The 41,932-nt window shown below is 67.7% G+C and carries 65 protein-coding genes and 1 tRNA gene; 26 read left to right on the top strand and 40 right to left on the bottom strand.

All coding sequences use genetic code 11. The features are described from left to right. The 40 genes from QR78_RS14420 to QR78_RS32800 all read right to left on the bottom strand — a co-directional run. Nucleotides 1–520, bottom strand: a 520-nt coding sequence (locus QR78_RS14420) for a hypothetical protein (protein WP_202972688.1), incomplete at its 3' end; no start/stop codon positions are given. Next, entirely contained in the window at nt 517–981 is a 465-nt protein-coding gene (locus QR78_RS14415; protein ID WP_048428215.1) for a hypothetical protein, read from the bottom strand. The genes QR78_RS14420 and QR78_RS14415, both read right to left, overlap by 4 nt. Before the next feature lie 20 nt (nt 982–1,001). Continuing rightward, nucleotides 1,002–1,424, bottom strand: coding sequence for a hypothetical protein (locus QR78_RS14410; RefSeq protein ID WP_053220926.1), 423 nt, complete (start codon nt 1,422–1,424; stop codon nt 1,002–1,004). Nucleotides 1,425–1,447: 23 nt separating this feature from the next. Next, the gene (locus QR78_RS14405; protein ID WP_048428214.1) at nt 1,448–1,723 is read right to left on the bottom strand and encodes a hypothetical protein; all 276 of its coding nucleotides are present in this window, start codon (nt 1,721–1,723) and stop codon (nt 1,448–1,450) included. Nucleotides 1,724–1,779: 56 nt separating this feature from the next. After that, nucleotides 1,780–3,108, bottom strand: coding sequence for a phage major capsid protein (locus QR78_RS14400; RefSeq protein WP_082171723.1), 1,329 nt, complete (start codon nt 3,106–3,108; stop codon nt 1,780–1,782). A 30-nt stretch (nt 3,109–3,138) separates the two neighbouring features. Further along, nucleotides 3,139–4,080, bottom strand: a complete 942-nt coding sequence (locus QR78_RS31970; protein ID WP_053220925.1) for an HK97 family phage prohead protease — start codon at nt 4,078–4,080, stop codon at nt 3,139–3,141. Next, nucleotides 4,070–4,288, bottom strand: a complete 219-nt coding sequence (locus QR78_RS14390; RefSeq protein ID WP_048428213.1) for a hypothetical protein — start codon at nt 4,286–4,288, stop codon at nt 4,070–4,072. Before QR78_RS14390 ends, QR78_RS31970 begins: the two co-directional genes overlap by 11 nt. Then, on the bottom strand, nt 4,288–5,433 hold the full coding sequence (locus QR78_RS14385; RefSeq protein ID WP_048428212.1) for a hypothetical protein: 1,146 nt from the start codon (nt 5,431–5,433) through the stop codon (nt 4,288–4,290). The genes QR78_RS14390 and QR78_RS14385 overlap by 1 nt, the downstream gene beginning before the upstream one ends. Next, nucleotides 5,430–6,779: a phage portal protein gene (locus tag QR78_RS14380; protein ID WP_053220924.1), complete on the bottom strand. Its 1,350-nt coding sequence runs from the start codon at nt 6,777–6,779 to the stop codon at nt 5,430–5,432. Before QR78_RS14380 ends, QR78_RS14385 begins: the two co-directional genes overlap by 4 nt. A gap of 12 nt (nt 6,780–6,791) precedes the next feature. Continuing rightward, nucleotides 6,792–8,489: a terminase large subunit gene (locus tag QR78_RS14375; protein WP_048428211.1), complete on the bottom strand. Its 1,698-nt coding sequence runs from the start codon at nt 8,487–8,489 to the stop codon at nt 6,792–6,794. 13 nt (nt 8,490–8,502) lie between these two features. Further along, a complete protein-coding gene (locus tag QR78_RS14370) occupies nt 8,503–8,727 on the bottom strand; it encodes a hypothetical protein (protein ID WP_048428210.1) in 225 nt (74 codons plus the stop codon). Nucleotides 8,728–8,738: 11 nt separating this feature from the next. Next, nucleotides 8,739–8,921: a hypothetical protein gene (locus tag QR78_RS34120; RefSeq protein WP_125901034.1), complete on the bottom strand. Its 183-nt coding sequence runs from the start codon at nt 8,919–8,921 to the stop codon at nt 8,739–8,741. A gap of 21 nt (nt 8,922–8,942) precedes the next feature. After that, nucleotides 8,943–9,077, bottom strand: a tRNA-OTHER gene (locus QR78_RS34950). 118 nt (nt 9,078–9,195) lie between these two features. Continuing rightward, a complete protein-coding gene (locus QR78_RS14365; protein WP_048428209.1) occupies nt 9,196–9,411 on the bottom strand; it encodes a hypothetical protein in 216 nt (71 codons plus the stop codon). Beyond that, complete coding sequence (locus tag QR78_RS14360; RefSeq protein WP_125901032.1) at nt 9,408–9,956, bottom strand: hypothetical protein; 549 nt, start codon at nt 9,954–9,956, stop codon at nt 9,408–9,410. The genes QR78_RS14365 and QR78_RS14360 overlap by 4 nt, the downstream gene beginning before the upstream one ends. A 252-nt stretch (nt 9,957–10,208) precedes the next feature. Then, the gene (locus tag QR78_RS34115; protein WP_125901030.1) at nt 10,209–10,478 is read right to left on the bottom strand and encodes a hypothetical protein; all 270 of its coding nucleotides are present in this window, start codon (nt 10,476–10,478) and stop codon (nt 10,209–10,211) included. A 432-nt stretch (nt 10,479–10,910) separates the two neighbouring features. After that, a complete protein-coding gene (locus QR78_RS14350) occupies nt 10,911–11,255 on the bottom strand; it encodes an HNH endonuclease (protein ID WP_244276390.1) in 345 nt (114 codons plus the stop codon). Further along, the gene (locus tag QR78_RS14345) at nt 11,252–11,524 is read right to left on the bottom strand and encodes a hypothetical protein (RefSeq protein WP_048428206.1); all 273 of its coding nucleotides are present in this window, start codon (nt 11,522–11,524) and stop codon (nt 11,252–11,254) included. The genes QR78_RS14350 and QR78_RS14345 overlap by 4 nt, the downstream gene beginning before the upstream one ends. Before the next feature lie 309 nt (nt 11,525–11,833). Then, entirely contained in the window at nt 11,834–12,028 is a 195-nt protein-coding gene (locus QR78_RS14340; protein ID WP_048428205.1) for a hypothetical protein, read from the bottom strand. Between the two features lie 331 nt (nt 12,029–12,359). After that, the gene (locus QR78_RS14335) at nt 12,360–12,758 is read right to left on the bottom strand and encodes a DUF7831 domain-containing protein (RefSeq protein WP_048428204.1); all 399 of its coding nucleotides are present in this window, start codon (nt 12,756–12,758) and stop codon (nt 12,360–12,362) included. A gap of 51 nt (nt 12,759–12,809) precedes the next feature. Continuing rightward, nucleotides 12,810–13,994, bottom strand: a complete 1,185-nt coding sequence (locus tag QR78_RS31965; RefSeq protein ID WP_053220923.1) for a Rha family transcriptional regulator — start codon at nt 13,992–13,994, stop codon at nt 12,810–12,812. Between the two features lie 106 nt (nt 13,995–14,100). Then, complete coding sequence (locus tag QR78_RS14325) at nt 14,101–14,373, bottom strand: HU family DNA-binding protein (RefSeq protein ID WP_048428203.1); 273 nt, start codon at nt 14,371–14,373, stop codon at nt 14,101–14,103. Nucleotides 14,374–14,437: 64 nt separating this feature from the next. Then, nucleotides 14,438–14,749, bottom strand: coding sequence for an HNH endonuclease (locus tag QR78_RS14320; RefSeq protein ID WP_048428202.1), 312 nt, complete (start codon nt 14,747–14,749; stop codon nt 14,438–14,440). Then, complete coding sequence (locus QR78_RS14315; RefSeq protein WP_125901028.1) at nt 14,746–15,585, bottom strand: hypothetical protein; 840 nt, start codon at nt 15,583–15,585, stop codon at nt 14,746–14,748. The genes QR78_RS14320 and QR78_RS14315 overlap by 4 nt, the downstream gene beginning before the upstream one ends. Nucleotides 15,586–15,590: 5 nt before the next feature. Next, nucleotides 15,591–17,348 (bottom strand): replicative DNA helicase, encoded by a 1,758-nt coding sequence (gene dnaB, locus QR78_RS14310; protein ID WP_053220922.1) that lies wholly within the window; start codon nt 17,346–17,348, stop codon nt 15,591–15,593. Continuing rightward, on the bottom strand, nt 17,345–17,560 hold the full coding sequence (locus tag QR78_RS14305) for a hypothetical protein (protein ID WP_048428200.1): 216 nt from the start codon (nt 17,558–17,560) through the stop codon (nt 17,345–17,347). Before QR78_RS14305 ends, dnaB begins: the two co-directional genes overlap by 4 nt. Then, complete coding sequence (locus tag QR78_RS14300; protein ID WP_048428199.1) at nt 17,560–17,745, bottom strand: hypothetical protein; 186 nt, start codon at nt 17,743–17,745, stop codon at nt 17,560–17,562. The genes QR78_RS14305 and QR78_RS14300 overlap by 1 nt, the downstream gene beginning before the upstream one ends. After that, nucleotides 17,745–18,428 carry a hypothetical protein gene (locus tag QR78_RS14295; RefSeq protein WP_048428198.1) on the bottom strand — a complete coding sequence of 228 codons (684 nt, stop codon included), beginning with the start codon at nt 18,426–18,428 and terminating at the stop codon, nt 17,745–17,747. Before QR78_RS14295 ends, QR78_RS14300 begins: the two co-directional genes overlap by 1 nt. After that, the gene (locus QR78_RS14290) at nt 18,425–18,805 is read right to left on the bottom strand and encodes an SLOG family protein (RefSeq protein ID WP_048428197.1); all 381 of its coding nucleotides are present in this window, start codon (nt 18,803–18,805) and stop codon (nt 18,425–18,427) included. The genes QR78_RS14295 and QR78_RS14290 overlap by 4 nt, the downstream gene beginning before the upstream one ends. Then, nucleotides 18,802–19,719, bottom strand: a complete 918-nt coding sequence (locus QR78_RS14285; RefSeq protein WP_048428196.1) for a MerR family transcriptional regulator — start codon at nt 19,717–19,719, stop codon at nt 18,802–18,804. Before QR78_RS14285 ends, QR78_RS14290 begins: the two co-directional genes overlap by 4 nt. Beyond that, a complete protein-coding gene (locus tag QR78_RS14280; RefSeq protein ID WP_048428195.1) occupies nt 19,719–20,837 on the bottom strand; it encodes a hypothetical protein in 1,119 nt (372 codons plus the stop codon). The genes QR78_RS14285 and QR78_RS14280 overlap by 1 nt, the downstream gene beginning before the upstream one ends. 91 nt (nt 20,838–20,928) lie before the next feature. Further along, the gene (locus QR78_RS31960) at nt 20,929–21,363 is read right to left on the bottom strand and encodes a hypothetical protein (RefSeq protein ID WP_053220921.1); all 435 of its coding nucleotides are present in this window, start codon (nt 21,361–21,363) and stop codon (nt 20,929–20,931) included. After that, nucleotides 21,363–21,833: a Ros/MucR family transcriptional regulator gene (locus QR78_RS14270; RefSeq protein ID WP_082171722.1), complete on the bottom strand. Its 471-nt coding sequence runs from the start codon at nt 21,831–21,833 to the stop codon at nt 21,363–21,365. Before QR78_RS14270 ends, QR78_RS31960 begins: the two co-directional genes overlap by 1 nt. 31 nt (nt 21,834–21,864) lie before the next feature. Then, complete coding sequence (locus QR78_RS14265; protein WP_048428194.1) at nt 21,865–22,398, bottom strand: hypothetical protein; 534 nt, start codon at nt 22,396–22,398, stop codon at nt 21,865–21,867. Nucleotides 22,399–22,402: 4 nt separating this feature from the next. Continuing rightward, complete coding sequence (locus QR78_RS31955; protein ID WP_053220920.1) at nt 22,403–23,647, bottom strand: phage antirepressor N-terminal domain-containing protein; 1,245 nt, start codon at nt 23,645–23,647, stop codon at nt 22,403–22,405. Nucleotides 23,648–23,653: 6 nt separating this feature from the next. Further along, on the bottom strand, nt 23,654–24,412 hold the full coding sequence (locus tag QR78_RS14255) for a hypothetical protein (RefSeq protein ID WP_048428193.1): 759 nt from the start codon (nt 24,410–24,412) through the stop codon (nt 23,654–23,656). Between the two features lie 10 nt (nt 24,413–24,422). Continuing rightward, entirely contained in the window at nt 24,423–25,496 is a 1,074-nt protein-coding gene (locus QR78_RS32805) for a DNA cytosine methyltransferase (protein WP_082171721.1), read from the bottom strand. 1 nt (nt 25,497) lies between these two features. Next, nucleotides 25,498–25,626: a hypothetical protein gene (locus QR78_RS36495; RefSeq protein ID WP_280137050.1), complete on the bottom strand. Its 129-nt coding sequence runs from the start codon at nt 25,624–25,626 to the stop codon at nt 25,498–25,500. Between the two features lie 43 nt (nt 25,627–25,669). Then, nucleotides 25,670–26,047 (bottom strand): hypothetical protein, encoded by a 378-nt coding sequence (locus QR78_RS14250; RefSeq protein ID WP_125901026.1) that lies wholly within the window; start codon nt 26,045–26,047, stop codon nt 25,670–25,672. A 212-nt stretch (nt 26,048–26,259) separates the two neighbouring features. After that, nucleotides 26,260–26,433 (bottom strand): YdaS family helix-turn-helix protein, encoded by a 174-nt coding sequence (locus QR78_RS32800; RefSeq protein WP_244276391.1) that lies wholly within the window; start codon nt 26,431–26,433, stop codon nt 26,260–26,262. Between QR78_RS32800 and QR78_RS32795 the strand changes: the two genes are divergently transcribed. From QR78_RS32795 to QR78_RS14130, 26 genes are all read left to right on the top strand, one after another. Next, nucleotides 26,354–27,367, top strand: coding sequence for an XRE family transcriptional regulator (locus QR78_RS32795; RefSeq protein WP_244276389.1), 1,014 nt, complete (start codon nt 26,354–26,356; stop codon nt 27,365–27,367). The two genes, QR78_RS32800 and QR78_RS32795, sit on opposite strands and share 80 nt — an antisense overlap. Before the next feature lie 734 nt (nt 27,368–28,101). Continuing rightward, the gene (locus QR78_RS14245) at nt 28,102–28,398 is read left to right on the top strand and encodes a hypothetical protein (RefSeq protein ID WP_048428191.1); all 297 of its coding nucleotides are present in this window, start codon (nt 28,102–28,104) and stop codon (nt 28,396–28,398) included. Next, complete coding sequence (locus QR78_RS14240; protein WP_048428190.1) at nt 28,398–28,610, top strand: hypothetical protein; 213 nt, start codon at nt 28,398–28,400, stop codon at nt 28,608–28,610. The genes QR78_RS14245 and QR78_RS14240 overlap by 1 nt, the downstream gene beginning before the upstream one ends. Then, nucleotides 28,610–28,963: a DUF6197 family protein gene (locus QR78_RS34110; RefSeq protein ID WP_125901024.1), complete on the top strand. Its 354-nt coding sequence runs from the start codon at nt 28,610–28,612 to the stop codon at nt 28,961–28,963. The genes QR78_RS14240 and QR78_RS34110 overlap by 1 nt, the downstream gene beginning before the upstream one ends. Further along, entirely contained in the window at nt 28,950–29,141 is a 192-nt protein-coding gene (locus tag QR78_RS14235) for a hypothetical protein (protein WP_048428189.1), read from the top strand. Before QR78_RS34110 ends, QR78_RS14235 begins: the two co-directional genes overlap by 14 nt. Further along, nucleotides 29,138–29,497, top strand: coding sequence for a hypothetical protein (locus tag QR78_RS14230; RefSeq protein WP_048428188.1), 360 nt, complete (start codon nt 29,138–29,140; stop codon nt 29,495–29,497). Before QR78_RS14235 ends, QR78_RS14230 begins: the two co-directional genes overlap by 4 nt. Further along, a complete protein-coding gene (locus tag QR78_RS14225) occupies nt 29,494–29,919 on the top strand; it encodes a hypothetical protein (RefSeq protein WP_048428187.1) in 426 nt (141 codons plus the stop codon). The genes QR78_RS14230 and QR78_RS14225 overlap by 4 nt, the downstream gene beginning before the upstream one ends. Next, on the top strand, nt 29,916–31,520 hold the full coding sequence (locus QR78_RS31950) for a recombinase family protein (RefSeq protein WP_053220919.1): 1,605 nt from the start codon (nt 29,916–29,918) through the stop codon (nt 31,518–31,520). Before QR78_RS14225 ends, QR78_RS31950 begins: the two co-directional genes overlap by 4 nt. Nucleotides 31,521–31,522: 2 nt before the next feature. After that, a complete protein-coding gene (locus QR78_RS14215) occupies nt 31,523–31,960 on the top strand; it encodes a hypothetical protein (RefSeq protein ID WP_048428186.1) in 438 nt (145 codons plus the stop codon). 3 nt (nt 31,961–31,963) lie between these two features. Further along, nucleotides 31,964–32,389: a hypothetical protein gene (locus QR78_RS14210; protein WP_048428185.1), complete on the top strand. Its 426-nt coding sequence runs from the start codon at nt 31,964–31,966 to the stop codon at nt 32,387–32,389. Between the two features lie 2 nt (nt 32,390–32,391). After that, entirely contained in the window at nt 32,392–33,435 is a 1,044-nt protein-coding gene (locus QR78_RS14205; RefSeq protein ID WP_048428184.1) for a phage Gp37/Gp68 family protein, read from the top strand. Then, nucleotides 33,432–33,920 (top strand): hypothetical protein, encoded by a 489-nt coding sequence (locus tag QR78_RS14200; protein ID WP_053220918.1) that lies wholly within the window; start codon nt 33,432–33,434, stop codon nt 33,918–33,920. Before QR78_RS14205 ends, QR78_RS14200 begins: the two co-directional genes overlap by 4 nt. Continuing rightward, nucleotides 33,917–34,384, top strand: coding sequence for a TIR domain-containing protein (locus tag QR78_RS14195; protein ID WP_048428183.1), 468 nt, complete (start codon nt 33,917–33,919; stop codon nt 34,382–34,384). Before QR78_RS14200 ends, QR78_RS14195 begins: the two co-directional genes overlap by 4 nt. Before the next feature lie 193 nt (nt 34,385–34,577). Then, nucleotides 34,578–35,348 carry a hypothetical protein gene (locus tag QR78_RS14185; RefSeq protein WP_048428181.1) on the top strand — a complete coding sequence of 257 codons (771 nt, stop codon included), beginning with the start codon at nt 34,578–34,580 and terminating at the stop codon, nt 35,346–35,348. 2 nt (nt 35,349–35,350) lie between these two features. After that, nucleotides 35,351–36,358, top strand: a complete 1,008-nt coding sequence (locus QR78_RS14180) for a hypothetical protein (RefSeq protein WP_048428180.1) — start codon at nt 35,351–35,353, stop codon at nt 36,356–36,358. Nucleotides 36,359–36,361: 3 nt separating this feature from the next. After that, nucleotides 36,362–36,817, top strand: a complete 456-nt coding sequence (locus tag QR78_RS34105) for a hypothetical protein (protein WP_125901022.1) — start codon at nt 36,362–36,364, stop codon at nt 36,815–36,817. Nucleotides 36,818–36,840: 23 nt separating this feature from the next. Then, nucleotides 36,841–37,542, top strand: coding sequence for a hypothetical protein (locus QR78_RS14175; protein ID WP_048428179.1), 702 nt, complete (start codon nt 36,841–36,843; stop codon nt 37,540–37,542). A 3-nt stretch (nt 37,543–37,545) separates the two neighbouring features. Continuing rightward, complete coding sequence (locus tag QR78_RS14170) at nt 37,546–37,836, top strand: hypothetical protein (protein ID WP_048428178.1); 291 nt, start codon at nt 37,546–37,548, stop codon at nt 37,834–37,836. Next, nucleotides 37,833–38,135 (top strand): hypothetical protein, encoded by a 303-nt coding sequence (locus QR78_RS14165; RefSeq protein ID WP_048428177.1) that lies wholly within the window; start codon nt 37,833–37,835, stop codon nt 38,133–38,135. Before QR78_RS14170 ends, QR78_RS14165 begins: the two co-directional genes overlap by 4 nt. Then, a complete protein-coding gene (locus QR78_RS14160; RefSeq protein ID WP_048428176.1) occupies nt 38,128–38,421 on the top strand; it encodes a hypothetical protein in 294 nt (97 codons plus the stop codon). Before QR78_RS14165 ends, QR78_RS14160 begins: the two co-directional genes overlap by 8 nt. A 143-nt stretch (nt 38,422–38,564) precedes the next feature. Further along, nucleotides 38,565–38,906, top strand: a complete 342-nt coding sequence (locus QR78_RS14155; protein ID WP_053220917.1) for a hypothetical protein — start codon at nt 38,565–38,567, stop codon at nt 38,904–38,906. Beyond that, nucleotides 38,896–39,456 (top strand): hypothetical protein, encoded by a 561-nt coding sequence (locus tag QR78_RS14150; RefSeq protein WP_048428175.1) that lies wholly within the window; start codon nt 38,896–38,898, stop codon nt 39,454–39,456. Before QR78_RS14155 ends, QR78_RS14150 begins: the two co-directional genes overlap by 11 nt. 163 nt (nt 39,457–39,619) lie before the next feature. Further along, nucleotides 39,620–39,928 (top strand): hypothetical protein, encoded by a 309-nt coding sequence (locus QR78_RS14145; RefSeq protein WP_053220916.1) that lies wholly within the window; start codon nt 39,620–39,622, stop codon nt 39,926–39,928. After that, on the top strand, nt 39,918–40,244 hold the full coding sequence (locus QR78_RS31945) for a helix-turn-helix domain-containing protein (protein WP_053220915.1): 327 nt from the start codon (nt 39,918–39,920) through the stop codon (nt 40,242–40,244). The genes QR78_RS14145 and QR78_RS31945 overlap by 11 nt, the downstream gene beginning before the upstream one ends. Before the next feature lie 301 nt (nt 40,245–40,545). Continuing rightward, complete coding sequence (locus QR78_RS14135) at nt 40,546–40,797, top strand: hypothetical protein (protein WP_048428174.1); 252 nt, start codon at nt 40,546–40,548, stop codon at nt 40,795–40,797. Next, the gene (locus tag QR78_RS14130) at nt 40,787–41,860 is read left to right on the top strand and encodes a tyrosine-type recombinase/integrase (RefSeq protein WP_048428173.1); all 1,074 of its coding nucleotides are present in this window, start codon (nt 40,787–40,789) and stop codon (nt 41,858–41,860) included. The genes QR78_RS14135 and QR78_RS14130 overlap by 11 nt, the downstream gene beginning before the upstream one ends. Nucleotides 41,861–41,932: the final 72 nt, after the last annotated feature.

The following is a 41,932-nucleotide window of genomic DNA, read 5'->3' as shown; positions in this document are numbered from 1 at the left end:
AGGCGATCAGGCCGACGCCCTTGCGGTTCGGAACCGGCACGCTGTTATTGGCCGTATCCGACAGATACCTGGCCGCACCCCACACCGCCGCATTGTCGGCATTCGCGAGAGCGACGCCCCAATCGCATACACCGACACCGACGGTCTCGCCGTAAGTCGGGTCCTTGCTGACTGGGTTGTCGTTACGCAGGTAGCAGCCATGCGCCGAGACGTTGACCGCAGTCGTGCCCGCGGGCACGACAACAGCGTTGCGCGTATTATCGACGTAGAACAGGCCTGTCGCGGTGATCGGCGTCAGGATCGTGTCGGCCGACACGTCGGTGTTCTGGATCGTCTGGGCGGCGTCAGATGAAGTCACCGGCCCGGACAGCCCCCACATCACGCGATATTTCGGGGCGGTTACAACCCCCGTGAATTTTGGCGACGCTGTAGGCGCGCCCGGCGGAGAGCGCACCTCCTGCGCCGAGACGGCTGCCGGCAGCAGAAGTCCGAGAAGGGCGATGGTGCGCAGTAACCTCACTGGCCGCGCTCCACGAAGACGCTGGACGCCGTATCGGGCGCGCAGGCCCAGTAGGCGCCGGAGTTGGCCGGATACCACGGCACGATGACCCCTTGCGACGTGCTGCTGGCCGGCGGATCGATTCGATAGCCGGAACTGCAGACCGTGTTGTCGAAGCCGATGAGAACTCGCCCCGAGCCCTGAACCTGCACCGCGAAGCGCTTCAGCCCGGGGTTACTAATTTGCGTCGCCGTTCCCTGCGGCAGAGCGATGGTCGCCGATGTGGCTGAGAGGCTGACCGGGCTGGCCGCCGGGGCGGTGGAAGGATCCCAGATCGACCCATCCGGCTTGTAGATCGCGGTTGGAACCAGGGACCCAGCAGACGCCCGGAAAGGCGGCGCTGTCGCGGGCGGAGGATCGGCCAGGACAGGCGCGGCGCACACAAGCGCGAGAGCCGTCAGCCCGAGACGACGCATGATCATGGCCGAGCCCTCGCGATCGGTCAGTTCTTGATGACGACGAACGACACCACCAGCGTGCCGTTCAGGGCCGCCGCGGCGTCGCTGTTGCGCAGCGTGAAGGTGATGCTGCCGGCGCCGGGCGTGATCCGCTGGATGTGCGGCGAGCCCGCCGAGTTGGTGCCGTTCGTGAAGGAGGCCAGCACGATGTCAGCCGCCGCAACGGTGCTGTTCGTCACCGTCAGGGTGTAGGTGGCGCCGGCCGCCGTGGTCAGCGCCTCGGTGGTGATCTTGCCCGAGAGCTTGTTCAGCGTCGCGGCGCCGGCGGCGGCCGCGGCCGTCTTGGTGCCGCTGTCGAGCGCGATGCCGCCCGGCGGGCGGAGGATGGCCGGGCCCGTCGACTGCGCGGAGGCGCCGACCACGGCCAGGGTCAGCAGGGCGAGCGCGCCCAGGATGGTGCGGAACATGGTCTGTCGTCTCCGTGCTGGGGTCAGGGCTTGCGGCGGCCGCGGCGCGGCGTGGTGTCGTCGCCGGCGTCGGTCTCGTCGGTCTGAGCGAGGTCGTCGGCCGGGCTTTCCTCAGCGGCGGGCTCGTCGCCAGCCTCCTCGACGAGGCCGTTTGCCTTGAGCTCGGCGAACCGCGCCCGATCGACACGGAACGGCTTGCTGTCGGGGGTCACGTTGCCGTCGCCGGCATCGCCCTCGCCCTCCTGTCCACGGAAGTACCGCAGCGGCTTCGCGAGGACGGTGTTGTCGGAATTCGCCACGATCATCTCCCTGGCGCGAGGTGGGGAAGGGAGGAGCCGAAGCCCCCTCCCTCGGATCACGCCGGCAGGGCGCCGGTGATGAAGGCCTGGGGGCGCTTCACGACGAGGGCGAGCCGCTCCTCGGCGCGGATCGTCACCATGTTCTTCTCGAAGTCGTCGTTGTTCTCGGTCGAGATCAGGACCTCGATGTTCATGCGGTCGAAGATCTGCGCCGCGTTGCGGAACGAGCCGGTGAGGAAGGTCCCGACGTTCATCGCCATGGACGGCACTACCGGGAGGCCCCACAGGCGCGGCGCGATCTGGCCCTGGGGATCGCCGACAAGGTAGCGGCCCATGCCGTCCTTGAGGGTCTCGATCTTGGCCCAGTCGGTCGGGTGCAGCACGGTGCCGGTGACCGGCAGCAGGGCGAGCACCGACTGCAGCATAGCGAGGCGGATCACGTCGATCGCTGTCGGCGCGGTCAGCGTGAAGGCCGCGTTGTAGGCGCTCGCCTGCGGCACGATGCCGAGCAGGTTAGCGCCGGTGCCGTCGCCGTAGAGGAACTGCGCCTCCTCGGCGAACTCGAGGCCGTAGCGCATTTCGGCGTCGATCAGCGACTGCAACGCCGGGGCGTCGTCGAGGATCTGGCGCGAGGCCTTCACGAGGTGCGCGATGGTCCGGACCGGGAAGTTCTTCATGTCCCAGCGGTAGTCGGAGGTCGGCTTCAGCGCGCCCTCCGGCACCGGTGCCGCGTTGTTGGTCCGGGTCGTCTGGACCGGGAACTCGATCGCGTTGCTGGTGGTCTGCCCCGGGGCGATGAGATCGCGGATCGTCATCTGCCGGGTGGGCAGTTGCAGCGGGGGCAACCGGTCGGCGACCACCAGGGCGTTGCTCACCGAGCCCGTGGCGCCCCAGTAGGTGCCGGACGACATGATGGCCTTGGTCTCGATCGAGACGTTGACCTTGCCGCGCTGCGAGCCGCCGAGCAGCTGGCTCTTCACGCCGTCGTTCTCGACGACGATCTGGCCGAGGCTCTTGGTCTCGATCGGCGCCGCGCCGCCGCGGCGGACCGCCTTCTGCTCGGTGTCGGCGAGGCGCGCGTCGAACTCCTTGACCTGCTTGTTGAGGTCGCTGAACGCCGTGTCGAAGGCGTTCTTGGTCTCCTGCGACATGGTGCGGGCCGAGGCGACCTCCCGCTGCGCGCTCTCGGCGATGCGCTTCACCTCGTCGCCGACCTCCTTCAGGCGCGCCGCGGCGGCCTTGAACTCGGTCTCGCCGGCGCCGGTGCCGGTACCGGCTGCGTGGTCGCCGCCCTCGGGGGCCAGGGCAACGCGGATGCCGCCGATGGTGCAGCCGGCCAGGAACGCGGCGTGGCGCGCCCCGGCCACGATGATGGCCTTGGTCATGATGTTCGGTTCCTTGGAAAGATCAGGCGGTCAGAGCTTGAAGTTCAGGATCTCGTCGAGGGCCGACTTCGTCTCGCTGCTGACCTTAGGTGCGGGAGGATTCGCCTGTGGCTGCTCCGCATCCCGCGGGGCATTCTTGAACAGCCGACCGGCGATGCCGGCTGCCTGCGAGCGAGAAAGCTTCGCTTCTTCCCGAAGGAGCTTCTCGGCCTCGCGAAGGGGAACGGCGAGCTTGGTCCAGCCCTGCAGACCATCGGGAGTCCGCGTGCCGGTCAGCGCCTGATAGGTGTTGCGCAGGTGCTCCATCAGCAACGCGGCTTCCTTCACGGAGCCGTAGCCGGCATAGCCCTGCATCATCCGGTCCTGGAGGAGAATCGCCGCCGTGAGGCAGTCGATCGCGTCGTCCAAATCCGGGGTGTATTCGCTTCCGACCTCGGGATCGAAGCCGTCACCGGCAGCCTTGATGCCGGCCCGGCTCTTCATCTCCTGGATCACGGCGAGGGGATTCGACGGGTCGGTGACGAGGCTCACCTCGACGAGGTTGACGCTCTTGAGCGTGCGCTTCGGCTCGCCGGCGGCCTTGCCGTAGGTGGCACCGTTGCGGCGGAGCGAGAAGCCGATCGACATGCCGCCGAAGGCGCCGTCGCGCATGAGGCCGATCACCCGGCGGCCGTGGTCGGTCTCCGGTGCCGAGATCTTGCCTTCGACGAGGAGGCCGCGATCGTCCTCCTCGAGCTTGTGCAGCACGCCGGCCGGCAGCCCGTCGCCGCCGAGGACCGCGTGCATCAGGTGGAGCGGCACGCTGCGGCCTTGCGCCTTGCGCTCGGCGAGGCTCTCCTTGAAGGCGCCGGGCACGATCACGTCGCCGTGGGAATCCACGTTGCCGAAGACCGCGGCGTAGCCCGAGAACGAACCCGCGGCCGCGTCCGCGAACTTGAACTCGGTCGGGGCGAGGGCGAAGTCAGGACGCATTGGCAGGGGCCTCGGTGTCTCGGTTGGTCACGGGGACTTCCGACCAGTCGATCTCGAAGTCGTCGGCTTCGGCGTCGCGCGCCGCGCGCTCCTCGGGGCTGAACCACTCGCTCTCCGGGAGGAGTTCGTCGGCCATGTCGTAGGCGCCGGCCGGCGCGGTGCCGGCGGCCGCGTCGACCACGGCGATCTCGTCGGCTTTCGGGGCCATCAGGCGAAGCTCTCGTTCAGGCGCTCGCGGTGACGGGCGTTCTTGAGGTCGAGGTGCCCGCTCCAGCTGGCCTTGGGCCCTAGCAAGCGGCGGCCGAGACGTTCGCCGTCGGGCCCGGTGGCGCGGGCGAGATTGAACATCAGGTCGTCGTCGGAGGAGGTCGCCATGATCTCCTTGGCCACGCGTCCCTTGGCGCTCCGTGGCGCCTTGCCGACGGCTTTCCCGATCGCCTGGCGGATCTCGGCCGGGCTGTCCGCCGCGAAACCGAGCCGGGCCCAGGCGTAGCCGCCGACGTTGATGTTGGCGTGTGCCTCGATCCTGGCGACGCCCATCCGGTCGTACTGCTCGACGCTCGACCGCAGCATGGCGCGGGCGTTGCCGCCGCCCTGGTACTTCTTCGGCAGCGCGAACATCGTGTGCCGCACGGTCCACCCATTCTCGGACGGGTAGAAATTGCGGGTGATCCGCACCGTGCCCTTGTCGTTGGCAGCGGTCATGATCAGGGAGCCCTTGGCGCCCTCAGCCCAGACCACCCGGAGGCGCTCCTGCTTCGGGATGCCAGCCAGCATCGCCTCGCTCGCTTGGCGGAACTCGGCCTCGCTCTTCATGAGCCCAGCGCGGGTCGCCTGCGGACTGATCACCACCTCGTCGCCGCTGATGTCCCGGCGGGCCGCGGCGCCGTTCCAGGCTCCGTCCTTCCGCGCGAACGCGGCGGGCCTGGGTTCGCTCGCCGGGTTCGCCGGGCCGGCCGCCGGCGCCTCCGCCTTACCCTTGAACCCGATCACCCCCTTCTTGTGGTCGGCGGCGAGTTTGCGCAGCGCGTAGGCCCGCCCCTTCGGGTGGCTGTCGACGAAATCGCCGACCGTTTTCGAATTCGCGTAGGCCCGGACCCGGCTCGACAGGACCGAGATCTCGTCATCCCGGCCGACGCCGGAGGTCTTGAGCGCGGTCTCGCCCACCGTGGGCTTGCGCTGGGCCGGCGCGCGGGTCGTGGTCGTCGCCGGCTTCTCGGCATCCGCCGTCTCGCGGAACCGGCCGCCCGGCCCGCGCGGGTGCTTGATGGCCTCCCAGCGCGCCGCCGCAGCCGTCGCGCCGACACGCGCGCTCGCCGAGCCCGCCCGCGGCTTCCGCAGCTTGATGTTCACGCCAGCAGGTCCGCCGAGAACAGGCCCTTCATCTCCGCGTCGGTCACCGCGGCCACCTCTGCGTCCGTGGCTTCGTCCGGGCCGGCGGCGGGCGTGCCTGGGGCGTTCGCGGCACCGGCGGCGCCGGCGGCCACCAGCTGCTCGGCCTGGGCCACCAAGGCGCCAAGCGGCATCATGGCCCCCTGCATGAACAGGTCGTCCCCTCCTTCCACCGGGGGGAGGTTCTCAAGCTGGCGGGCCTCGTTCGGCGTCATGACGCCCGTGGAGATCAGCGTGCGATAGTTCTCGGCCCGGGCCTTGCTGTCGGTGCGGAGCAGCGCCTCGACGTTGTATTTCGCGAAGTAGTCGCGCTGCTCCGCCGCCGTCAGGCACTTGTTCCACAGCGCCTGCTCCGTCTCCTTGAGGTGCGGGCGGAGTGTGTAGGTCAGGAACCAGAGGTTCATCTGCTCGAGGCCGGTGCCCCAGGCAGTCGATTTCTCGGTGTGCCCGATCATCGCCGGCGGCACCCCGAACCACCGGCAGATGGTCTCCACGTTGTAGGAGCGGGTCTCGAGGAGTTGCGCGTCCTCAGGCGGGATGGACAGACTCTTGAAGTCCCACCCACCCTCAAGCAGCGGCACCACGCCAGTCGCGATGGCACCCTGCCACTTCTGCATCATCGCCTGCGCTTCGACGCGCTGCGCCGCCGTCAGGTAGGTGGGCGACATCATCACGCCCGAGGGGCGCATCCCGTTGCGGTGGATCGAGCCGGCCGACTTCTCCGCCGCCATGGCGCTGCCGAGGGAGTGCCGGCCCGCCGCCACCGCGCTCAACCCGATCTGCCCATCGAGCGTGAAGCCCTTCAGGTGCAGCACGTCGTCCTCGGCGAGCTCCAGGCTCTGCCCGTTCCAGGTGTAGCGGTAGAGCAGGCTGCCGTCCGCCTGGCGGGTCACCTGCGTCCAGTCCGGGCGCATCGGCAGGAGCGCCACCACCCGGTCCCGGTAGCCCCGCACGATCTGCGCGTAGGCGTTCCCCCACAGGATCTTGCAGGCGTACATCGCCGTCCAGAAATCGACCGCCGTCATCTCGGCGTTCGGCTTGTCGTGGACGATCCGGTAGAGCGGGTGATCCGGGGCCGCGGTGTCGGTCTCGCCCTCCCGCTGGTAGACGAAGATCGGCAGGGTCGCGATCGTCTGCGACAGGATCCGCGCGCAGGCCCACACCGCGTCCAGCTGCAGCGCCGTCTCGGTGGTGACCCGCTCGCCGGAATGGGTCTCCGATCCGCCGCCGACGACCATCGCCAGCCGTGGGTCGGTCAGGCCCATGTTCGAGGCGAGCGTCATCACCGCCTTGCGGAACAGTCCCATGCGGCGGATCTCTCAGGCGAGGATAGGAGAGGACAGGAACCCGTCGATGTCCGCGGCAGGTGCCGCCGGCGACGGGTTGCGGGCCATGAGGAACGCCGCGTTGAACAGGCTCATCGCGACGTCGATCTTCTTGTCGAGCGTCGCGGCCTTGGTCGCGCGGATCGCGGTGGCCGTCGGCTCGATCTTGAGGTTGACCACGCACCAAGCGGCGAGCGCGGACCCGGAATGGTGCAGCGTGCCGTTCGCGAGCTTGCGCTCGGTGGTCTTGAGCGCGTTCATCAGACCGAAGCCCTGCGGCACGCCGATTAGAAGCCCGCTGTCCTGTGTGACGTCGATCCTGGCGAAGGCGTCGACCATTTCGCCGAGGCCGGACGGGTCCACCCCGACACCGCCGAGAAGGCCGCTGTCCCGGACCTGGGAGACGACCCCGACGATCTCCGAGACGTCTTCCAGCCTGTCGTCGACGATGGTGAGCTCGCCCGCGGCCTCGAAATCCCTCAGTTGGCTGGCAACGCTCTTGCGATCCTCCAGCAGTCCCTCGTGGCACCAGCCGTGGGACCAAGCGAGCCAATCGCGATTTTCGCGGTCACGGCCGAGGACCGTCAGGCCGAAAATGTCGTCCAGTCCGCCGCCGTCGAGGCCGACCACGACCACTTCGGACCGGGCCAGGATTTCCTCAAGGGTGAGCCCGGCGTCCGCTTGGCGCTTCCAGAACTTCGCCCCGGGCCAGCTATCCGACCGGATGCCGCCGCCGCTCTCCACGTTCAGGTGCTTGGCGGCGAAAAGGGCGAAGCTGTCCTTGCCCTCCGCCTGCTTCTTAGCGAACTCGGCCTCAAGCCACCGCTGGCTCACCGACCGCCCGAGGTTCGGGTTGGTGATGTGCCAGTTCTGCGGCTCCTTCCACGCCCCGGACTTGATCATCGCGGGCGGGAATTCGTAGATCACCTGGAGCGATGTGGGGTCGGCGATCTCGCCGTCCCGCACTTTCCGGTGGTACTCCAGCTTCTTCTTGAACACGCCGGCCGGCGGGCTGTCGCTCTGCGTCGACAGGTAGATCACGAAGCCCTCAGGCCGTGACGCCAGCGAGCCGGTCGCCTCCGACAGGATGTTCTCGGCCTCCGCCTTCTTGCCGAATAGCCAGAGCTCGTCGACCAGGACCCCGATGGCCTTCTGGCCGCCCACGGTGTCCGCGTCGGCCGCCTTCACCGCCAGGGAGGCGTGCGTCAGCCGGTTCACGATCGTGCGTGTGATCTGGTTGCCCTTAAAGATCTTCGCCAGCTCGGGATCCGAGGCCTCCTCGATCATCCCGAACGCCGGCTTGAAGCTGTTGTCGGCGATCTCTTTGGTGGGGGCGATGATTAGGAATTCGCCGAAGTGGCGCTTGTTCAGGATCAGCGCCGTCATCATGATGCCGGCCGCGATCGTGCTCTTCGTGTTCTTCTTGCTAACTAGCAGGAAGAAGGTCTGGATCAGCCGGGCCCGCTCGATCGGATCGTAGCACCCGAAGATCGCCCGCACGAAGGCGAACACCCACTCGTCGGTGACCTCGCCGATCCGGGGCCGGCCCGGCATGTCAGCGATGCGCAGCCGCTTGAAGATGCGGACCGCCTTGTCGGCCTCCTCCTCGAACAGCGGCAGATCGGGCACCAGCGGCTGACCGGCAACGATCCGGCGCTCCCAGTCCTTCAGGCTGGTGTCCCATTCCATCATGGGCGTCACGGGGTCAGCGAATCCCCAGGCGCTCGTGCAGCCGGCGATCCCACAGCGCCTCGCGCTCGCGGATCTGGCGCTCCTCCTTGCGCCACTGGTGACAGGCGTACGAGCAGAACCAGAACGCCGCGGCCGGGAACAGCAATCCCCACTCGCCCATGGCGCCCGCGGCTACGAACGTGACCAAGCATAGCAGCATACAGAGCAGCCCGACGCGCCCCTGGAAGTCGTTCGGCATGACGCTCTCGCTCAGAACGGGATGTCGTCGATCGGCGCCCGCGGCAGGTCGCGCCGCGGCGGCGAGTTACGATCCGCTCGATCGGCCGCGCGCCGCACAGCGTCGACAGGCAGGGCAGGCGGGCGAGCATCGGCGGCCGCACGATCCGCGGCGGCCTGGACATCGGCGGCCGACATTCGGCGAATGTGGCGCATTCGCTTTCCTCTGAAATCTGACGCCAGGGGGTGGATTCGCACCACCGCACACCCAGGCCGATCACGCCCGGGCTTTGCGACCTACCCGGTGATCAATCCGGGAGCCGCTATGTCGCCGGGGGACACCCGGCCGCTCTACTACTGAGCTACCCTCGCAAACTCGTTGCCGCTGTTCACCCGACCTGCCCGAGGGCTTCCGTGGTCGGGCGGGGCTTCGGCCCTGCACCCCGCCGAGGCAGGCATCAGGCGCTCGCGGCGCTCCCGCTGGTATTCCTCAGGGCTGGCGCTTGCGCCCAGCCGGCCCCATGAATTCCGCCTGCGCTGCCCGGATGCCCCAATCCACGAAGCCGACAGCGTGGAGGTCCGTGGCATTCGGGATGTGCTGAGGATTCAGGCGCGGCGTGCGGTGGCCGATCCAGCGATCCACGCGCATGCTGTAGTCGCGGCTCTCGACGCGATGGAGCGGCCGACCGCTCGGGTGCTTCTTCATTGCATCGTCCCCAGCAGGTCGTCGCCCCATTCCGTACCCTCGCCGGCGGTCTGCGCAGCCGCGTGGGCGAGTTCGCGTTTACCGGGCGGGCGCTTCTTCGGCCGCGGTTCGGTCTCTTCGGCCTCCTCGGCATCGCGCCGGAACGCCGCCTCACCCATGGAGGCGCCCGTGAGGGTGATCACCTCCTTGATCGAGGCTGGGTGCCCCTCTCGAGCCTTCCGCCAGAGCAGATCCAGCGCCTCGCAGCGCCGGCGGGCCGCACCATTCGCGATTTCGTCGGCGAAACGCCCCCCGAATTCCGAAATCGGGCAATTCACGGCTCGCGCGATCATCTCGTGGGGGTCGCCGGCCACCACCATCTGCTCGACCAGCAGGTTCGGGGCGATTACGGCGGGCTTTTCCGGCTCAACGGGCGCCTCAAGCCCGTGCGCCTCCAGAAATGCCGCCAGCCGTGACGCCGGCACCAGCCGCCCGTTCGGGTAGCGGTGCCCATCTTTGCGCGGCCGACCGCCTTTCACCCCCGATTTCCGGAACGTCTCTTTCATACGCAACTCGATTTCGTCACGGCGCGCCGAAATCCGTGCCCCTGGCGCGAAACGGGAAATGGCCTGGGCTGGCCGGAGTTTTGTGCAGCGAGGCCCCTGTGCGGCGCACACCCCCAATCCTCCCAGACTTTCGACCCTACCCCTCCCCGTCATGACAGGGGCAGGCGGGCTCAAGGCGGGCCGTGGGCTGGCGTTGTGGTGTGGGGCGCTGGGGCAGTGGCTGGGATGGGAGGGCGAGCTTCCCTGGCCTTCCTATTGGCTTGTGCCGGGAATGGTCGATCCGCTGCCGATGGTGGAGCCTCGCCATCCCTTGGGCGCCTTCTCTCCTGCCGCATCCCGGCGGGGATCAGGGTTAGGGCGGATCAGCTGATCCAAGGGGGCCATGCCAACGCCCGGCGATCGGCTCTCTTTCCGGATAGCCTCTGCTCCCTCGCGCAGCAGGATGGCGGCGGGGTGGTCGTTCGCCTGCTCCTGCCTGGTGGCTTCGGCATCCATGAGGGTGACGAGGTGGGTCCAGCGCATGGGCGATCTCACCGGGCGGACGGCATGACGAAGGGCGGGCCGTTGCGTGGGTTGTCGACTTGGGTGGTGGGGTTCCGGGCGGCGAGGTTCACGGCCATGACAGCGGACCAGATGGCGAAGGCCATGCAAGCCCCGAACGTGATGCAGAGGGCGACTGCAGCGAACCGGAGAGGCATGGGGAATTGGCCGCTCTCGACCGAGTAGCCTCCCCAATTCGCAGTCGGGCGATCCTTGGGTATCACTCCGCCCTCCATGCTCGGATTGAACCGCGCCGGGTGACATCGGCGGGTCGAATCGGGTCGGGCCGGTTCTTCCTGGCGGCGCGCCGTGCTTCGATCTCGGACCGCATGGGCGGGATCGGGAGGCAGTGGTGGTTGATCACGCGGCCGATGTAGCGGGATCGGATTTCGTGGGTGCGGGCGCGCCATAGGCTCAAGGGGCGATCTCCGAGGCGAGGCCATGGCGCCGGGCTCGAGCGGCGGCCGTCTTGATGCCGTGATGGTGGGGGCACAGCGCGCGCCCGTTGTTCAGGTCGAGGGGCGCGCCGCCGTCCGACCGCTCCACGATGTGGTCGGCGATCAACCGGCATTCCGGGCCGTGGGGCGTGCCGCACTCCTCGCACTTCCATCCGGCGCGGCGCTTCACCGCCAGGGCCCAGGCGCGGTGCTCGGGGGTGGAAAGCTCCGGGTCGCCGGTTTTCGGTAGCGGGCGAACGGTGCGGCCGTCGGCGGTTGCGAGCAGGGGGCGAGCTGTGGCGAGGCGGGATTTGCGGATCACTCGACGCTCGCCGCGAGGCTGCTTTGAACGTAGGCGAGGCCGCCGAGAAGAGTGAACACGTTGCCGCCCTCGCCGCGATGCCAGAACGTGCCGCAGCCGCAGGCGCCATCCTCCGGCACATATGCTTCGGTCGCGACCACGATGGAGCGGATATGGCCGGCGCGGGCGTCTTCCAGAATGCGCTCCAGCCCGGCAATGATCTCGGGCACGGGCTCGATGGCGCGCACCCGCTCCACGGTCGGGCGGATCTTGACCACGTTGTCGGACATGCCGGCTCCGATAGGCCAGTCCCGCCGCGCGCAAGCCGTTCCCAGACGGATGCGGCCCGCGGCCCAGGGGAGGGCGCAGGCTGTGAGGCGGGCGGGACTGTTGGGGAGTGCCAGGGCGGGGCCGGTTGGCCGCTCCGCTCAAGGCACAATTCGAACTGTGGGGAGGGTGATACCTGCGACCGTGCGGTGGCGCAAGCGAAAAAGTGTTGTTTCTTAAGAGCTTAGGTGAATTCTTGCAGCCAAGCCGTTGCGAAATTGCATTTTTGCAAATTTTGTCGCATCCGCCTGTCACGAAATGAGAAGGGCCCGTCAGGGCCTCTCCCCGTCCCTGACGAAGGCGAAGATGCCCCCGGTGAGAGGGTCGCGGATGGGGTGCAGCGGGCGGGTGTCGGGGGTGGTACCGGCGAGGAGAGCGGCGAAGGCGTCCTCGGTGGTGGGCTCCGGAGAAGCGGCGGCGGCCTGGGCGATAATTTCGTTGAGGGCGGCGGCGAGGTCGTTGGTCACTTGGTCTCTCCTTTGTCTGTATTCGTGTTATACTTCGTGATATTTGCGCGGTCAACTGTAAATCCGCATAGATCGGCAGATTGGTCGATTTTTCTACCTAGAAATATACAGACGAGATCAGTTGACTGGCCTTGGTCGCCAGGGGCTGTGGTGCGGTGCAGGGGAGAGCAAGGACCGCGCGCAAGGGTGCGCCGGGGCGCGGCATAGGACAGCCTGTGAGGCGCAGGACGGGCGTTCGAAGGCCGTGGCGCGACAATGCGCCGGAGCGGGAGAAACGGTCTCCACGGGCTTGCGGCGGGAATGGCGAAGGCCAGAGGCGGTAGCGGCGCCCTTAGATCCGGGTCGGCTCGATGGTCTCCAGCCGGGCGAGCGCTCGTTGCAGGCTGCCCCAGATCCGCGGGGCGCGCCGCTGGAGGTCCGCTAGTCCGGTGCCGATGCCTTCAGCGGGCATCACGACCACGCGGCCGCGGGCGAGGTGCTGGGCGAGGGCCTGGAACGCAGGCGTCGCCGCGACGAGGAACGCGCGCAGATCCTCGTCGGTGAAGAATGCGCCAGGCGCCATGCTGGGCGAGCGCTTCGTGGGGATGCCGACCGCGTTGGGCTCGCCTCGCATCTCACGCGCCTGGCCGCCGTAGCCGGCGCGGGCAAGGTTATCGCCGAACACGAAAAGGGCCTCGGGCGAGGCGCGGACCATCTCACGGGTGATGCGACGCTCGAAGCGGATCGGCATGCTGCTCTCGCATCGGGAGGCGGCGGGGATTTGCGCCCCGCCGCGGGCTGATCAGTGCGCGCTGAGTTCCCGCTCGAGCCGGGTGATCCCCTTGGGCGTGACGACCACGCTGGGGTAGGCCTTTTCGCCTTTCTCGGTCTCGCGCTTGAAGATCTTCTCGGCGAGCAACTCGGATTGCAGGCGGTCCTGGTAGCCGAGCCACGGCCCGTCGGGCGTCCGCCTGTAGATCCAGCGGTTGTTCTTCATGTAGGCGATCAGGTCCTTGGGCTGCCGGCCGAGCACCTTCGCCGCCGCGGTCAGGGTGAATTCGCCAGCCGATTTCGAGATGCGATCGTAGCCGTCGGCCTTCGGCGTCATGTCGGCAAGCGCCCGGTTCTGCTCTTCGATGCGCGCACGGGCCTGGGCGTTCTTCTCCATTTCGTCAGCCCAGGCGCGGGCCGCCGCCACGGGGTCGGCGAAATTCGGAATTGCCGGCCCGGCCGCCTGCGCCTCCAATTCCTGCCAGCGGTCGATAATCGCCGCCCGAAGCGGGATGCTGTAGCCGGACACAAGGATCAGGCACTCGCGCTTGGGGAGGTGAAACACCTCGACCGAGCGGCTAGAGCCATTCGGCCCCGGGACGAGGGCTGCGGCTGAAAAATCAGCCTCAGCTTTTCCTAGCTCCGCCAACATCTTACGAATGTCGGCGAGCACGTTCTTGTGGTCCTTGCCGGTTCGCTGGGCGATCTCGCGGCTCGACATGGTGAGCGGGCTGCCCGCTTCGGTGGATCGGAGGATGCCAGCGATGGCGGGCTGGTCCACGGCTGCGATTTCGATCGGCGCATCGTCGTACCGGAAGGCGCGATCCGACTCGCGGTAGCGCTCAAGGAGGTCCGACAGATGCTTATCATCCAAGGTGAACGCCCTCATGGTGCCGCGCGCGTCCATCTCGAATTCCATCCCCATGAAGGGGTACTTGCCAGCTGGCGGGCGGCCAAGGCCGAGACCGGCCATCGTCGCGAAGAGATCAACATTGTTGCGCGTGATGTAGCTCGCCACGCACTTCATCTGCCGTCGCCCGATGGCGCGCTTGACCACATCAATACCGTACAGCAGCAGCATGAGATGGCGGATGTCCTTGAGCACGCTGCCGTGCGTTTTCCGCGCTCGCCTGGCGACTTCGCGGCTTGAAACCAGGGCGGGCTTGGTCACGGTGATCGCGGAATCGGCTTCTGTGATATGGGCCTGGGTTGTCATGGTCGGGGCTCCTGGGAGAGGTTCGACCGTGGCGGGCCTGCCACTGGGATTTGGCGGGTCAGGCGGCGGGACTTCACTTTCCAGGGCGGTGTCCCGCCGCCGCTGATCACGCCACCGCGTCGGCGAGGGCGCCGGCGACCTTCAGCTTGATCACGTTGCGCGCCGGGATCGCCACGGCCTCACCGGTGCGCGGGTTGCGGCCGTTGCGGGCCTCGTTGCGCTTGATGTGGAGCTTGCCGATACCTGGAAGTGTGACCTGCTCTCCCTTGCGCATCGCGTTCTCGACGAGATCGGACTGGGCCTCCACGAGTGCCGTGGCGCTGTCGCGATCGACGCCGGCCAGATCTGCAAGCTGCTTGATGTATTCGTTCTTGGTCATGGTGTGCTCCTGGGGTTGGTGGCGCCGGAGCGCCGGGTGATCCGCCCGGGTCGGGCGAAAGGGGTCAGGCCGCGGCCTTATCTCGGCGGCGGGCCATCGCGATCGGCAGCCACTGCTCGGCCGGCATGTCGCCGCGCTCGTTGTTGCAGGACCAGCAGGCGAGGACGGAGTTGCTGTCTTCAATGGCCCCGCCAGCGGAGGTCGGCACGATGTGGTCAATCGTGCACTGGTCCGGCAAAGCGGGGTTGGTGCGCTCCTCGCAGAACCTGATCCCGCACCAGAAGCAGTGCGGGCCGTCACGTTTCAAAAGGCGCTTGCGGATTTGGTGGCGACGGTTGGCGCCGAGCCGCTGCCACGCCATCTTCGACCACTTCATGACCCAAGCACCTCGTCGAGGCGCTCGACCTCAGGGGCGGCCCGGCCGAAGCCGTAGAAGGCGGCCACGCCGTCGAGCGCGGCGAAGACGATGGCGGTCACCTCGCGCGGATCACGGCCGGCGACGCGGGCGATGGCCTGAAGCTCCTGCCGGTCCACCACGCGCATCCAGAGCAGGGCCTGCCCCTGGCGGCCGATGTAGGCGGTGAGGCGCTGCATCTCGGCCAGGCCGTCCATGCGATGGGCTGTGACGCCGGAGGCGCCGGCGGAGGTGTCGACGGCGGGCTCGAAGCGCGGCTCCGGGTAGAGGCCGGCCTCGGCCCGGTGCCAGAGCTCGTCGAAAGCCTCCATGGCGCGAAGGCGCGGTTCGGTCCGCTCCTTGGGCTCCTTGATCAGGGCTCCGTAGGACGCCAGGGTCACCCGAGCCTCGCTCTTGCCCTTGGCGTTGCCGAGGACGATCTCGCGGCTGCCGCCGGCGGTGCGGCGGTCGAAGGTGAGCCCAGCATCCAGGGTGCGGAGGGACTTGGCGCGGGCCGCATCTGCCTGGGCAAGGGCGATATCCTTCTTCCGCTCCGCCTTCAGCCGGCGGGCGAAGTCCCGGCCCGCCGCGTCGGCCGCACTGTCGGCGACCGCCTGGGAGAGCTTCGCCTCGCCCTGCAGGCACGCGGCAAGCCGGCTGGTGAGGCTCGCCTGTTTGGCCATCCCGGCGAGCCGCAGGTCGTCGGCACTGAGGTAGAGGTCGGCAGCCTGCTGCTCGAGCCGATCGCGCAGTTCGATAGCGCGGCGGTAGCTCTGGAAGAGGTGGTCGGCCGAGGCCGGCGCGGGGGACGCACTCACGCTGGTCACTCCGAAGCAAGGCCGGGCATCCAGCAGAAATGCCGGTCGCCGCATTTCGAGTAGCGGGCCACACGGCCCTCTCGCAGATTGTTCATGCCCTCCGAGAACTTGGTCTTGAGGGCCGCATCGGAGAGCAGCGGGTAGCACTGATCCTTGAAGGCCATCAGGCAGTCGTCGAGCGGGATCACCCGGGCGCCGACCGACAGGCGCTTGTCCTGCTCTCGGTGCTCGTCCGTGGGCGGCTCGCTCTTGAGGAGCATGAGGCCCTTGAGGATGTCCTGGACCTGCTTGCCGACCTTCGTGGGGACGAACTCGCGTTCGGCCCGCTGGGCGTCCTCCGGCTGAATCGGCCGCGGCGGCGGCTCGCTCTCGAACCGGGTGAACTCCTTGATGAAGCCGACCTCGCACCAGCCGGCGCCGCCGTGGCGGTTCTTGCCGATGATGAGCTCGGCGGTGTTCTCGACCAGATCCATACTGCGACGCCACGCAGCCCATGCGCCCTGATTGTTCTTTGGCTCGCGGTCCTTGAGGTAATACTCTTCGCGGTAGACGAACACGACGCTGTCGGCGTCCTGCTCGATCGATCCGCTCTCGCGCAGATCGGAGAGCATGGGTCGCTTGTCGTCGCGCTCCTCCACCTTTCGGGAGAGCTGCGACAGGGCGATGATCGGGACTTCGAGTTCCTTGGCCAGTGCCTTCAGTTTGCCGGTGATCTCGGTAACCTCGAACGAGCGGCTGTCGTGCTGCTTCGTGCCGGAGAGGAGTTGCAGGTAGTCGATCACCAGGAGGCGCAGCCCGGATCGGCGCTTCAGCTGACGCGCCCGGATGGCCACCTGGGCGATCGAGAGGCCGCCGGTCTGGTCGATCACCAGGGGCAGCTTCATCAGGCCGTGGTTCGCCTCGACGTATCGGGTGGCCTCGTCTCGATCCATCTTGTTGCGGCGGATTTTCCAGAACGGGATGCCGGCCTCGCTGGAGAGGATCCGGTTTTTCAGCTGGCCGCCGCCCATCTCGAGGCTGAAGAAGCCGACGACGCCGTTGCGCTTGCCCTCCGGCCAGTGCGCGTGCAGCTGCTTGGCCACGTTCACGGCGATGTTGGTCGACAGGGCCGTCTTCCCGCTGCCAGGTCTGCCGGCCAGGATGATCAGGTCGGTGTCCTGCAGCCCCCCGAGCTTCTCGTCGAGCGGTTCGATGCCGGTTGACAGGCCGGTGGTGACGTCGCCGTTCTTGTAGGCGTCGAGCACGTCCTGGATCGAGACGTCGCCGAAGGGGACGAACCCTTCGTCGTCGATCGCCACCATGGGGCGGATCTGCTCCATCCGCTTTTCCATGGAGGCGAAGACCTGCTCCACGGTGGTGGTGACGGGCAGGTCATAGGCGAGCCGCTGGAGCTCGTCGGCGAGCGAGATCATGGCGCGGCGGGCCGCCATGGAATGCACCAGCCGGGCGTGGGCGAGCACCACGTCGCCGCGGGGCGCCTCGGCGATCATCTTCGCGAGGTACTGGCGCGGCGTGACGCCATCCAGGCCGCGGATTTCCTCGTCGCCGAGGTAGGCCGCCGTGGTGGTGATATTGGCGATCTCGCCCTTCTCGATGAGGGCCGACACCACGTCCCAGATCTGGCGGTGGACGGGATCGTAGAAGTCACCGGTGGTGATGAGGCGGGCGATCTTCTGGAACGAGCCGTTGACCTCGAGCGCGGCCCCGATCACGGCCTGCTCGCTCTCGATGCTGACGGGGATGTTGCGGACGTGCTCGGTCATGCGAGCAACTCCTCGCCCAGGTGCTTGTGGCGTCCGCAGAACCACGTCCGCGGCTTGTGGATGTTGGCGAATCCAGGCGGGCCGAAGCCGAAGCAGCCCGGGCGGCCGCAGATCTCGCAGGGGTGGTCTTCGTGCTGGCGGGCGGGCGCGGCCTGGGTCTCGGCCTGCTTGTTCGCCCAGTCTCCGACGGTCTCGAATTCGATGCGGGCCATCAGCGACCCCTCCGGGCGGAGCGCCGGCGCGCAAGGAGGTCCTCGACAAGGCGGGCCGCCTCAGGCTCAGCGTCTTGCGTGCCCCACATCGCCTTCGCGATGTCGACGGTATCTCTGCCGGCGTCCCAGTGCTTCGCGACGAGACGCAGGACTTCACGCTCGTAGGAGGTGAGGAGGGCGGCCATCACAGGAGCCCTCCCGGCGCGGGCACGGCGGCGAAGCGGGCGATGTCGTCGGGCGCGGTGAGTGCTTGGCGGCAGCCCGGCGGGATCCAGAACACCGGCAGCGGATCGCGCCCGCGCACCCACACGAACCAGGCGTAGCTCGTGGCGGTGCTCGCCTTCGGGTCCCATCGGCCCTTCGTCATCGGCACCCTCTCAACGAACGGGGCAAAGAGGGTTGGCGGGCGGTCACGGAAAAGGGTCTCGAACCGATCGACACCCTCAATCCAGGCGGTGCGCAGCAGAAGCGCCACGACGGGTGCCAGGGTCATCGCCCGGAGCGCGAACGCCGCGGCCGGCCGGAATGGCGGATTGGTGATGATGAACTCGGGCGCCATGCCGTCGGCGGGCGAGCCGATGACGGTCCCCTCGTCCAGGAAGTCCTCGACCCGGTAGCCGCGGCCGTAGTCGAAGATGTCCGAGCCCCAGCCGCCGTTGAAATACTCGAACAGCACCTCGACCATGTGGCCCTCGCCGCAGGCTGGGTCCCAGCAGGCGCAGAACTCCATGGCCTGCGCGAGCCCGAGGTGGGGCAGTACGTGCTCGCACAGCGCCCGTGTGGCCCAGGGCGGCGTGGGGAAGAACTCGAGCGAGTTCGGCGGCTCGCGCCGGCTCGCCATGACGGAGGTATGGCCGGAGGGGATCATGCGCACGCCTCCACGATGTCGGTGATTCCCGCGGCGCGGGCGCGGCGCAGCATGTCGGCGGTGCCGGGCCCGCCAGTCGGGAAGGCGATGACCTTCTCCGGCTGCAGGTCATCCCGCAGGGCGGTAATCATCAGGCCGTTGCGGTGGGGGCCGCCCGGCTTGCCGCGACCGATCCAGTTCGGCGGGAAGAGGATGCGGTCGATCCCCCGCATCTCCGCCCACCGGTCGGCCATCTCGTCGGCGCCGGTCTGCTTGCGCGGGTCGAGGCCAATCAGCACGAGGCTGAAAGGCGTGCGGGCGTGGTGCGCGTCAAGGAAGGCGTGCCCGCGGGAGATGAGCGTAAAATCCCGGCCGCCGCAGATGAGGACGCGGGTCATGCGGCCGCTCCCTGCTCGCTCTTGGCGGGGAGCAGGCCGGCCTTCCGGGCGCGCCAGATCTCGACGCTGACGCGCTGGGCGTCGATGTCGAGCATGCCGGCGATCTGGATGCGCCCAAGATCGCCCCTCTTGGCGAGGGCGGCGACCTTCTGGGTCAGCGTCTCGTTCTCCGCCGCGGCGTAGGCGATGGCGCCCCGGCGCAGCAGCAGGTCGATGAACCAGGCCTTGTTCGGCTCGAGCCGGGGCAGGCTGACAGCCGCCGTGTGCTCGCCGACGAAGCGCACAACCGCGTCCTCGTGGACGACCCAGCGGGTCGTGCGGTCGCTGACTTCCTCCTGCTCGGCGTGCAGCCAACCCTTCTCGACCCAGGACTGAGCGGCCGAGTAGCTGACACCGAAAAGCTCGGCGATGTCGGAGACCCGCAGGTACGGCGAATCGGTCCGGTCCAGCCGCCGGGCGTTGCGCATGTGGATGATGGACGAGGCTGTCCGGTGGAAGCCAGCCTTGCGCAGCGTGAGCCTGACATGGCTGATCGAGCGGCCCGCCTGCTCCTGCAGGATGGCGAGCTCCGCGTCGCTCCACTTGCGCGCCAACCGTCCGGGCGGGCGGGCGCCGATGGCCGCCGCCCGCTCAGCAACCCACTTCCTCGGTCGCCCGATCATGTCGGCGAGCCGCTGCACTGAGCCACGGACCGGGTTCTGATACGCGCGACGGATCGCGTCATCGATCGCCGGGGTGGAGGTGTAGGGGTCCTGGGCGCTCCGACCCGGCCGCTTGAGGCCAAGCTGCAGGGCGCGGCAGGCCACCGAGTTCATCGACCGGCCCAGGTGCTGCGCGCAGTAGCGCATGCCGTGCTCGGCATAGTGCGCCTTCAGGAAGGCTTCCTCGTTCCCTTTCCACTCGCGGCGGGCCATCAGACGATCTCCTGCCGCTGCAGGCGGATGCCGGCCGGGCCGACGAACATCTCGACGCCGATCTCGCGGAGCTCGTCGCGCCAGCGCTTCAGCACCGTGTCGAAGGTCTCGGGCCGGGCGAAACCGGCGAGCTTCTGCAGGACGGGCTGGCCGTAGAGGTTGCCGTCGGCGAGGCGCGCCATGACCGTGAGGACGATCGGCGAGCACCCGCCCCAGGTGCCGAGGGGGCCGATGACCTTCTGGCCCTTCGTGTCGATGTGGAGGATCGGCAAGCCGACCTCCGTGACGGGCTCCTGGGGCACGGCGCGCCGCGGCGCGGGCTCGTCCTCGAGTTCGTCAGCGAGCTCCATCTCGGAGGCCGGGCGGAGGATGCGCTCGTTGGCGGAGCGGAGCGCGTCGATCACGCTGTGGCCGGCCTCGGTCGGCTTCAACATCGCCGTGAGGCCGGAAACGTCGCTCACGACGCCCATGACCTTGCCAAGGTCGACGGCGACGATGTTGGGCTCCGGCGCCGGGGCGGGATCGTCGGAAGTCGTTAACTCCTCCCCCGCCCTCGACGTCGGCACGACTTCCTCACCTTGGGCCGGGGCTTTGCCCAATGCCCCCGTCTCCTCCGGCCGTGCAGGTGAGGCGTTCCCGCCATTCTCGGGCAGCCCGTCGTGTGGGGTGCTGGGGGTCGCATGGAGGGGGGCAGCTTGGTCCGCCGGTTGGTCGCGGCGGAGAAGGTCGCCCTGCGCGGCGCGGCGGTCGCCGGCGGCGCGGGCCTTGCGAACGAGCTTGCTGGGCGTGTCCAGGGCAACGCCGACCCGGCGTGCGATGGCATACCCGGTCAAGTTCGTGGTCGCGTAGAGGTCGAGGATGATCTCCCGGAGCCCGGTGCGGTTGGTGCGCGGCTCGGCGGCGACCACCGGCGACAGACGCTGGGCGAGGTCGGCGATCTCCTGGCGGACTTCCGGCGCGCTCGTCTGGGGCGCGGTGCCCTCGACGAGATCGCGGGTCAGCATCGCCAGGCGGGCGACGGCGTGCATGGCGTTCGCCTGCGCGGTGACGAACTCGCCGATCACGGCTGCGATCTCGCCCGCGAGCGGGGACGGGGAAGCGTTCGGGTGCTGGGACACCGCTGGCCTCGTTCTGTGGGAGGGGGGGGGTGCCCGGCTTGGTCCCGGCCGGGCGCGGGTGGTACCGCCTGCTGGGACAGGCGGGGCGATGTCAGGAGGCCGGCCGATCGACGATCTCGGTGGCTGGCGTGTACGGGAACGTCACGTCCCGCCGGCTGTCCGCTCCAGTCCAGCAAAAGCCGTCAGGGTCGCGGAAGACCACCGCCTCGATGTCGTAGGCCTGTCCGTTCCGCCGCTTGAAGACGCGGCCGCAGCGCTTGTTCTGCGCGTAGCATTCGTCGTCGTAGGCGTGAACGACCCACTCATCATCCTCGCCGGTCAGAGGTGTCACCGGCTCGAAGCGCAGAACCTTGTCGAGAATGCCGATGACGTAAGCGGCGCTACTGCCGCTGTGCCCCTGCTCGGCAAAGGTTTCGACGATGCCGATGACGCATGCGTCGATGGCATCTTGCATCGTGTCAGGCTCGTCGCCCTTCGTACGAAGACGAGCGAGTTCAGTCCGGGCGTGGTCGAGGAGAGCGCCCATCACGCGACCTGTGCCTTGCGCGCGGCGGTCTGCTGGCGGCGAATCTGGCCGAGGCCGATCGACTTCGCGAGCTCGCTCCGCTGCGCGGCGTAGTTGGCCGCGACCATCGGGTAGTCGTGCGGCAGGCCCCACTTGCGGCGGTAGTCCTCGGGGGTGAGGCCGCGGGTGGAGAGGTGGCGCTTGAGGGACTTGTAGGGCTTGCCGTCCTCGAGGCTGATGATGTGGTCCGGGGTGATCGTCTTCTTGATCGGGACGGGCGGGGTCAGCTTCTCGGGCTCGGTGGCGGCCGGGGCGAAGAGCTTCTCGATCTCGGTCTTGAGCGTCGCGAACAGATCCGGGATGTCGGAGATCGCCATGCCTTGCTGCCAGATGTAGGCCCGGGCGAGGGATGAGATGTGGTGGGCGATGAAGTCGCTGCGGCCGATGCCGGTGATGCTCGGCAGATCGTCGTTGATCTTGTCGTTCGTCATGGTGCTCTCCTGGGATAGAGCGGTTGCGGCCTTAGGCGGCCTGAAACAGGTTGAAGTTGCCGACCGCCTTGCGGGCGTAGCACTCACTGGCGAAGCACCAGAGGGCGATAGCGTCCGCCATGTCGGCGTCGGTGCTGTGCGGGGGCAGTAGACCGAGCGCCTGGGCGCGCTCGATGGTTGCCTTCTTCTTGGCGTCACGACCGCCTTCATCTTTTCCCCACCGGGCCTTTCCGGTGAAAAACTTAGAGACGGTCTGTGCGTGCGCTTTCTCGACCCGGATGCCGTAGACCCCAGCCATCCCCACCACGCAGGCGTAGACGCTGAGACCCAGGATCGCGGCCTCGTGGGACCGCTGTGCCACCGGGGCGAGGGGCGCCTCGATGATGATCAGGTCGGGCCGCTCCACCACGAACAGGTCGCGGAGGAAGCAGCAGGTGTTCTTGTAGGCGGCCTCGATGTCCTCGCCCGGCCGGCGGAGACGGACGAAGCTCGCCCGGGGCTTCTCGCCGGCGCGACCGCAGCAGAACCCCGTTCGGGTCGCGGCGTCTAAGGCGAGGATCAGCATGGCGTCACCGGGCGCCGGGTTGGGGGCTGAACAGGTCGACGACGTTCGGTTCTCCCGGGCGCGCCTGGTGGCCGCCGGCCGTGGCGCGCCGGATGTGCTCGGCGATGAAGGCGCTGCCCTCCGCGACGAACCACTTCACGAAGGATTCGCGCGGCCACACCTTCACTTCGACGCCGCGGACGACGATCTGGCCGACCGGGATGCGGTGCTTGCGGCAGTAGGCGTCGACCATGTTGGTGACGCGGGCGGAGAGCTTGCGGCGGGCCGGGATGGGCCCTTCGATCCCGCAGGCGCGATAGCCGGCGTCGAGGTCCACGTCGTCGCCCAGGCTGGCCGAGGTCGGCTCGTTGCGCAGGGTCTTGATCACCCGGCCGGCACCGGCGTGAACCTCGTCACGGAGCCGCCCGTGCTGGCGCTGCTCCCATTCGCAGTGCTGGCGGAGGAGGCGGCGCATGTCCTCCTCGGTGAGAAACTGCCGCTCCGCCACCGCGGCGGCCAGGCGGTCGAACTGCTCCTGCATCAGGCCGAGCATGGCGGAGAGGTCGTCGTCGCCCGGGGCGTGCTGACGCTCCTGCTGCTGGTCACCGAGCGCCTCGGCGACGCTCTCGATCGTGGCCTCGCCGCGGGTCCAGAACTGATAGAGGGCCTCGACCGAGGCGCCCTGGTAGAGCTCGACCTTCGCGCGGACGTCCGGCTTCTTGATCTTCCGCGGGCTGATCGATGCCAACCACATCGGATAGGAGCGGAGCGGAATGCAGGTCATCTCCTGCAGACCGCCGTTCGTGGTGTGAAGAAAGCCGGACACCCCCCACCAGTCGGCCTCGGCGGTGAGCTTCGCGTGCTGCCCCGTCCAGGCGATGCCCATGGCCTCGACCACCGGGCGCATCACGACCCACTTCTGGTCGTCGGCCTCAAAGGTGCCGAGCTTGCTGCCGTGGAAGTCGATCTCCTGGACGGTGACGGGCTGGCGGGTGTCGGCCATGGCGGGCTCCTGCGGCGGCTCGGCGGCTTCGGGCTGGCTGGCGAGGACGCGGCGGACATCGCGGGCCGCGGCCTTGAAGGCGGAAGGGTCGCTCGGGGAGAAGGCGACCGGGTGGACGTGATTTCGACCGCCGAAGGTGAAGTGCAGCTTCGGGTGCTTGCCACCGAACGCGAGGGTCCAGGGGACGCCCGCCTCGTCGAGCAGCTCCGTCGCTGCGCGGGCAGAGGGATTCCGGCGGACGAAGTTGGCGACAGAGGCGGAGGTCATGGCGCGTCACCCGATCGTGTAGGAGCCCTGGCCGGTCGCGCCGGCGAGCGGGCTGCGGGAGGTGGGCTCGGGGATGTCGTCCTCGAAATCGTCGGGGTCGTCGTGGGCGGCATCATCGTGCTGCGCGTCGTGGTGCTGCTGCGCCTCGCGCTGCGCGGCCGCGGTGACAGCGGCCTCCGCCTCGACCAGCGCCTTCGGCTTCCGGCCCTTGCCCCCCTTCGCCTTGTAGGCGGCGAGGTTCTCCTCGTAGATCCGCTGCGCCTCGGCGAGATCAATGCCGGGCGTCGGGGCGGGCTCGGGCGCCGTGACCGCCGGCTCCATGTGGTGCGGCTCGCCGCCCATGGCCTTGCCGGTCGAGGTCTTGTCGAAAATCGATCCCTGGTCGTCCTGCGCCTGGCCGGCGGTCGCCTCCGCCTCCTCGGCGAGGGTCACGAGGTCCTTGTCGGCCCAGCCCAGATCCTTCGCGAGGATGCCGATCTGCGTCAGCACCACGGCCCGGTCGCCGGGCTTCATCGGGTGCAGGATCTTGAGGGCGCGCTGGGTGGCCTTGGCGACCCCGTACACGGCATGCAGCCGCTTCTCGTGGCCGGCGACCCCGATCTCCTCCTTGACCTCGGCGACGCTCTCCTTGACCCGCTCGGCCTTCTCGAAAAGGCCCTGGATCAGGTCGCGGCGCTCGCCCGGGTCCTTGGGCATTTTCAGGCAGCTGTTCGCCACGCCAAGGCGGATCTGCTCGGTCACGTCCGGGTTCGAATTCGTGGGCATACGCAACTCCTCACGCGTTCAGTTTTTCGGGTTGGCAGTCGAGGACGGCGCGGATGAATTCCGCGGCGACCGGCGCGACGATCGCGTTTCCGTAGGCGCGAAGTCGTCCCACTCGGGAGGCAGCCCCATGAGCCAGCGGCTGAAGGCCGGGTTGAGTTGGCCGGGCTTTGCCGTCTCGGCAGGGGAGCCATTCGAGCTCGGACCAGGAACTGATCGCACCTGCTCGTTGAGCGGACGCGCGTTTGTCCCCCAGCGCTCGTGCGTCGCCCCCTTCCAATCGCGGGCTGATGGCGTCGCCCTGGGCGACGCCAATTGCACTTGCAGAGACAGGCTCGTCAGGCTGATGCCGAGTTCCGCCCCATTCGCCCGCGCTCGTTCCTTGCGAGCAAGGAACTGCTCCGGCGTCCCACCGGCCTCTCGGCTCGCTGGTGTCGCCCAGCTCGCGAGTTGCGACGCATCCCGGAGATTGGCGAACCCGGGCGGTCCACCGTTCTGCCGCTTCGGCGCCTCCCGCCGACGCCGCTCCTGGCGCTCCGGCGAATTGGCTCCCGTCCCATCGTTCGCCTGCGGCGTCGGCCACGAACCAGAGCCGCTGCCGGATGTGCGGTGCGCCGACGCTGTGTGCGCCGAGTACGACCGCCCCGCAGGCGTAGCCTTCGCCTTCCAGGTCTGAGAAAACAGCGTCGAGCCAGCCGAGCCGAACCGCTGCCTCAACCTGCTCTCCAAGGACGATTGCAGGCTTGCACTGGCGGATGAGGTCGAACCAGACGGGCCACAGGTGGCGCTCGTCGTCGACCCCGCGGCGGCGTCCGGCGGCGGAGAAAGGCTGGCAGGGGCACGAGCCGGTCCAGACGGTGCGTCCGTCGTCAGGCCAGCCGGCGAGCCCGAGGGCGTGATCCCACACGGCGATGCCGGAAAAGAAATGACAGCGACTGTAGCCGTCGAGGTCGGCGGCATGGACATCGCGGATGTCACGCTCATCCACGTCTCCGGCTGAAACAAGTCCAGCTGAGATGAGGTTGCGGATCCACTGCGCCGCGAACGCATCGTTTTCATTGTAATAGGCTCGCCCGCGGCTGCTCATGTTACTTGCCCTCGCCCTTGCTCCAGCGATCGAGGCGGTCGGCCCGGTCGCGCCACACGTCGGCGCGGTGGAGCGAGAAGGCGATCAGGGCGGCGGCGATGAGCTGACGAATGCCGGCGGTACGCGACATGGTGGTCCTCGTGGGGTGAGGGTGCGGCGGGGGCCGCGGACGATCAGGCTCGCAGCGAGGCGCGGCGGGCCTTGAGATCTTCGATCTCGCGGTCGATGCGGGCGGCCTCGGCCTCACGGTGGGCTGTCGAGAGCCACGCCGGCACCTTGTCGCCCATGCAGGCGACCAGGAATTCAGGGCCGTAGGCGGCGGCGAGGACGATCATCGTCAGCCCATTCGGCACCGAGGCGCGATCGATGATCTTCTGGATGGTCTCGGCCTTGAGGCTCGTGTCGGCGGCAACGCAGTCCGCCGTCCGCGACGGGTACATGGCCCGGAAGAAGCGACCGACCCGCTCGGCGAGCGTTGTCCGATCGATTTCGGACAGCTGTCCGTATTTCTGGGATGACTGTCGCAACGTAATCTCCGATGTTTGGGACATCGGAGCAACGGGCCGCTGGGACCGGGCCGGAGCCTCCACCGAAGCAGAGGAGAGGGACGAGGGCGAGCGGCGTGTGGTAGAACGAGACCGCTCAGAAGACGACCGTGACTGGGAATTGCGGGACGGCTTCTGAGCATCCGGCCGGGGCGTCACTGGGAATGGCGCCTCGGCTGGAACCTGGGAAATCGAAGAAAGAGCAAGGGCCACGGAATTCAGGCTCCGGCCTGCGATACGGCACTGGGATGCCGATCAAGCGAGGGGGCCGGCCCGTAGATGTCGGGCCGGAGATCGTAGCGGGAGACGCCGGTGAGGCCCTCCACCTGCAAGACGCGATCGACCGGGCACCGCCCCTTGGCGACCCACTGGTCAACTGCCGGCGGTTTGATGCCGATGGCGCGTGCCAACGCGCTGCGGCTTCCAAGGGCGGCACAGGCTGAGCTGAGAGCTTCGGAAGGCGTCATTTTTTCTTCAAAGCACGACTTGGCAAAAAAATCAAGTGGCTTTGAGGCGCCCCTTGGTGGACGGCACACGTCCGTGCAGCGAAATAGGCCTATGGTCAAAACGCTTGGAGAAACCCTCGCCGAGGCGAGGATCAGAGCTGGTTATACGCTCCAAGCGGCAGCAGATGCCCTCGGGGTAACGAACCAAGCTATTAACCAATGGGAAATGAACCGCACGAAACCGAGAGCGGAAAGACTTCGCCGGGTGTGCGAGCTTTACGGGGTTGATCCATCCGTGATCGTCAAGGCCAGCACAAATTCCGCCGTGCAGAACGAGAGCCGAGATGGCGTGACGCCCAATGGTGCAACAGTTCTGCCGGGCCGTTTCGCGGTGCCGAATGCCATGCCCGCACCTGGTGCACCTTCGGATGCGCTCGCCGCACGAGTGAATTGGCCCCTAGACGTGCCAGTTCTAGGTGTTACTGTTGGTGGAGAGGATAGCGACTTCCAATTCAGCGGTGAAACAGTGGATTATGTGCGTCGCCCCGTTGGTATTGCAAACGCAAAGCGCGCTTACGCGACTTATGTCGTTGGCGATAGTATGCTTCCCGCCTTCAAAGAAGGCTCCATCATCTACGTGAACCCCGACAAGCCGCCGGCTATCGGCGATAATGTCGTTATTGAACTGTATCCGGATAGTTTTAGCGGAGATCATGGCGAGCATAAATCCGGGAAAGGTTACATTAAAGAACTGGTTCGTCGCACGCCTACTAAAATTGTTGTAAAGCAGTGGAATCCAGTTCTTGAGATCGAATTCGATAGGGATACAATCAAGGAAATGCACCGAGTCGTGCCGTGGAACGAATTGCTTGGGGTTTAATATATGTTATATTTTCTGTGAGCCAGCTTCCTTCTGGGGCCGGCTTTTTCGTTGCCGAGATGTGGGGAGCCCTTGAGATCGGTGCCTTGCTCGGAACCTCATCAAGCCGGCAGTCCCTTGCGACCTGTCCGACCCACTGCTCCCCCGGGGATAGCTCTACCTTGAATCGGTCGTGAGAGCCCTGTTCTGAAACCGGGCATCTCGGATCGTTTTCTTTTTTCGGATTGATCGGGGTCCGGCGAGGTCGAGGTTGTCAGCGGCGGCGGGGAGCCTCTTTCGGAAACCCCTGCCCCATGTCGCCCGTGTAGTAATATAGGTTAGTTCTATACCCCGCGGGCGCGTGGAGTCATACACCGCCTGGGCGCGTGTAGTTATACCTCGCGTACGCGCACGCGCGCCGGGGAGGTTTGGTTTGGATTGAAACCATTTGCATTCCATTTCAATTTTTTTGAACACCAAGCTCTAAGCGATTGCAACCCATAGCGATTTCAGGCATTAATCAAGCGCCAACCGAAGAGTCCCGCCATGCTGCGTCCAGCCGGTTGAGGCCCCCGCGCGATCCGTCGCCGGGGGCTTTCTCGTTTTCGCCCCTGCGCATTCTGGCGACCTTCGCCTTTCGCATGCCCACCCCGATCTTACGGGTTATCGAACTTTGAAAATTGGAGGCGCTTGACGGGACCTCCAAGCCGTGCTTTGTAAAGGGACCGACGCTTTCCCAGGGCACGGTTACCCCCATGATCAGCATTTCCGCGGCGCACTCCGTGCCCGTCTATCCGCCGGCTTCGCGTGCGTTCCTGCCGCTGCTACGGCTCATCCCGAATTGCATCGAGGCTTTCGGCGCCCGGCAGACTGCCGCGTTGTGCCGGCTGATCTCGCAGCGGCTGTTCGTGCAGCTCGCCGACGGCGGCTTCGACACGCCCGAGGCTGAGCGGCGCCTGACGATGCTCGGCATCACCAAGGCCGACATCGATCGTTTCGCCATGTGGCTGCTGCGGCGGGCCGGCGAGATGGACTGTGGGGAGGCGCACTGATGGCCGCCCTCGAGCTCCATCACATCGACGCCGAGGCCAGCCGCATCGCGAAGCTGCGCGACGGCCTCCTGGTCATCCCGGCCTGCGGCAGCCGCTTCGCCGATTTTCCGCGGCGCGACATGCGTCCGCTCGACGCCCTGGCGTGCCTCGCCGCCGTGATCATCGTCGGCAGCGCCGGCGTCGCCATCCTCCGTTTCGTGGCGGTGCTGTGATGGGCCTCAAGACCACCGCCGATCTGCTGCGCGAAGCGCGCGATCTCATCACCCCTTTCAGGGGATGGACCCAAGGCGAACTCGCGCGAGATGCGCATGGTCGTCCATGCAGCCCAAATTCTCCTGCCGCTGTGTGCTGGTGCGGGACAGGGGCGGCCATGAAAGTCGATGGCAAGGCCGTCGGCGAATCAGCTTTTCACGGCCTCTGCCGAGCTGCAGCCAAACACAACATCATCATCCCGCGGCTGAACGACGGCGGGGTAACTCTCGACGGGTTGCCCCCGCATGAGGCGATTCTTCGCCTTTACGACGAGGCGATTGCGCTTGCGGAGGCCAACCATGATGCCCCGTGAATTCCTCGACGCCCTGACGCCCTCCTGGCCCTCTGGCGAGGTGATCCTGATCGTGGTGGCGATCCTCGCCTACTGGGTCGGCTCGATCGGCCTCATGGCCTGGGCTGTCTGCTCCGAGCGCCAGGCCGAGGCGACGCTGGCGCTGCGCTACCGCGGCGGCGCGGAGGACCGGCGATGACCGGCCTCAACCTCATCAGCGAGAAGGCGGCCTCCGGCCTGTGGTGCCCGTGGGCGCGCGTTGCGGCGCCCGACGAGGGGCCGACCTTCAACCGTCTGGACGCGGGTCGCGAGCGCGGCCAGCAGGTCGATGCCGTGAAGGTCCCGCGGATGGCCTGCTGCCTCGGATCGAACTGCGCGGCGTGGCGCTGGCAGGACACGGGCGAGGGCGAAAGCGTCATCGAGGCGATCAAGCGCCGTCGGGAAGAGACGGGCGATGGGCTGTCCGCCGCCAAGGCGTTTGTCGAGCGCACCCCAGGCTACCGCCGAAATCCTGCGGCAACCCTCGGCTTCTGCGGCGTGGCTGGTGCGCCATGAAGGTCCCCAGCTACGACTGGTGGGCCTCCTGCCTCCGGGCGCTCGCCGCCGGTGAGGTGCCGCCCTCCTGCCCCGAGCGGGATGTGCCGCTGCCCGGCCGGTATCACTGGCGGAAGCGCGACGGCGAGGTGGTCGGTGTCGCCGTCGACCCGCTCGAGGACGGCTCTGGCTTCCAGGTCGTCATCGCCCGCGGCATCCGATTCACCCTGACCACCGCGGCCCAGGCCGAGGACTGGTGCGAGCGCACCTTCGCCTACTGCGCCGAGAACCCCGTCAGCGCCGTGGAATACGCCGCCTGGTGGAACAGCGGCGAGTGGCCGCCCGAGGTCGCCGAGCGCGAGACCGAACTCAAGCGCCGCCGACGCGCCCGTGTCGAGGCGCAGCGCCGACCCCGTAATCCGTCAGCATCGAGGACAGCATGAGCTCGAACACCGCCGTCGCCGTTCAGGGCGCGCACCCGGCTGTCGCAAGCCTCGGGACTGGCGCCGTCATGGCGATCGTCCCCCAGACTTTCGACGACGTTTTCAGGTTCTCCCAGGTGCTCGCCCGGTCGGGTCTTTGCCCGCACGGGATGGACACGCCCGAGAAGGTGTCGGTGGCGATTCTGACCGGGCTCGAGATCGGCGTGAAGCCGATGCAGGCGGTCCAGGGGATCGCGGTGATCGGCGGTCGGCCCTGCATCTGGGGCGACTTGGCCCTCGGCATCGTTCGCGGCTCCGGCGCGCTCGAATACATCCGGGAGACCTACGAGGGCGACGAGAGCGCCTGTGACTGGACGGCGACCCGCCCCGAAGGCGCGATGCTCGACTTCAAGGCCGTCTGCCGCGTGAAGCGCGTCGGCCAGCCGGAGATCGTCACCGAGTTCTCGGTACGCGACGCGGTGGTGGCGAAGCTCTGGGGGAAGCGGGGCTACAACGGCAAGGACACGCCGTGGATCACGAACCCGAAGCGGATGATCAAGATGCGAGCCCGTGGCTTCGGGCTGCGCGACGGCTTCGCGGACGCTCTGAAGGGCCTCTACATCGCCGAGGAGATGATCGGCACCGATGCCGACACCCCGATGGATCCGGCGCCCCCGCTGCCGCCGCCGGTCGAGGACATCGACATGCGCCGCGCCAAGGCCGCGGTGATCGAACACAAGCCGGCCGCGCCCGTCGCGCCGGCTCCCGAACAGCCTGCCTCTCATGTCCCGCGTGGGCAGGCCCAGGCCGTCGTCGCTGACCCAGCAGCGGCGGCCTCCAATTTCGAGGAGGGCGAGCCGCGGCCCGGCGCCGAGATCCTGGCGGAGGCCAAGACCCACCTCGACAACGCCCGCAGCATCGGTGACGTGGCCGACATCAGGGCCCTCTACGCTGACGATGAGGAGCATCTGACCCGATCCGAGCGCGAGACGTTCCAGCACCTATGCGAGGAGGCCGAGGCGCGCCTGCAGAACCCCGCAACCGTGCCGTTTGGCAAGCCCGTGGAGCCCGCCGAGGCGCCGGAGACAGCCAGGACGCACGCGGCGGCGGAAACGCCCCAGGAGCCCGCCGTCGAGGACTGGGCGGCCTACGCGGCGCGCATCCGCCGGCTGGCAGACGCGACCCACACCCCGGACCAGGCAGACGGCCTGCACAAGGTCTGGACCGCCGGGAAGGGCTACCGGTCGATCATGCACCGGGAGAACCGGGTGTCGATGGCCGATCGTAAGGCGCTGACGAAGGTGGTCGAGGAGGCGCTGAACCGCGCCACGGCGGACACCGGGCCGAGCGGTGCCGCGCCGGCGCCCGCCAACCCCGAGGGAGCCTCGGCCCCGGTGGCGCCTGGGCTGAGCGCCATCACGGCCGACGCATCGGAAGCGGTGCGCGCCTGCGGGGAGCGGATCTTCTCCGCGCTCTCAACGGCGCCGACCAAGGAACGGGCCTTCGTCATCTGGTCCCGCAGCCAGCGCGACCGGGACGAGTGCGGCGCCTCCGCCGAGGTGCTGGCCGCCTGGACCAAGGAGTACCAGGCGATCCGCAAGAACCTGCCCGAGGAGGCCTGACCATGCTGTTTCGCTGTGAATATTCGCAAGCTGACACGCGGAAGAAGGTCGAGAAGGACATGCTCTCGGCCTTGGGTCTGGAAGACACCTTCCAGAAGGTGCCGTGGCCCCTTCCTAACATGGTCGAGAGCACCGAGGATGCCTTCTGGGACTACCGCACCACCATGAGCTTCAAGGGCGAGCTCTGGTGCGGCCAAGAAAAATACATCGACGACCGATTGGGCCACCTGCTGGTCTATTTTGCGGACGCATACAATCGGCAGAATGGCGGGTTTGCTGTCGCAGTCATTCGCAATGACTACCCCAAGCCGTCAGATGTTCGATATTACGAATGGTCGGCGTGCAAGCACGACTTCCGATCCAAGAATATCGGCAACTGCCTGAACCGCTACACCTGCACGAAGTGCGGCGTGTCGCACGACATCGACAGCAGCGGCTGACCCATGGCCCGGCGGAAGGACGACCTGACCATCGTCCTCACCGTCGGCCGCGGCGGGCTTCACCCAGCCCTGCCTGCCGACCTTGAGGCGCTGTCGCAACTGCCCCTCGGCACTCAGGTCGAGGTGGTGAAGGTCACCAAGCCCCGCTCGCTCGCCCTGGTGGGCTGGTGGGAGCTGATGGGGGTCGCCGGCAAGGCGCTCGAACAGCCGCCCCGGGCCCTCTCGAACCGCCTCCTGCTCGAGATGGGCATGGTCGAGCGGCACGTCCGGATCGGCGGATTCACCGACGACCCCATGAGCCTGCGGGACTTCGACGAGACCCAACTCCGCCGGCTCACCGAGATGGCGAAACTGCTGCTCGCCCAGGAGATCGGTGGCGATCCCGACGAGCTGATCCGCAACCACAAGAGGCTGAGAGGCGCGGCGTAGCTATGGCCGAGACCACCACCATCGAATGGACCGAGGCGACCTGGCAGATCGTGACTGGCTGCTCCATCGCCTCTCCGGGCTGCACCAACTGCTACGCGATGCGGCTCGCCGGATCGCGGCTCCAGCACCACCCGAGCCGGGCCGGGCTGACCCGAGGCACCAAGTCGGGCCCGGTCTGGACGGGTGAGGTGCGCTTCAACCGGGAATGGCTGACGCAGCCGCTCAAGTGGAAGCGCCCGCGCAAGGTGTTCGTCGCCGCCCATGGCGACCTCTTTCACGAGGGCGTTCCGGACGACGTGCTCGACCAGGTGTTCGCCGTCATGGCACTAGCGCCGCAGCACACGTTCCAGGTCCTGACGAAGCGCGCGGACCGGATGCGGGCGTATATGACCGATCCCGGCGCGCCCCGTCGCATCCACGCGCTCGTCTGCGACATGGCGATCCTGTTTGCGCTCGACGTCGTGCTGATCGCCGATCCTGCGATGGAGCGTCATGCGCCTCCCGGGCCACGGGTGATGCTCGGGGCCTGGCCCCTCGCGAACGTCTGGCTCGGCGTCTCCGTCGAGGACCAACGCCGGGCCGACGAGCGGATCCCCGACCTGCTGGCGACGCCGGCGGCGGTGCGATGGATCTCGGCCGAGCCGCTTCTGGGGCCTATCGATCTGACGCAGGTGGATGGGGCTGGCGCTGAAGAGAGAGGGTTCAGCCTCCATGCTTTGACGGGTCACCCGGCACGAGCAATTCCAGGTCTCTCTTGGATCGTGGTCGGCGGCGAGAGCGGCCCGGGCGCTCGGCCGATGCACCCGGACTGGGCGCGGTCTCTGCGGGATCAGTGCGCGGCTGCCGGTGTGCCGTACCTCTTCAAGCAGCAAGGGGCCTGGGCGGAGGTCGCCGAGCACCCGCGTGGCCGGTTCGTCAGTTCGGAGCCCGACGTCGAGGCGATCCAGTCCCAAGGGCCCGCGTTCATGGCGCCGGTCGGCAAGAAGGCCGCCGGCCGCCTCCTTGATGGCGTCGAGCACAACGGATTCCCGGGAGGCGCGGGATGACCGACCGCCCCAAGCGCAAGAGCATCCCGGACCGGGTGAAGCTCGAGGTTGTGCTCGCCCAGGGCGGAACCTGCACCCACTGCAGCAAGCCGCTCGGCAAGCTGTCGGGCGTCCGATTCGACCACCGACCGCCGATCGCGCTCCGCCGGGTGAACGAGGCCGGCACGGACTATGACCCGCCGCAGCTGGACCCTGGGCACCTCGAGGCGCTGCACGAGGCCTGTCACGACGAGCGCACCACCGGCCGGCGTGGCGAGAGCAAGCTCTCCGCCCGGGACGGCGACCAGACCCGCATCGCGAAGGTGAAGCGCCTGGTCGAGCGCTACCAGCCCGCAGCGCCCGTCGAGGAAGAGCGCCGCCTCCCGCCCGCCGACGAGTTCGAGCGCCGCCGCTCCGAACTCCTCCGCCCCGAATCCAGGCCCCGCGCCGAGAAGCGCAGCAAGTGGCCGTCCCGTCCATTCTCAAAGAAGGAGAGCCGCCGGTGAGCCATCGCATCTACGTCGCCTCGTCGTGGCGCAACCCGCAGCAGCCCGCAGTGGTGGAGGCGCTCCGGCAGGCCGGACACGAGGTCTACGACTTCCGCAACCCGTTCAACGGCGTGCCGGGCTTCTCGTGGTCCGAGATCGACCCCGAATGGCAGGCGTGGTCGGCCGTCGACTACCGCCGGCTCCTGACCACACATCCGATCGCAGCCCGCGGCTTCGTCAGCGACCTGCGCGGCATGCAGTGGGCCGACACCTGCGTGCTCCTGCTGCCCTGCGGACGCTCTGCGCACCTCGAGGCCGGCTGGTTCTGCGGTCAGGGCAAGCGGTGCTTGATCCTCACTCAAGACGGCGAGGAGCCGGAGCTGATGCAGCTCCTGGCGACCGACATCTGCATCTCGCTCCACGAGGTGATCCTGAAGCTGGCGGGCGGCCGGGCCGCTGCGCTCGCCGAAGCGGCGGAGTGAGCCCGATGACCCAACCCACCACCCAGCAGGAATGCCCCACCAAGCCCCGTGGCTGGCCCACCAGCGGCATCCGCCCCGAAGAGGTCATCATACCCTTACCGCCGGTCGGAGGCGTCTCCTACGCCTTCCAGGGCGGATTCCTCATCAAGGACGGGAAGCGGCAGACCCCCGCCACCCCTGATCAGAGGTAGCCATGAGCCACAATCTCAAGAACGGGCAAGGCGAAGTGCTGCCGAACGGGTGGCAGGTCTGGGTGTGGGAGAACCCGTCGGGGGGCTTCTCCTACGAGATGCGGCACCGCGGCGGCGATCAGGCCGGGGGCAATCAGAAGACCGAGGCCATGGCCCGGAAGGTCGCCGGCATCATCGCTGACACGACCATCCCCGATCCCCAGCCTGTAGATCCGGCCTGGATGGTGGAGGTGGCGAGGGAGGCAGGCGCCATGGAAGCGGAGTCCTTGGGCTACAAGGGGCTCGCTGAAGAACGTCGATCCGGCGAATTGGACAACAGTTCAGCGATCACTGGCCCTCTCAACGCCCTCCGCCTCGCTCTCTCCCGCGGTCATGTGGTGCTCGCTCCGGTCATGCCGAGTGAGGAGGAGATGCTGGCGGATGCTGTCGAGGATGTGGTGCAATCGAACCACGAAGACCCTTTGTTCGTATGGGAACTGCGGGCTCGGCAGCATGACAACCACGATGAGGTCAAGTCCGCCCTCCAGGCCCGCCGCAACGTCTACGCCTCACTCGGGGCTGTAGCCGGGCAGGCAGTCTCGTCAGGTCCGGTGATGCCTGAGGTGGATCTGCGGCGGATAGCTGAGCTTTCCTGGGACAATGGCTACGCAGCGGCGGTTCGCGCTCTTCAAGCTCTCGGAGATGGCGAAGGCAACGCCAAGACCCTCTATGCCAACGAGCGCGAGAAGGATCTCGACGCCATCCTAGAAAACCTCAAGAGCGGGGAGGCGTGATCATGGGCGAGATCCTTCGCCACAAGAAGACCGGCGGCCTGTACGAGGTGCTGTTCCGGGGTGCCGTGATCCACTCCGACGTGCCGCTGAGCGACGATGCACCGATCATCGTCTGCCGGCGGATCCCTGACGGCCAGATCGTTGCCCGGTTCGGCCCGACGCCGCGGGGCAGCTTCGACGTGCTGCACCACAGCCGGTTGCAGACCGACGCGCTGATCCACGACGGCGCCGAGGTGGTCGTCTACCGCGCTGTCGGCGGTGCCCCGGTCTGGGTTCGGCGAGCGTCCGAGATGGACGACGGCCGGTTCGAGCCCGCCGAGGCGCCCCAACCCCCATCCTCCACTCCGGGAGAGGTGGAGAGGCTGGTGGATGCGCTGAGTAATGCTGCATGGGAGATGGGGCATTCGTCGTCCATCGCGACAAAAGAGCAAATGACGGTCGTGCGCGATGCTCTGCGCACCGCCCGCACCGCTCTCCTCTCCCACATCAGCACGGCTGGCCGGGGTGAGGGGGCTGGGGACCTCTGGTGCGTCCACATCCTCGGCCCGGATGATGTCTATGCGGCGCCGGACCTGATGACGGCCGTGCGGTGGGCCCAGACCATGAACCGGGTCGCCGATCGCGCTGAGCAGAAGATCGCGAACCGACAGGGCCGCCCGCTGACTGATGACGAGCGCGTGCTTTGCTATGCCAACGTCGTGGCTTGGCCGAGGTCTGCAGCAGATCACGCTGGCGCGCTGCCGTCCGCGATCCAGCAGATGGAGCCGAGAACTCCTCCTGCGCCGCCCTCCGCCGACGCCATCACCAATGAAGCGTCGCGCCTATCGCCGGCAGAGATCGCCGAGGGGCGAGCCGTTCAGCGCCAAGCGCTCGCGTTCCGCCTGCAGTGCCGTCTCGACGCCATGACGGAGCGCGGGATGGAGAGCGTCGGCATCAGCAAGGGCTTTGCCGCCGAACTCGTTCATGCCCTCTCCGCCGCCGACGCCACCAATCCCCAGGACCAGGAGTGAGAGATGACCCCTCGGCAGTATCGCCGCTGGTACGACTTTGCTCGTCGTATGGCCTTGCGCGGATTTCCCGACGCCACACCGGCTCGCCGAGGGAAGATCGCTCAGGAGGTCCGCTACATCCTCTGGATCTTGGAAGATCGCGTTCCCGATATTGTCGATTGGGATAACGGCCCCTCCTACGTAGGCGATAAAGTAGAAGGCGTTCTGAACGCTCACTACCATGAGCGAGAATTCCCGAGCGGCAGAATAGAGCCTCGCGGCAATAAGTTTCACAATCAGGTCTCGTGCTGCATCAGGGCAGGGCTGGATATGGCTGCTGAGCCTTCAGCTGGCGTTGTGGGCTTCACCGTTGGTGACTTACGCCGGATGTACCCGCTCGGTCTGCCCGCATGGGTCGCAATGCATTTCACGACACCCATCACTTCCGAAGTCGATGACGCCGCCGGCGTCTGGCTTTGACCCCAATCCCCAGGAGTAGAGCCATGACGACGATCGTTCGCGACGACGTGCAGTGCCGGTGCGTCGGCAGCCTTGGCCCGAACCCGGAATGCGGGGGCTGTGGCGGATCAGGCTGCATCACGGCTGAAGTCCCCACCCCGGATGGGGTGATCAAGGAGAGGGGGGAGGACGGGCGCACCTGGGACGAGGGCATCACCTACGGCCTGCAGCGGCTCTGTGCGGTGCTGGGCGTGGATCCGTCGAAGGTCAGCTGGGACGCCGCAACCGAAACGGTGGAGGGCGATGTCCGCTCCGTGATCGGCAACATCCTCTGCGCCTGGGCCGGCGACGACTGGCAAGACCTGCCGGCCATCCGCGAGATGCTGCTTCAGGGCCAGGGAGACGACGACGGCAGCCGGATCCTCCCCGATTTCCAAGAGGACATGACTGTCCACGCGATGGTCGCGGCCTGCGTCCACCTGCTGGAGCGTCGTCGGGACGCGCTCGACGGCTACGCGACTGCCAACGTCGTGGCGCCCACCAGCACAGTCCAACCCCCCTCGTCTCAGGAGAGCGGGGTAGGGGAGACCGAGGATTGGGTTCTCGTGCCTCGCGAGCCAACACCAGAGATGACGACCGCTGCCAAGCAGCATCATAACCTGCCTACGTCAAGCGAAGATCACCGCATCAGCATTTACCGTGCCATGATTGCAGCCGCTCCCCGTCCTTCCCAGAGGGAGGGGTAGGCCGTGGGTATCAATCTCCCCTGGACCGGCATGAAGGTCGCCTTCGGTATCCATGATGACGAGCCCCTTGACCGATGGTGGGGCAGCACATCGCGCAACAAGCGCAAGCTACCCCCGGGATGGTCGCTGAGCGAGATCGACGGCACCGGCGCGCGATGGGTGGCAGTATTCTGGGTCGAGGACCGCATCCCGACTGTTGCTGAGGGCGAGGCTGTCCAGCGCTTTCTGGAGGCCATCCGCGCCGTCGCCCCCACCGGCCGCGCCGCTCTCCAGAAAGAGGAGGAGGGACGATGACGACCATCAGCGCAGAAGCCCACCTCAGAACCATTAGAGAGGCCGTGATCAAGGGGGTATCCTACAAGCTATCTGACGAATACCTGAGAGACGCGCCGAGCGATGCGCTCGACGGATGGGCATACGCCAGAGAAGTGCAGCCTCTGGTGGACCGGGGCATCCTTTATACAGTGCCGATCCCCCGTGAAGACCAGACGCTCGGGAACACCGTGACGTGGGGTTTCACGGATGCCGGAATGACCCTCGCCAAGTCTTGGATCGCCTCCCTCCAGCCCAAGGACACCCCCAACGATGCCTGAGCCTGCCGAGCAGACGATCGCCCGCCTGACGCGGGAGCGTGACGAAGCCCGCACCGCCCTCGCGGGAAGCGAGCGCAAGAGGGGGGAGGCTGAGAGCCTGCTGGCGCTCCGTACTCGCCAGGGCACCCAGGCGCAGGAGACCTGGGCCAGAGCGGCAGAGCAGGCGCTATCCGGCGATCCTCGCGCCCTGCACGACAAGCTCGCCCGCTGGCGCGATCCCGCCCGCCTCGCAGCGATCGTTCAATCTGCCACCCCCACCCATGAGACACCCCATGTCGAGAGCTGACGAGCTGCGGGTGTTCCGCGAGCGCCTGAGGGACGCAGAGCGAGGATGGCGGCTTCGGCCGTGGCGCCCTCTGCCGTCTTGGATCCGGACCGATCGGCAACGCGCCGCGGACCGCGCCGCCCTCATCACCCAGGAGACGCCTCATGTCGAGAGCTGACGAGACGATGCCGGCTGCCTGGACTGATGTGCTGGCGGAGCGGCGCCGGCAGGTTTCCGAGGAATGGTGGACGCCCCAGCACGATGATGCTCAGCCGGATGGATATATCGCCCTCGCTGCGGCGGCGTATGCCTATGGCAGCCAGTTCCCGGAGCAGTTGCGTCAGGCGGGTGGACGACCTGGTTGGTGGCCGTGGGCGCTAAAATGGTGGAAGCCCACCGACCGCCGCCGGGATCTCGTGAAGGCCGGCGCCCTGATCCTGGCCGAGATTGAGCGGCTAGACCGGGCCTCCGCCCTCATCACCCAGGAGGTCGAGCATGGCCGGTGAGCTTTCCCGACGTGGCGTCCTCGGTTCGGCGCTGGGCGCGATCGCCGCACGCTTCCTGCCGGTCATCCCAGCGGCGCCCGTCGTCGCAGCGCCCACCAAGGCGCTGCTGCCGGCATGGATCGTCGGCACGCCCGGCGAGCCGGACCATGAGGTGATCCGGGCCCTGACCCGAGAGGCCGCCATCGCGCTCCGGTGCGATGAATGCGAAGGGGATGACGACGGCCTGACCGATCAGCCGGATTGCGAGTGCGAGTTCTGCACGTCCAACCGGGGCTATGAGGCTACTCGCGTTCCGGCCTGGGACGCCAAATGCATCGTCACGGACGGAGACTGGCTGGCTGCCGGGTTCGACGCGAACTGCGCGCGGTGCGGTGAGCAAACGTCTCGCGATGATGGCGGGGAGATCGTCCAGGGCAAGCCGGTCTGTGGGTGCTGCCTGACGCTCGCCGACTGGCGGCTCATCGATCCCGAGCGCGCGGCCGAAATGGAGGCTGATGCCCTTGCGGACGCAGCCCCCACCCCGACCCTGAAGAGGGAGGGGCGGTCGTGACCCCTCACATCGCCCACCTCATCGCCCAGGCCGAGCAATGGCGATCCGAGCACATCCGGGCCGGTCGCGGGGTCGAGGCGGCAGCATCCGAGATCAGGATCCAGGCGCTCTACGACGCGGCTGGGGTCAAGCGTCCGAAATCAAGCGGCAGAGGACCAGCAGCATGAGCAGCCACGCTAAGGCAGCCGAGATCCCAGAAGACATGCAGGTGCAGTACTGGCTAGCGCAGCTGGACCAGCACGGTAATGCGACGCTGGTCGATGGGGCGCACAGCACCGAACAGGGGGCGCACCGCGCGCTGTACCTGTTCCAGGCGCTCGGTCTTGGCAAAGGCGACAGCTACGCCGTCGCCCGCGTCGAACTGATCAAGGCCGTCCCGGATGGGCGCGATGTGAACCACGACGCCGTGGGCATCATCAACCGCGCCCGCGCCGCCGGTATCCCGGTCCAGGGAGGTGATGATGGACGCTGAGACGATCGCGGCGACTATCGCCCGCCGGATGCGCGAGTTGCGCGAAGAGCGGGGTCTGTCGCTGCACGGGCTCGCTGAGCGCGCAGGGCTCACCAAATCCCACGTCTGGGACCTGGAGCGCGGCGGATCGCGCAACCCGACAATCGCCACGGCGGTCGCCATCGCGACTGCTCTCGGCGTCTCGCTCGACAATCTCGCAGGGCTGACGACAGCACAGCCATGCCTTCACCCGGAAGGCATGCGGATCGCCTGCGAGGTGGATGCGCTGCTCCGGGCTCGCCCCGCACAACCGGTCCAGGGAGGTGAGGATGTCTGACCTCGACCTCAGGAATTTGCAGACCGCCGGTTATTTTGCTGCCCGGGTCGCCGAGCTTGAGGCCCTGAACGCTCAGTTGCGTACTCGGGTCGAGGAATTCGAGGCCCGGGAAGCTGCCCGCCGAGCGTCTGTAGTGTGTCCGTGGGACGCTATGGACGACAATCGATCGGACATCCCCGTAACGGAACCCTGCCCGATCTGCGGGATGCTCGGAACGCCCGAGGCTGAAGATAAGTGCTTGGGCGGTCCTCGTAGAGATCCCCGCCCCACCGCCCCGGCCACAGAACAAGAGGAGGGGTAGATGACCGCCCTGCCGCTCGGAATGCTGCCTCGAGGCCTGAACCGTGACCAAGCCGCCGCGTACTGCGGCTGCGAGTCGCTCGACGCCTTCGACGACTGGGTGAGGCGCGGCATCGTGCCGGGCCCGATGGCTGGCACGCGCCGGTGGGACCGAAAGGCGATCGACCGTGCGCTGGATCGGCGGTCTGGCCTGCTCGCCGCGTCCGCGGCTGGGCAATCGTGGGAGGAGTGGGCGGCCCAGCATGCGGACTAGGCTCAAAGGCATCAACACCGTCCGCGCCAAGCTCGCAGACGGGACCGAGGCGACCTACTATTACCATCGAGCGACGGGGACGAGGCTCACCGGAGCGCCCGGTACGCCTGAGTTTCTGGCCTCGTTCCAGTCCGCCGCTCGCAGCGCAGCGCAGGAGCGGAGCGCTGGCACGGTGTCATGGCTGATCCGGCAGTACCAGGACTCGAAGCAGTACACGCGCCTCGCAGACTCCACGCGCGAGATCGCGCGGCTGAACCTCAAGGCGGTCGAGGACAAGTGGGGGGCTACCCCGCTCGAGCACGCGCAGGCGCCTCGCACGCGGCCCATCTTCCTCCGCTGGCACGACAAGCTCGCCGAGACGCACCCGCGCGCGGCGGACGCGAAGCTGGCGGCGTTGGCCCGGGTCCTGTCCTGGGGCGTCGACCGCGGCCACATCACGAACAACCCCGTCTCGACGTTCGAGCGCGCCTACCGCGCCGAGCGGGCGGAGATGATCTGGCTGCCGGAGCATGTGACCGCGTTCGAGGATGCAGCCGCGCCGGAGCTCCGCCTGGCCCTGATACTCGCCCTGCATACCGGCCAGCGGCAAGCCGACCTGCTGGCGCTGCCCTGGAGCGCCTACGACGGCAAAGCCATCACGCTCCGCCAAGGCAAGAGCCGGCGGGCCGTCTACGTGCCGGCAACACGCGCGCTGCGCGCCGCTCTCGACGCCGCGCCACGCCGGGCTACGACCATCCTGGTGACGGATCGAGGGACGCCCTGGAAGAAGCGGAATTTCCACGAGCACTGGTCGGAAGCCACCCGGAAGGCCGGCATCACGGTCGACCTGCACTTCCACGACCTGCGCGGCACGGCGGTGACGATGCTGGCGGAAGCCGGCTGCACGGTGCCTGAAATCGCGACCATCACGGGCCACTCGCAGGCCCACGCGCAGAAGATCCTAGAGCGCTATCTGGCCCGAACACGCAGCCTTGCGGAAGCTGCTATCGTAAAGCTGGAAGGTCACCGTCGGAACCAGGGCCAACAAAACGGCCTGCAAAATGGCTCGAAGGCATCGACTTAGGTAGGGTCTAAGTCATTGTAAAATAATGGTCGGAGCGAGAGGATTCGAACCTCCGACCCCTAGTCCCCCAGA

Source organism: Methylobacterium indicum (assembly GCF_001043895.1).
In the GTDB taxonomy this organism is placed as follows: Bacteria; Pseudomonadota; Alphaproteobacteria; order Rhizobiales; family Beijerinckiaceae; genus Methylobacterium; species Methylobacterium indicum.
This window is presented reverse-complemented; position numbering and strand designations above follow the sequence as displayed.

Coding starts and splice junctions, on each gene's coding strand:
- QR78_RS14415 (WP_048428215.1), bottom strand. CDS start 981: ATGATCATGCGTCGTCTCGGGCTGACGGCTCTCGCGCTTGTGTGCGCC.
- QR78_RS14410 (WP_053220926.1), bottom strand. CDS start 1,424: ATGTTCCGCACCATCCTGGGCGCGCTCGCCCTGCTGACCCTGGCCGTG.
- QR78_RS14400 (WP_082171723.1), bottom strand. CDS start 3,108: ATGACCAAGGCCATCATCGTGGCCGGGGCGCGCCACGCCGCGTTCCTG.
- QR78_RS31970 (WP_053220925.1), bottom strand. CDS start 4,080: ATGCGTCCTGACTTCGCCCTCGCCCCGACCGAGTTCAAGTTCGCGGAC.
- QR78_RS14390 (WP_048428213.1), bottom strand. CDS start 4,288: ATGGCCCCGAAAGCCGACGAGATCGCCGTGGTCGACGCGGCCGCCGGC.
- QR78_RS14380 (WP_053220924.1), bottom strand. CDS start 6,779: ATGGGACTGTTCCGCAAGGCGGTGATGACGCTCGCCTCGAACATGGGC.
- QR78_RS14375 (WP_048428211.1), bottom strand. CDS start 8,489: ATGATGGAATGGGACACCAGCCTGAAGGACTGGGAGCGCCGGATCGTT.
- QR78_RS14370 (WP_048428210.1), bottom strand. CDS start 8,727: ATGCCGAACGACTTCCAGGGGCGCGTCGGGCTGCTCTGTATGCTGCTA.
- QR78_RS34120 (WP_125901034.1), bottom strand. CDS start 8,921: ATGCGCCACATTCGCCGAATGTCGGCCGCCGATGTCCAGGCCGCCGCG.
- QR78_RS14365 (WP_048428209.1), bottom strand. CDS start 9,411: ATGAAGAAGCACCCGAGCGGTCGGCCGCTCCATCGCGTCGAGAGCCGC.
- QR78_RS14360 (WP_125901032.1), bottom strand. CDS start 9,956: ATGAAAGAGACGTTCCGGAAATCGGGGGTGAAAGGCGGTCGGCCGCGC.
- QR78_RS34115 (WP_125901030.1), bottom strand. CDS start 10,478: ATGCGCTGGACCCACCTCGTCACCCTCATGGATGCCGAAGCCACCAGG.
- QR78_RS14345 (WP_048428206.1), bottom strand. CDS start 11,524: ATGTCCGACAACGTGGTCAAGATCCGCCCGACCGTGGAGCGGGTGCGC.
- QR78_RS14335 (WP_048428204.1), bottom strand. CDS start 12,758: ATGCCGATCCGCTTCGAGCGTCGCATCACCCGTGAGATGGTCCGCGCC.
- QR78_RS31965 (WP_053220923.1), bottom strand. CDS start 13,994: ATGACAACCCAGGCCCATATCACAGAAGCCGATTCCGCGATCACCGTG.
- QR78_RS14325 (WP_048428203.1), bottom strand. CDS start 14,373: ATGACCAAGAACGAATACATCAAGCAGCTTGCAGATCTGGCCGGCGTC.
- QR78_RS14320 (WP_048428202.1), bottom strand. CDS start 14,749: ATGAAGTGGTCGAAGATGGCGTGGCAGCGGCTCGGCGCCAACCGTCGC.
- dnaB (WP_053220922.1), bottom strand. CDS start 17,348: ATGACCGAGCACGTCCGCAACATCCCCGTCAGCATCGAGAGCGAGCAG.
- QR78_RS14305 (WP_048428200.1), bottom strand. CDS start 17,560: ATGGCCCGCATCGAATTCGAGACCGTCGGAGACTGGGCGAACAAGCAG.
- QR78_RS14300 (WP_048428199.1), bottom strand. CDS start 17,745: ATGGCCGCCCTCCTCACCTCCTACGAGCGTGAAGTCCTGCGTCTCGTC.
- QR78_RS14295 (WP_048428198.1), bottom strand. CDS start 18,428: ATGATCCCCTCCGGCCATACCTCCGTCATGGCGAGCCGGCGCGAGCCG.
- QR78_RS14290 (WP_048428197.1), bottom strand. CDS start 18,805: ATGACCCGCGTCCTCATCTGCGGCGGCCGGGATTTTACGCTCATCTCC.
- QR78_RS14285 (WP_048428196.1), bottom strand. CDS start 19,719: ATGGCCCGCCGCGAGTGGAAAGGGAACGAGGAAGCCTTCCTGAAGGCG.
- QR78_RS31960 (WP_053220921.1), bottom strand. CDS start 21,363: ATGGGCGCTCTCCTCGACCACGCCCGGACTGAACTCGCTCGTCTTCGT.
- QR78_RS14270 (WP_082171722.1), bottom strand. CDS start 21,833: ATGACGAACGACAAGATCAACGACGATCTGCCGAGCATCACCGGCATC.
- QR78_RS14265 (WP_048428194.1), bottom strand. CDS start 22,398: ATGCTGATCCTCGCCTTAGACGCCGCGACCCGAACGGGGTTCTGCTGC.
- QR78_RS31955 (WP_053220920.1), bottom strand. CDS start 23,647: ATGACCTCCGCCTCTGTCGCCAACTTCGTCCGCCGGAATCCCTCTGCC.
- QR78_RS14255 (WP_048428193.1), bottom strand. CDS start 24,412: ATGCCCACGAATTCGAACCCGGACGTGACCGAGCAGATCCGCCTTGGC.
- QR78_RS32805 (WP_082171721.1), bottom strand. CDS start 25,496: ATGAGCAGCCGCGGGCGAGCCTATTACAATGAAAACGATGCGTTCGCG.
- QR78_RS36495 (WP_280137050.1), bottom strand. CDS start 25,626: ATGTCGCGTACCGCCGGCATTCGTCAGCTCATCGCCGCCGCCCTGATC.
- QR78_RS14250 (WP_125901026.1), bottom strand. CDS start 26,047: ATGTCCCAAACATCGGAGATTACGTTGCGACAGTCATCCCAGAAATAC.
- QR78_RS14245 (WP_048428191.1), top strand. CDS start 28,102: ATGATCAGCATTTCCGCGGCGCACTCCGTGCCCGTCTATCCGCCGGCT.
- QR78_RS14240 (WP_048428190.1), top strand. CDS start 28,398: ATGGCCGCCCTCGAGCTCCATCACATCGACGCCGAGGCCAGCCGCATC.
- QR78_RS34110 (WP_125901024.1), top strand. CDS start 28,610: ATGGGCCTCAAGACCACCGCCGATCTGCTGCGCGAAGCGCGCGATCTC.
- QR78_RS14235 (WP_048428189.1), top strand. CDS start 28,950: ATGATGCCCCGTGAATTCCTCGACGCCCTGACGCCCTCCTGGCCCTCT.
- QR78_RS14230 (WP_048428188.1), top strand. CDS start 29,138: ATGACCGGCCTCAACCTCATCAGCGAGAAGGCGGCCTCCGGCCTGTGG.
- QR78_RS14225 (WP_048428187.1), top strand. CDS start 29,494: ATGAAGGTCCCCAGCTACGACTGGTGGGCCTCCTGCCTCCGGGCGCTC.
- QR78_RS31950 (WP_053220919.1), top strand. CDS start 29,916: ATGAGCTCGAACACCGCCGTCGCCGTTCAGGGCGCGCACCCGGCTGTC.
- QR78_RS14215 (WP_048428186.1), top strand. CDS start 31,523: ATGCTGTTTCGCTGTGAATATTCGCAAGCTGACACGCGGAAGAAGGTC.
- QR78_RS14210 (WP_048428185.1), top strand. CDS start 31,964: ATGGCCCGGCGGAAGGACGACCTGACCATCGTCCTCACCGTCGGCCGC.
- QR78_RS14205 (WP_048428184.1), top strand. CDS start 32,392: ATGGCCGAGACCACCACCATCGAATGGACCGAGGCGACCTGGCAGATC.
- QR78_RS14200 (WP_053220918.1), top strand. CDS start 33,432: ATGACCGACCGCCCCAAGCGCAAGAGCATCCCGGACCGGGTGAAGCTC.
- QR78_RS14185 (WP_048428181.1), top strand. CDS start 34,578: ATGAGCCACAATCTCAAGAACGGGCAAGGCGAAGTGCTGCCGAACGGG.
- QR78_RS14180 (WP_048428180.1), top strand. CDS start 35,351: ATGGGCGAGATCCTTCGCCACAAGAAGACCGGCGGCCTGTACGAGGTG.
- QR78_RS34105 (WP_125901022.1), top strand. CDS start 36,362: ATGACCCCTCGGCAGTATCGCCGCTGGTACGACTTTGCTCGTCGTATG.
- QR78_RS14175 (WP_048428179.1), top strand. CDS start 36,841: ATGACGACGATCGTTCGCGACGACGTGCAGTGCCGGTGCGTCGGCAGC.
- QR78_RS14165 (WP_048428177.1), top strand. CDS start 37,833: ATGACGACCATCAGCGCAGAAGCCCACCTCAGAACCATTAGAGAGGCC.
- QR78_RS14160 (WP_048428176.1), top strand. CDS start 38,128: ATGCCTGAGCCTGCCGAGCAGACGATCGCCCGCCTGACGCGGGAGCGT.
- QR78_RS14155 (WP_053220917.1), top strand. CDS start 38,565: ATGTCGAGAGCTGACGAGACGATGCCGGCTGCCTGGACTGATGTGCTG.
- QR78_RS14150 (WP_048428175.1), top strand. CDS start 38,896: ATGGCCGGTGAGCTTTCCCGACGTGGCGTCCTCGGTTCGGCGCTGGGC.
- QR78_RS14145 (WP_053220916.1), top strand. CDS start 39,620: ATGAGCAGCCACGCTAAGGCAGCCGAGATCCCAGAAGACATGCAGGTG.
- QR78_RS31945 (WP_053220915.1), top strand. CDS start 39,918: ATGGACGCTGAGACGATCGCGGCGACTATCGCCCGCCGGATGCGCGAG.
- QR78_RS14135 (WP_048428174.1), top strand. CDS start 40,546: ATGACCGCCCTGCCGCTCGGAATGCTGCCTCGAGGCCTGAACCGTGAC.
- QR78_RS14130 (WP_048428173.1), top strand. CDS start 40,787: ATGCGGACTAGGCTCAAAGGCATCAACACCGTCCGCGCCAAGCTCGCA.